Annotated in this window: 56 protein-coding genes (1 of these 56 running past the window's edge); 7 read left to right on the top strand and 49 right to left on the bottom strand. The window is 35.3% G+C overall.

Annotated features, from left to right (window positions below; translation table 11 throughout):
- The 3 genes in view from KKI21_02195 to KKI21_02185 are tightly spaced (at most 5 nt apart) and all read left to right on the top strand, a layout consistent with a single transcriptional unit that may run on beyond the window.
- A protein-coding gene (locus KKI21_02195) for a sugar transferase (protein MBU4285016.1) crosses the window boundary here: on the top strand, window positions 1-576 show its 3' portion. Its footprint begins 795 nt before the window's first position; only the last 576 of its 1,371 coding nucleotides appear in the window; the start codon falls outside the window, past its left edge; its stop codon occupies window positions 574-576.
- The gene (locus tag KKI21_02190; GenBank protein ID MBU4285015.1) at window positions 576-1,826 is read left to right on the top strand and encodes an oligosaccharide flippase family protein; all 1,251 of its coding nucleotides are present in this window, start codon (window positions 576-578) and stop codon (window positions 1,824-1,826) included. The genes KKI21_02195 and KKI21_02190 overlap by 1 nt, the downstream gene beginning before the upstream one ends.
- Before the next feature lie 5 nt (window positions 1,827-1,831).
- Window positions 1,832-2,701 (top strand): class I SAM-dependent methyltransferase, encoded by an 870-nt coding sequence (locus tag KKI21_02185; protein MBU4285014.1) that lies wholly within the window; start codon window positions 1,832-1,834, stop codon window positions 2,699-2,701.
- Here the strand turns inward: KKI21_02185 and KKI21_02180 are convergent.
- Window positions 2,624-4,063, bottom strand: a complete 1,440-nt coding sequence (locus tag KKI21_02180) for a glycosyltransferase family 39 protein (GenBank protein MBU4285013.1) — start codon at window positions 4,061-4,063, stop codon at window positions 2,624-2,626. The two genes, KKI21_02185 and KKI21_02180, sit on opposite strands and share 78 nt — an antisense overlap.
- A 65-nt stretch (window positions 4,064-4,128) precedes the next feature.
- Here KKI21_02180 and KKI21_02175 point away from each other — a divergent pair, with 65 nt between their 5' ends.
- From KKI21_02175 to KKI21_02165, 3 genes are read left to right on the top strand one after another with little or no spacing between them, the layout of a single operon-like run.
- On the top strand, window positions 4,129-4,830 hold the full coding sequence (locus tag KKI21_02175; GenBank protein ID MBU4285012.1) for a glycosyltransferase family 2 protein: 702 nt from the start codon (window positions 4,129-4,131) through the stop codon (window positions 4,828-4,830).
- Window positions 4,831-4,834: 4 nt separating this feature from the next.
- Window positions 4,835-5,170: a DUF2304 family protein gene (locus KKI21_02170; GenBank protein ID MBU4285011.1), complete on the top strand. Its 336-nt coding sequence runs from the start codon at window positions 4,835-4,837 to the stop codon at window positions 5,168-5,170.
- Entirely contained in the window at window positions 5,167-6,537 is a 1,371-nt protein-coding gene (locus KKI21_02165; GenBank protein MBU4285010.1) for a B12-binding domain-containing radical SAM protein, read from the top strand. The genes KKI21_02170 and KKI21_02165 overlap by 4 nt, the downstream gene beginning before the upstream one ends.
- Window positions 6,538-6,546: 9 nt before the next feature.
- Here the strand turns inward: KKI21_02165 and KKI21_02160 are convergent, their stop codons facing one another.
- The 20 genes from KKI21_02160 to KKI21_02065 form a co-directional block, all read right to left on the bottom strand.
- Window positions 6,547-7,926, bottom strand: coding sequence for a B12-binding domain-containing radical SAM protein (locus tag KKI21_02160; protein MBU4285009.1), 1,380 nt, complete (start codon window positions 7,924-7,926; stop codon window positions 6,547-6,549).
- Window positions 7,923-8,552, bottom strand: coding sequence for a class I SAM-dependent methyltransferase (locus tag KKI21_02155; GenBank protein MBU4285008.1), 630 nt, complete (start codon window positions 8,550-8,552; stop codon window positions 7,923-7,925). Before KKI21_02155 ends, KKI21_02160 begins: the two co-directional genes overlap by 4 nt.
- Window positions 8,552-10,639 (bottom strand): methyltransferase domain-containing protein, encoded by a 2,088-nt coding sequence (locus tag KKI21_02150; GenBank protein MBU4285007.1) that lies wholly within the window; start codon window positions 10,637-10,639, stop codon window positions 8,552-8,554. Before KKI21_02150 ends, KKI21_02155 begins: the two co-directional genes overlap by 1 nt.
- A 2-nt stretch (window positions 10,640-10,641) precedes the next feature.
- Window positions 10,642-11,520, bottom strand: coding sequence for a methyltransferase domain-containing protein (locus KKI21_02145; protein MBU4285006.1), 879 nt, complete (start codon window positions 11,518-11,520; stop codon window positions 10,642-10,644).
- 4 nt (window positions 11,521-11,524) lie between these two features.
- Window positions 11,525-12,544: a glycosyltransferase family 2 protein gene (locus KKI21_02140; protein ID MBU4285005.1), complete on the bottom strand. Its 1,020-nt coding sequence runs from the start codon at window positions 12,542-12,544 to the stop codon at window positions 11,525-11,527.
- Window positions 12,545-12,916 (bottom strand): hypothetical protein, encoded by a 372-nt coding sequence (locus KKI21_02135; GenBank protein MBU4285004.1) that lies wholly within the window; start codon window positions 12,914-12,916, stop codon window positions 12,545-12,547.
- Between the two features lie 81 nt (window positions 12,917-12,997).
- The gene (locus KKI21_02130) at window positions 12,998-14,479 is read right to left on the bottom strand and encodes a B12-binding domain-containing radical SAM protein (GenBank protein MBU4285003.1); all 1,482 of its coding nucleotides are present in this window, start codon (window positions 14,477-14,479) and stop codon (window positions 12,998-13,000) included.
- Window positions 14,476-15,111 (bottom strand): methyltransferase domain-containing protein, encoded by a 636-nt coding sequence (locus KKI21_02125; GenBank protein MBU4285002.1) that lies wholly within the window; start codon window positions 15,109-15,111, stop codon window positions 14,476-14,478. The genes KKI21_02130 and KKI21_02125 overlap by 4 nt, the downstream gene beginning before the upstream one ends.
- Entirely contained in the window at window positions 15,095-16,168 is a 1,074-nt protein-coding gene (locus tag KKI21_02120; protein MBU4285001.1) for a glycosyltransferase, read from the bottom strand. Before KKI21_02120 ends, KKI21_02125 begins: the two co-directional genes overlap by 17 nt.
- Complete coding sequence (locus KKI21_02115) at window positions 16,165-17,499, bottom strand: B12-binding domain-containing radical SAM protein (GenBank protein MBU4285000.1); 1,335 nt, start codon at window positions 17,497-17,499, stop codon at window positions 16,165-16,167. The genes KKI21_02120 and KKI21_02115 overlap by 4 nt, the downstream gene beginning before the upstream one ends.
- Window positions 17,480-18,604: a glycosyltransferase family 4 protein gene (locus tag KKI21_02110; protein MBU4284999.1), complete on the bottom strand. Its 1,125-nt coding sequence runs from the start codon at window positions 18,602-18,604 to the stop codon at window positions 17,480-17,482. The genes KKI21_02115 and KKI21_02110 overlap by 20 nt, the downstream gene beginning before the upstream one ends.
- A complete protein-coding gene (locus KKI21_02105) occupies window positions 18,601-19,245 on the bottom strand; it encodes a class I SAM-dependent methyltransferase (GenBank protein MBU4284998.1) in 645 nt (214 codons plus the stop codon). The genes KKI21_02110 and KKI21_02105 overlap by 4 nt, the downstream gene beginning before the upstream one ends.
- Window positions 19,246-19,251: 6 nt before the next feature.
- Entirely contained in the window at window positions 19,252-20,676 is a 1,425-nt protein-coding gene (locus KKI21_02100) for a B12-binding domain-containing radical SAM protein (protein ID MBU4284997.1), read from the bottom strand.
- The gene (locus KKI21_02095) at window positions 20,673-21,785 is read right to left on the bottom strand and encodes a glycosyltransferase family 4 protein (protein MBU4284996.1); all 1,113 of its coding nucleotides are present in this window, start codon (window positions 21,783-21,785) and stop codon (window positions 20,673-20,675) included. The genes KKI21_02100 and KKI21_02095 overlap by 4 nt, the downstream gene beginning before the upstream one ends.
- Entirely contained in the window at window positions 21,748-22,908 is a 1,161-nt protein-coding gene (locus KKI21_02090; GenBank protein ID MBU4284995.1) for a glycosyltransferase family 4 protein, read from the bottom strand. Before KKI21_02090 ends, KKI21_02095 begins: the two co-directional genes overlap by 38 nt.
- 1 nt (window position 22,909) lies before the next feature.
- Window positions 22,910-24,346, bottom strand: coding sequence for a B12-binding domain-containing radical SAM protein (locus KKI21_02085; GenBank protein ID MBU4284994.1), 1,437 nt, complete (start codon window positions 24,344-24,346; stop codon window positions 22,910-22,912).
- Window positions 24,343-25,401, bottom strand: a complete 1,059-nt coding sequence (locus KKI21_02080; GenBank protein MBU4284993.1) for a glycosyltransferase family 4 protein — start codon at window positions 25,399-25,401, stop codon at window positions 24,343-24,345. Before KKI21_02080 ends, KKI21_02085 begins: the two co-directional genes overlap by 4 nt.
- A gap of 19 nt (window positions 25,402-25,420) precedes the next feature.
- A complete protein-coding gene (locus KKI21_02075) occupies window positions 25,421-25,957 on the bottom strand; it encodes a hypothetical protein (protein ID MBU4284992.1) in 537 nt (178 codons plus the stop codon).
- Window positions 25,958-26,004: 47 nt separating this feature from the next.
- On the bottom strand, window positions 26,005-27,153 hold the full coding sequence (locus tag KKI21_02070; protein MBU4284991.1) for a glycosyltransferase family 4 protein: 1,149 nt from the start codon (window positions 27,151-27,153) through the stop codon (window positions 26,005-26,007).
- 60 nt (window positions 27,154-27,213) lie between these two features.
- Entirely contained in the window at window positions 27,214-27,612 is a 399-nt protein-coding gene (locus KKI21_02065) for a GxxExxY protein (protein MBU4284990.1), read from the bottom strand.
- 92 nt (window positions 27,613-27,704) lie between these two features.
- Here KKI21_02065 and KKI21_02060 point away from each other — a divergent pair, with 92 nt between their 5' ends.
- Window positions 27,705-28,787: a DegT/DnrJ/EryC1/StrS family aminotransferase gene (locus KKI21_02060; protein ID MBU4284989.1), complete on the top strand. Its 1,083-nt coding sequence runs from the start codon at window positions 27,705-27,707 to the stop codon at window positions 28,785-28,787.
- Here the strand turns inward: KKI21_02060 and KKI21_02055 are convergent.
- The 28 genes from KKI21_02055 to KKI21_01920 form a co-directional block, all read right to left on the bottom strand.
- Complete coding sequence (locus KKI21_02055; protein MBU4284988.1) at window positions 28,756-29,775, bottom strand: peptidoglycan bridge formation glycyltransferase FemA/FemB family protein; 1,020 nt, start codon at window positions 29,773-29,775, stop codon at window positions 28,756-28,758. The two genes, KKI21_02060 and KKI21_02055, sit on opposite strands and share 32 nt — an antisense overlap.
- A 139-nt stretch (window positions 29,776-29,914) precedes the next feature.
- On the bottom strand, window positions 29,915-31,207 hold the full coding sequence (locus KKI21_02050; protein MBU4284987.1) for a hypothetical protein: 1,293 nt from the start codon (window positions 31,205-31,207) through the stop codon (window positions 29,915-29,917).
- 43 nt (window positions 31,208-31,250) lie between these two features.
- Window positions 31,251-32,249: a hypothetical protein gene (locus KKI21_02045; GenBank protein MBU4284986.1), complete on the bottom strand. Its 999-nt coding sequence runs from the start codon at window positions 32,247-32,249 to the stop codon at window positions 31,251-31,253.
- A gap of 138 nt (window positions 32,250-32,387) precedes the next feature.
- Window positions 32,388-33,191: a polysaccharide deacetylase family protein gene (locus tag KKI21_02040; GenBank protein ID MBU4284985.1), complete on the bottom strand. Its 804-nt coding sequence runs from the start codon at window positions 33,189-33,191 to the stop codon at window positions 32,388-32,390.
- Window positions 33,192-33,255: 64 nt separating this feature from the next.
- Complete coding sequence (locus KKI21_02035; protein MBU4284984.1) at window positions 33,256-34,353, bottom strand: glycosyltransferase; 1,098 nt, start codon at window positions 34,351-34,353, stop codon at window positions 33,256-33,258.
- Window positions 34,322-35,689: a right-handed parallel beta-helix repeat-containing protein gene (locus tag KKI21_02030; GenBank protein ID MBU4284983.1), complete on the bottom strand. Its 1,368-nt coding sequence runs from the start codon at window positions 35,687-35,689 to the stop codon at window positions 34,322-34,324. The genes KKI21_02035 and KKI21_02030 overlap by 32 nt, the downstream gene beginning before the upstream one ends.
- A gap of 202 nt (window positions 35,690-35,891) precedes the next feature.
- Window positions 35,892-39,533: a hypothetical protein gene (locus KKI21_02025; protein ID MBU4284982.1), complete on the bottom strand. Its 3,642-nt coding sequence runs from the start codon at window positions 39,531-39,533 to the stop codon at window positions 35,892-35,894.
- A 35-nt stretch (window positions 39,534-39,568) separates the two neighbouring features.
- Window positions 39,569-40,342 carry a hypothetical protein gene (locus tag KKI21_02020; protein MBU4284981.1) on the bottom strand — a complete coding sequence of 258 codons (774 nt, stop codon included), beginning with the start codon at window positions 40,340-40,342 and terminating at the stop codon, window positions 39,569-39,571.
- Between the two features lie 84 nt (window positions 40,343-40,426).
- Complete coding sequence (locus KKI21_02015) at window positions 40,427-40,987, bottom strand: RNA polymerase sigma factor (GenBank protein MBU4284980.1); 561 nt, start codon at window positions 40,985-40,987, stop codon at window positions 40,427-40,429.
- A 331-nt stretch (window positions 40,988-41,318) separates the two neighbouring features.
- The gene (locus KKI21_02010; protein MBU4284979.1) at window positions 41,319-41,729 is read right to left on the bottom strand and encodes a hypothetical protein; all 411 of its coding nucleotides are present in this window, start codon (window positions 41,727-41,729) and stop codon (window positions 41,319-41,321) included.
- Window positions 41,730-41,806: 77 nt separating this feature from the next.
- Window positions 41,807-44,428, bottom strand: a complete 2,622-nt coding sequence (gene clpB / locus KKI21_02005; protein MBU4284978.1) for an ATP-dependent chaperone ClpB — start codon at window positions 44,426-44,428, stop codon at window positions 41,807-41,809.
- Between the two features lie 119 nt (window positions 44,429-44,547).
- Window positions 44,548-45,231: a hypothetical protein gene (locus KKI21_02000; protein MBU4284977.1), complete on the bottom strand. Its 684-nt coding sequence runs from the start codon at window positions 45,229-45,231 to the stop codon at window positions 44,548-44,550.
- A gap of 210 nt (window positions 45,232-45,441) precedes the next feature.
- A complete protein-coding gene (gene cas2, locus KKI21_01995) occupies window positions 45,442-46,002 on the bottom strand; it encodes a CRISPR-associated endonuclease Cas2 (GenBank protein ID MBU4284976.1) in 561 nt (186 codons plus the stop codon).
- A gap of 129 nt (window positions 46,003-46,131) precedes the next feature.
- Window positions 46,132-47,019, bottom strand: a complete 888-nt coding sequence (locus tag KKI21_01990) for a trypsin-like peptidase domain-containing protein (GenBank protein ID MBU4284975.1) — start codon at window positions 47,017-47,019, stop codon at window positions 46,132-46,134.
- Between the two features lie 5 nt (window positions 47,020-47,024).
- Window positions 47,025-47,372 carry a hypothetical protein gene (locus KKI21_01985; GenBank protein ID MBU4284974.1) on the bottom strand — a complete coding sequence of 116 codons (348 nt, stop codon included), beginning with the start codon at window positions 47,370-47,372 and terminating at the stop codon, window positions 47,025-47,027.
- Entirely contained in the window at window positions 47,369-47,866 is a 498-nt protein-coding gene (locus KKI21_01980) for a prepilin-type N-terminal cleavage/methylation domain-containing protein (GenBank protein ID MBU4284973.1), read from the bottom strand. The genes KKI21_01985 and KKI21_01980 overlap by 4 nt, the downstream gene beginning before the upstream one ends.
- A 1-nt stretch (window position 47,867) precedes the next feature.
- Window positions 47,868-48,377 (bottom strand): type II secretion system GspH family protein, encoded by a 510-nt coding sequence (locus KKI21_01975; GenBank protein MBU4284972.1) that lies wholly within the window; start codon window positions 48,375-48,377, stop codon window positions 47,868-47,870.
- Window positions 48,374-48,931: a type II secretion system GspH family protein gene (locus tag KKI21_01970; GenBank protein ID MBU4284971.1), complete on the bottom strand. Its 558-nt coding sequence runs from the start codon at window positions 48,929-48,931 to the stop codon at window positions 48,374-48,376. Before KKI21_01970 ends, KKI21_01975 begins: the two co-directional genes overlap by 4 nt.
- Window positions 48,932-48,934: 3 nt before the next feature.
- Window positions 48,935-49,699, bottom strand: a complete 765-nt coding sequence (locus KKI21_01965; GenBank protein ID MBU4284970.1) for a prepilin peptidase — start codon at window positions 49,697-49,699, stop codon at window positions 48,935-48,937.
- 79 nt (window positions 49,700-49,778) lie between these two features.
- Window positions 49,779-50,234: a prepilin-type N-terminal cleavage/methylation domain-containing protein gene (locus KKI21_01960; protein ID MBU4284969.1), complete on the bottom strand. Its 456-nt coding sequence runs from the start codon at window positions 50,232-50,234 to the stop codon at window positions 49,779-49,781.
- A 58-nt stretch (window positions 50,235-50,292) separates the two neighbouring features.
- On the bottom strand, window positions 50,293-51,501 hold the full coding sequence (locus tag KKI21_01955; GenBank protein MBU4284968.1) for a type II secretion system F family protein: 1,209 nt from the start codon (window positions 51,499-51,501) through the stop codon (window positions 50,293-50,295).
- Window positions 51,502-51,507: 6 nt separating this feature from the next.
- Window positions 51,508-52,578: a type IV pilus twitching motility protein PilT gene (locus tag KKI21_01950; protein ID MBU4284967.1), complete on the bottom strand. Its 1,071-nt coding sequence runs from the start codon at window positions 52,576-52,578 to the stop codon at window positions 51,508-51,510.
- Between the two features lie 5 nt (window positions 52,579-52,583).
- Window positions 52,584-54,326, bottom strand: coding sequence for a GspE/PulE family protein (locus KKI21_01945; protein MBU4284966.1), 1,743 nt, complete (start codon window positions 54,324-54,326; stop codon window positions 52,584-52,586).
- A gap of 9 nt (window positions 54,327-54,335) precedes the next feature.
- The gene (locus KKI21_01940) at window positions 54,336-54,650 is read right to left on the bottom strand and encodes a hypothetical protein (protein MBU4284965.1); all 315 of its coding nucleotides are present in this window, start codon (window positions 54,648-54,650) and stop codon (window positions 54,336-54,338) included.
- Between the two features lie 5 nt (window positions 54,651-54,655).
- Window positions 54,656-55,180, bottom strand: a complete 525-nt coding sequence (locus KKI21_01935) for a type 4a pilus biogenesis protein PilO (GenBank protein MBU4284964.1) — start codon at window positions 55,178-55,180, stop codon at window positions 54,656-54,658.
- The gene (locus KKI21_01930) at window positions 55,177-55,746 is read right to left on the bottom strand and encodes a hypothetical protein (GenBank protein MBU4284963.1); all 570 of its coding nucleotides are present in this window, start codon (window positions 55,744-55,746) and stop codon (window positions 55,177-55,179) included. Before KKI21_01930 ends, KKI21_01935 begins: the two co-directional genes overlap by 4 nt.
- 3 nt (window positions 55,747-55,749) lie before the next feature.
- Entirely contained in the window at window positions 55,750-56,784 is a 1,035-nt protein-coding gene (gene pilM / locus KKI21_01925) for a type IV pilus assembly protein PilM (GenBank protein ID MBU4284962.1), read from the bottom strand.
- Window positions 56,785-56,801: 17 nt separating this feature from the next.
- A partial coding sequence (locus KKI21_01920) for a PKD domain-containing protein (GenBank protein ID MBU4284961.1) occupies window positions 56,802-57,671 on the bottom strand: 870 nt, incomplete at its 5' end.

The following is a 57,671-nucleotide window of genomic DNA, read 5'->3' as shown; positions in this document are numbered from 1 at the left end:
GAAGTCGCTAAAAGATTATTTGATTTTATTTTCGGATTATTTCTTCTAGTAATTAGTTTGCCATTTTGGCCACTAATTGCAATTATCGTAAAACTGGAATCGCGAGGCAAAATATTCTATACACAAATAAGAGTCGGACAAGGTGGCAGGCCATTTAAAATTGTAAAATTCCGCTCAATGATAAAAGACGCGGAAAAAGACGGACCAAAAATGACTACACAAAAAGATTCCAGAATCACTAAATTCGGAAAATTTTTAAGAAAAACAAGATTAGATGAGATACCGCAAATTTGGAACATTATTATAGGAGAAATGAGTTTTGTGGGACCACGGGCAGAAAGACCGGAATTTCACCAAGAACTCAAAGCACACATCCCTTTCTACCAGGAAAGATACTTAATAAAGCCAGGACTCTCTGGCTGGGCGCAGATAAAATACGGCTATGGTTCATCTGTTGCAGATAATTTTGAGAAAGTTCAATACGATTTATATTATATAAAAAACCGTTCCTTCATCTTTGATTCAAGCATAGTTCTTAAAACAATTAACATCGTCCTTAAAGGAGGAGGTAGATAATGCAGAAAATAAAATCAAAAATTTACAATCTGCTACGCTGGAGTCAAAAATACACTCAAACTGATATGGTATATCTAGTAGAAGGTGGCTTTTGGTTAACTTTTGGGAAAATTGTTTCTACGATTGCCTCTTTTTTATTGACAATCGCATTTGCTAATTTATTATCAAAAGAAATTTACGGTATTTATAAATATATTTTGTCATTGGCAGGTCTATTGACTATCTTTACTCTTTCTGGTATAAACACCGCGGTTATTCAAGCGGTTGCCCGCGGTTATGAAGGTACTTTTGTTTCCGCCTTAAAAACCAAAATTAAATGGGGGTTATTCGGAGGATTAATCAGTATTGTTTTAGCCGGCTATTATTATTTTCATGGTGATATTGCTTTAACTTTATGTTTTTTGGTTGCGGCAGCCTTCCTTCCCTTTATGGATTCTCTGGCTATTTATAGTTCTTTGTTGACTGGCAGAAAACTTTTTAAATTTTCTACAAAATACGATATCATTACCCAAGTCATCGCCGCAGCAATAATGATGGTCACGCTTTTTCTAACCAACAATATTTTTCTTGTTATCTTTGCCTATTTTGTCCCTAATACGCTGCTTCGTCTTATTTTTTTAAAAATTACTCTCAAAAAATTCCAACCCAACGAAAAAAAAGATCCAAAAACAATTTCCTATGGCAAACATTTGAGTTTGATGGGGGTCTTTGACGCAATAGCAAGCCAAATAGATAAAATTTTAATTTTTCACTATTTGGGAGCCATTGAATTAGCAATTTACTCATTTGCTGTCGTGCCCATAGATCAAATAAAGGGATTATTCAAAAACATCCATCTTTTAGCCCTGCCCAAATTCTCGCAAAGAACAATAGAGGAAATTAAACAGGGTATTTTAAAAAAGATGTTGAAGTTTGGATTAGTAATATCTGTTATAACTATTATTTATATACTCGTCGCTCCTTTGGTCTTCAAAATATTTTTCCCGCAATATCTTGAGTCAATATCTTATTCTCAAATCTATGCTATTTCTTTAATCGCGACAATCGTAATGCTTCCTATTGCTGCATTGCAATCTATATCAGCAAAAAAAGAACTATATCAGCTCAATATTTATAGCTCTATTATTCAAATAATTGTTCTATTTTTATTCATCTATTTTTATGGCCTCTGGGGCGCAATTATTGCGAGAGTGATTGCAAGATTTATTGGTTTAGGCTTAGCTTCTTCACTGCTTAAAAAAACAAAATAATCTGTATGAATCAAATCAAATGCATTATTTGTAATAAAGATGAAACGAAACAATTGTTTGCCGGCAAAGATCTGCTTCATAAGGTAGACGATACTAAGTTTAATATTGTTAAATGCCTTAATTGTGGTCTGGTCTATTTAAATCCCCAGCCCACCCTCGAGGGATTAAAAAAATATTATCCTCCTGATTATAAAACGTATCAGTCCAAAAAAATAAACACATCTTCACATAAGAAAGGAGTAAACCATAAAGAAGACCAAAGTAGATTACATTTTTTAGATTTTGGCTGCGGGAGCGGAAATCAATTATCAGAAATTAAAAAAAGCCACCCCAATTGGGCACTATATGGCTTGGATATAAATGAATATGCTTGTAAACAGTCTATAGAGAAAGGACTAAATATTTTTTGCGGAGAACTTAAAGACGCAAATTATAAATTTAATTATTTTGATATTATAAACCTGAATAATAGCTTGGAACATCTCAATAATCCCCTTACAACTCTGCAACAATTAAAAAACCTTCTAAAGCCAAATGGAGAAATAATTATTTACGGTCCAAATTTCCGCAGTTTGTCGGCAAAAATATTTAAAAATAAATGGTTTGGTCTTGACTGCCCTCGCCATCTTTATCATTTTACTCCCAAAACAATAAATCAACTTCTGGAAAAAGCTGGTTTCAAAACACAAAAGATTGAATTCGACCCTAATCCGAAAATATTTCTAAAAACACTGAATTATGTTTTTAAGTGTAAAAATGATAAAACGAATTTTATTCTTTCTTATCTATTCTGTTGGCTATTTCGACCCCTGAGTCATCTCTTGGCTAAGTTCGGCTTGACTAGTATGATGACTATCACGGCGAAAAAACTTTGAATAAAAAGCAAAAATCCCCACCACAAAAAACATAATATAAAAAGGATAAATGGGATAGGCATAACGCGGGATGCCATGAATCAAGCTATAAAATAAATTAAAATAAATTATTAACAATAAAATAGGAGCTAAAACGGACAATTTGTTTTTAGATTTCACGATACCATAAACAACCAAAGCAAAAAACAATAACCAAACTAAACGAACAAATATAAGAAATGAGGTTTTAATATAATTTGGCACGTGATTCCAACGATATTGAACGAATAAAGTAGATGCTTCTCTAACAGAAAAATTCTTTGCCGGTAAAAGAGGGCTATTTAATCTTATAAAATCTAATAATGAAGCGGCAACCAACATTACAGGGTTACTAATAATTTCTTTTAGACCATTCTTTATTAGTTGGATTTCAACATCTCCGTATTCCTTTTTAGAATTTTCGATTTTTTCTGCCAAATCAATAGTTAAAGGATGTTTCCACAATTTTTTAATATCAACATCTGGATCAAATTTCTGAACAAAATAGTATCCTACTGTCTGGCCAACCAAATGGGACCAAAAATCATTTTTAATACCATTCATTATTTCGACACGCCGAGAAAAAATCAAACCTCCTTTTGGCGACACAAATTCAAGTTTCCCTTTCTTAAATAAATCCCGCATTATCCAAGGGCTAACCACAATTAACAGTCCTAAAATAAATAGAATAACCCGCTTCCAAAAAAACAATGTTTTAAACTGCTTTCTATAGAAACAAAAAAACCAGGTCAAGATGAATAGTGGTAATAATTGGGCAACACCGTTAAGCAAAATTGCAAGGCCTAATATAATACCAGAACCAAAAAACCATTTTTTTTTACCAGTTTCTTGACTTTTATAAATAAATAACGCTAAAAGCAAAGTTAGAAAAATAAAAATTACTTCACGATGTATCTGCCCTACTTCATTTGCCAAAGGATAACAAAAAGCAAAAATAATTGCCGAGGTTTTAGCAATTTTTTCATGTCTAAACAAAGAACGGACAAGAAAATAAAACAAAATTATCGAAATACAGAAAACTATTAAATTTAAAATTCTTAATGCATCCTGGTTTGGTCCTACTAATTTATAGACTCCGGCAATAATTAATGGATATAATGGCTCTATCAAACTTTCCCTCGTAGAACCATCGTCACTAAATATTCCTTTCTCAATTATATTTCTGCCAATCTTGTCATAAAGAGCCCCATCATCTGTATATGTTCCGTCGGCAAACAATTTATGCTGAATACCAAAATCACCCCAACTCCAAAGCAAGGCACTTAGCAAAGTTAACCCAAGAAGTATAATTAAAAAATATCTATTTTCTTTAATTGTTTGCATAAAACAAGGTAGACAAAAAACTCTTTATATTATATCCTTATAATAAGATTTAAATATAATCCTATATGATTACTATAAATCAAAAATCATCAAAAAGCAAGAAAATATTTGTAGTAATCCCGGCTTATAATGAAGAAAAAACCATTGGTCAAGTTATTCGAGAAGTCAAAAAATACGTTGATAATATTATTGTAGTAGACGATGGCTCAACAGATAAAACTTATGAAACCGCAAAAAAAGAAGAAGTTAGTATTTATCATCACATAATTAACAGGGGTTTGGGCGGGGCGCTAACAACAGGAATTAAAGGGGCGTTACTGGAACATGGTGATATTTTTTTAACATTTGATGCCGACGGTCAGCATAAGGCTCAGGATATTCCAAAAATGGTCAATCCTATAAAAAATGGAGTGGCTGATATTATAATCGGCTCTCGATTATTGGTCCCTTCCAAAATGCCCTTTTCAAGAAAATTAGCTAACCGAATAGCTAATATAATTACCCGTTTCTTGTTTGGAATCTGGACAACTGATAGCCAGTCGGGTTTAAGATGCTTTAATAAAAAAACAGCTCAACTTTTAAATCTTAAAACCAACTCTATGGAGGTTTCTTCAGAAATAATCAAAGAAATTAAGGTTCACAATCTTAAATTAATGGAGGTACCTATTCAGGCTATTTATACTGATTATTCACTTTCTAAGGGACAAAATTTTATTCTTGGCTTAAAAACTTTTGTTAAACTAATAATTCTTAAATTATTTAAATAAAAATATGTTTATCCAATTTTTAATAATTGTTTTTGCTTTATCTGTTATAATAAAAATAATTTTAAATTTTAAAAGGGGGGAAATCTCTTTGAAGGGATTGTTATTCTGGTTAATACTCTGGATAATAATTTTAATAGCTGTTCTGTTGCCTCAAACTACTGCTTTTTTTGCTAAAATATTGGGGGTTGGTAGAGGGGTAGATGTTGCTATTTACTTCTCAATAGTATTGCTCTTCTATCTTGTATTTAGAATATTTATTAAGCTTCAGAAAATCGAAACTAATATCACCGAAATTATCAGAGAAATAGCTCTCAAAAATAGTTCTAAAAGAAAAAAATGACTATTCTTCTCATTAATCCGCCAGGTAAAAAGTCTCTTGTCTGTCCACCGCTGGGACTGGCTTATTTGGCAGCTACCCTCCAAAAATTAAATTATCGAGTTATTATTCTTGATTATTTGTTAGAAAAATTTTCAGAAGAAAAACTATTAAAATTTATAAAAAAAGAAAATGCTTCTATTATTGGCTTAACTGCTGTGACGCCAAATATAAAAAAAGCTCTTTACCTGGCAGAAATAATTAAAAAAAAATTCCCTGAAAAAATTATTATTTTAGGCGGAGCCCATGCCACTCTTAAACCAAATGAAGTGCTAGAAAAAACCGAAAGCATTGATTATGTTTTTCGAGGAGAGGGAGAAATAAGATTTCCAAAACTGGTTGAATATATCTTAAAAAAACAAAATCCCGAGAATCTGCCTGGGTTAACCTTCCGAAGAAATAAACAAATTATCAATACCCCTGACGCTGATTTTATTGAAAACTTAGACGAATTACCCTTCCCGGCCCGAGAATTATTAAACATAAAAAGATATTCTAAATATTTAAATAGTCTTAAAAAACCAGCCACCACTATTTTTACTAGTCGAGGATGTCCTCACCATTGCATTTACTGCTCTAAGCCAATTACTGGTACCAAATTTAGACCCCGAAGTCCAGAAAATATTATTTCGGAAATAGAATTACTTAAAAATAAATATGGCATTAAAGAACTCCAATTTTACGACGACACATTTACCTTAGACAGGAAGCGAGTATTAAAAATCTGCCAACTACTCATTGAGAATAAAATAAAAATTCAATGGAAGTGCGAAACCCGAGTTAATTTAGTCGACAAAGAACTACTCAAAATAATGAAAAAAGCCGGCTGCTATTTAATTGCTTATGGTATTGAATCTGGAAGCCAGAGAGTCCTAAATTTTCTAAAAAAAGGCACTACTATTGAACAAATAAAAAATACTGTCGAAATAACAAAAGGGGTTAATATTCAAATGTTGGGATACTTTATACTCGGCATACCCACCGAAAGCGAGGAGGAAATTAAACGAACCATTAAATTTAGTAAAGAATTAAATTTAGACTATGTCCAGTTTGCTATTGCTACCGCCTACCCCGGAACAGAACTTTATGAAATAGCAAAACAATCAAGAAAGATTAATAACGATTGGTCAAAAAGTTTTTATGCTCTAAGCGCAAAACCACTTATCAGCTTATCCGATGTTTCAATTAACAAGCTTCGTCGCTATCTAAAAACTGCTTATAGATCATTTTATTTCAGACCGAAATACATCTGGAAGAGGATAAGTTCAATAAAATCTTTGAAGGATTTATTATACAATCTACGAGGGCTGAAAATCCTAACAAAAATCTAATTGGATAAACTATCCTAAAAATGATTTTAGCCGCTCAAAAACTTTCTTTATTACATATTTAGGTAAATCCATTAAAAACGGACTGTGCCAAATGTTTTTTGCATTTAAATACAAACGCAATCGCCTGAATCTTTTATAAATCCGGTAAAGCTGATCAGCATTATATAATTCTGAAAGAATAATCGCTTCTTTATGGCCGACTTCAAAATTGACGTTAAACTTCGACCAATCCATATCATCCGAAACCAAATTTCTGGTTTTAGCATATTCCCAGATCGGCGTACCGGGCAGTGGTGTCAAAACATAAACATCAACCAAATCCAAAGGATTATTTTTTATAAAACGATAAGTTTCCATCATTTCTTCTTCAGTTTCATCGGGCGAACCAATAACAAAAGAAGCATTAACCGTAATCCCGTATTTTTTTAGTATAGCCACGGCATTTTTATTGAATTCGACCGAGGCAGTCTCTCCTTTCAAATAACGCAACACCCTCTCGTTGCCCGACTCCAAACCAAGACCGACCGAGACAACACCTAATTTATTTAGGATTTTAGCTACTCCTTTATTAACCAGATTAGCCCGACACGAACCGGTAAATTTTATTTTCCCCAACAACCCCTCTTTCTCCAACAAAACGACAATTTCTTCCAACCGCTGCGGACTAATAATAAAAAGGTCGTCAAAAAAACTAATCATCCTAACGCCGTATCGTTCATAAAGCTCTTTAATTTCCTCAACCACATATTCTGCCGAAAACAACCGAACCTTATTCCAAAATCGAGATGACGCGCAAAAAGTGCATCTATACGGACATCCTCGCGAAGAAAAAATGTAAGAATGTTTTTTTATCTCAAGCAAATCGCGCGCCGACATCTTTATCTCGTCTAAATTACTTATAAGTGGCGCTGGTTCATTCACGACCAGTCGCCCGCCATCATCGCGATACACGATTCCTTTTATTTTTTTTAATTCTTTTTTGGAAAACTCGCCCGCTTTTTCGAACAGACAAAAAAGATCAACGATCGTCCGTTCTCCTTCCCCAATACAGCCCAAAACCGCTTCGTTGGGCAAGGACTGCGGCAACATTGAAATATGAATCCCGCCCATTATAACTGGGATATTTCTATTATGCGCGAAAACCGCGTATTCTTTTGCCAGATTAAAATTTTGCGTAACCGAACTTATGCCCACGATATTCGGCTCAAATTGAGAAATCTGTCTTTTTACTTCAGACTCATTTCCATTCTCTATTATCCGAAAATCAAAATAATCGTCTCCAAAATGAGAACGCAAAGCACTTGCCAAATAAGCCAATCCTAAACCCGGATACCTCGTTTCCACTTCGCTTATGGGATCTATCGCCCTTATAAATAAAACTTTTTTCATTTTTTCCTCGCTAAGACTAAGCAATGCAAACTTAAAATCCAAAACCCAAACGGAGTATTTTTGATTTTGATAATCTCGAAACCCGCCCTACTCAAAATCTTTTCGATACTCCATGGCGAAAAATGATTAATATGGCCGTAATCGGCAAATGCTTCTTTGAATTTTAAAAAAAGTATTCTGGCTATTTTAAAAAAAGTGTCATTGGGAAACACGATGATTAAATCTCCGCCGGGTCTCAAAATCCTCTTTATATTTTCGAGCGCCAAACCTACGTTGTCCAAATGTTCAATCACCTCTGAAAGGATACACAGGTCAATCGATTCTTCTTTTATTTTTAAACCATAAACGTCGCCCAGAACGACTGGTAGGTTGTATTTTTTGCAGATATCAACATTCTCAACAATTACATCAACGCCTAAAATATTTTTATCTTTGTATTTGTTTACTAATTTCTCAAGCGTGATACCTTCACCGCAACCGATATCCAAAATATCCTGATGTTTTTTTTTAATAAAATCGAGTATTTTTTTATCACGCCAATCCCAATACCAACGACCAATGCCACCTTTTCGGTATTGGTCTCTTTGATAAAGAAGCGATGAAGTTTTTTTATAATCGATAGGCATTATTTTTTTCGAAAAACAACACACATTACCCCTGTTCGACCAACCGTTTTTTCTAATATAATATCAATAAGCGTGAAAATAATTTTATTCAAAAAAGAAATAAAAAAATTCTGCCTGTTTTCTATTAGGGGGAATAGTCTATCAGCAAGCTTTTTTCGATTCAGCCCCCGATATAAAAGCGAGTGCATAGACCATATCCAAAAAATTGGGACCGGACTATGTTTAATTTTTTCCAACTTCAAGCCGGCTTTATCCGCTATTTTTTCCAAAGTCTTAGGCGTAAAAAAAGTCCAGTGCCTCGGAAAATGGAATCCACCCCAGTGGCCAGATTTGGCAAATAATTTGGAATCGACGGAATCAAAGTCCGGGGTCTCGCAGAAAAAAATTCCTGAAGGTTTGAGGGCAAAGGCTACTTTTTGAAACATTTGAAAGGGATCCGAAACATGCTCAATGACATTACTTGAATAAATTATGTCAAAATTTTCCTTCGCTAGTTCGACATCCTCAATTTTCGCCTTTATTACAGAATGACCCTTCGCCGCTGTAATATTAATTGCCCTTTCATCGAAATCAATTCCGGTCGTTAGTGCTCCCCGACAACTCTCCCTAAAAACATCTAATGCTCCCCCGCTACCGCAACCAACATCAAGAATTTTTATTTGACTTTGTTTCGGAATAAGTTTTAAAACTTGCCTGATTCTACTCGGAAATCCCAGACAATGATTTAAATAATTCTTGAGGCGCACTAAAAAATTTCTTTTTGTATTTATTTCCGAATACTGTTCATTGTGACAACAATAATTTTTTGGATAAATTATGTCTAATTCTTTTTTATCTGGCCTTGGATTAAGATAGACTAAATCGCAATTTTTACATTTCACTACAAAAAAAAGGTCTTGAGTTGTATCTTTAAATTCATGTTCGCGTCCACTAGAAATTACTTCTCTTTCCCAGGAACCGCATAAAGGACATGGACGGTCTATTTTTGCAATATTTTTATGAAAAGATTTGGCTCTAAAAAGATCCTTATTTTCAGAAAAAACTTTTTCTGCCGTTATCGGATAACTATCGATATTTGCAAGTTTTGCCAAATGATTCTTAATAAATGAAGTTTCCTCGCCGGCCAAACACCGAGGATTGTATCGTTTTAATTCCGGCAACTTTAGCATTTGTTCTCTAATATCAACGAGGGATTCGGTCATTATATTGCCAAAAGAGATATGTAAGAAAGGACAGGGCATCACGTCGCCATATTCAGATACATAGATAACCTGCTTAGCTCCCGGACAACCTATCTCTCCCATATTTTCATAGTTATCTCTCGTTAAAAAAGGGTATTTTTTATGCATTTCTTTCATGTAATCAAGATCTTCTTCGTCACAAAGAATGTCTAAATTACCTTCCAACTCGCCAAATGGAATTAGAGGCGTAAAAATCAATTGCGTTCGCGTTTTAATGGCATAATCAACTAAATCACGAAAGGGTTTTTTTCTTGTACCGCTCCGAGCAACACAAGTAATAATAACCGGGTTCATTCCTTCTTCTCTTATTATATCAAGAGCTTCGAAGCATTTTCTAAACGATCCGGGCTGTCTCCTGAATTCATCGTGCTCTTGTTCTGTCCCGCCGTCTATTGATATACTGATCTGATCAACGCCGGCTTTTTTAAAATCCTTCACTTTTTCTTTCGTAAGGGCAAAGGCGTTGGATGCCAAAGAAATAAAAGTTCTCTTCGGCCTACAAATTTTCAGTAAATTTATAAAATCTGGCGTTATTCCTATTTCTCCACCCACAAAATCAAATGCCATCACGCCAGCCTTAAGACATTCCTTGATTATTGCTGCTTTTTCATAAAACTCCGGCTCTTTAATCCCGGCGTTCCTGAATTTCAATGCGTAACAATGCGAACAATGAAAATTGCATTGGTAGGAAGATGCGAAAACCGCCCCTCTGAGTAAATCTTTCTTAAAAACAAATTTTAAAAAATAGCGATAAGCTGTCTTAATTAAAAATAAAGGTTTATCAACTAAGAGATGCGAATTTATTTGTTTTATCCTAGATTCAAACAATAAGTTAAATATTTTCATTGTTATTCATTTACCTTTTTTCCAATATAATATACCGAGTGCGCCAGTATGTAGCTTTTTTTGCCTTTAGCCAAAATGATGTCTAAAAATTTTATTGGGAATATTAAAATAGTAAAAATCGACTTCATGAGAAGATGAATGGGATGGCACAAAAATGAAAATATTCCAGCAAGATAATCGCTGAAAATGCCAATAAATGCAACGCTGGGACCTCGATAAACTCCGCTTTCTATCTCTTTAAAATCTTCAAAAAGAACTCTTAATCCTTCAATGCTATATCTTTGATAATCATTCGGGTAACTGTGAAATGGATGAACAAATGGCGCTACAATAAAAATCGCCCCGCCTTTTTTCAAAACCCTTTTAATTTCGGCGGTAAATTTATCGGGATACTTCACATGCTCAATAACTGCCTCGGCTATAACCGCATCAAAGGTATCAGCGGCAAAAGGAAGACAACAACCATCTGCCACAATATCAATATTAGGAAATGCCTCAACGTCAAGATTTACAACCCTCCTTCCGTAATTTTTCGAGCCGGATCCTAAATTCAGCACAATAAATCTGTCATCTTTTGTGCCCAAAAAAATACTATGAAATTTTTTCAAAGGATCATAGGGTACAAAATCAGCTCCAAAAATATATTTCAATATTTTAAAAATTCTCGAATTCCTAATACGACTTCGGAATTCAAAATTTCTACTAGACAAAGAATATTCTGACTTGTTGGATTCAATCAAAAAATATGGAACGTTATTTATTATTGGATATTCTTTATTACATTTTAAGCAGAATAAAAATTTTTCCTTCTTTATAAGCAACTCTTTGCAAAACGGGCAAACAATAACATCTGGTTTTAATTTTTCGAAAATAGAAACCATATCTTTATTTTTTGAAAGTTAATTCTTTAAAGCTTAGCCGATATTTGCGCAAAAGCGGATAAAATTCATACCGTGATAATTTTTTATTTCTTTGAATGATTCTCCTTTTCTTTATAAATAGCGGTAATTTTTTAAAAGCGTTAAAATAAGCCTTGAATATCGTTCCCACGGTAGTGAAAACTGAACCCTGTTTCACAAATTGAAACGATGCTCCCCTTTTGGCCAAAACCGCATAAAATTGCAAAATAAATCTGAACAAAGTAAAAAACGGGAAAAGAAATAGAAGTTCTAATGGAAAATTTTTCACGACTAGCCAAATATGATTCCTCTCAACAAGGTAGGCTTTAAAGGACGAATACTTGCCAGCGGTGCCCGAATAATAGTGGTATACAATTGCATTCGGCGATAGAACCGCTTTCCAGCCCGCCAACCTACCCCTTAAACCCAAATCAGAATCTTCACAATAAGCAAAAAATAATTCATCAAAAAGACCAATTTCTTCAATCATTTCCCGTTTGTATAAAGCGGCGCAGGCGCTCGGAAACATCACCTCTTCAATTCTATCATATTGCCCCTTATCAATCTCACCTCTGCCTCTTTGACGCGTCATCCCATCAAGGCAAACATTCACACCCACCGAATCAATCTCATTCTGGCCACTCATCAACAGTATTTTGGAAGCACACATACCAATCTTTCTATCTTTTTGAGCCACCTCGACCAAATTCTCTAACCAATTCTTATCTGTCATTGTATCATTATTAAGCGTCACTATAAATTCTCCTTTGGATACTTTAATCCCTTGATTATTTGCCTCTGCAAAGCCAGGGTTTTCTTTATTTTTTATAATTTTTATTTCAGAGAAATTACTTTTTACAAATTCCACAGATCCATCCGTAGATCCATTGTCTATCAGGATAATCTCAAAATTTTTATAAATCTGCTTCCTGAGAGAATTCAGGCAGGTGGCTAAAAAACGCATGCCGTTATAATTCAAAATAATTATTGAAATAAGAGGATTCATTTATTTAAAAATTATGTAGGCACCTGAAAGTATTAAAAGAACGCCCAAAACTTTAACAACCGTTATTGTTTCTCCTAGAAAAATCCAGGAGAATAAAAAAAGCAAAACAAAAAATATAGCTCCACTTATAGGAAAAGCTGTGGTGAGATCCATTTTTGAAATAACCATCAACCATAAAAAAGCGCCGCCAGCCGCAATAAGTACACCAATAATGATAAACTTGTTCTGAATTAATTTTAAAATAATTACACCCAAATCATGAAAACCAGCTATTTTTAATTCGCCGATTATTTTAAGACCTTTTTTTAAAAATGTCTGACTAAATATCGTAAATAATGCTACTAATATGGTCAATAATATATTTTTGTACATTATATTTATAATATAATCCTTTTTCGTATTTGATGCAATGGCCACGATAATTTTATTCCTGATTTTAAAATCTTTATTATGCTATTTCTCTTCTCGTGTCTTTCGGTTTTGATAAAAAGATAAAATACGCTCAATTGGAAAAAAATAAAATTTATATTTAAATCTTAAATCAATCCACCAATTTAATAATGCGTATATGCCCATTTTTTTTAACAATAAATGTTTCCAACTTTTTTTAAGTTTAAGATGGTTTTCGCTAATAATCCTTTTTAAAACAAATAAATCTTTTAATAATAGGACTTTCCCAATGTGAGACTTGCTTGTCCATGGAGTGGTTACGCTAGTTAGTCCAAACCCACCCCATTCTTCCAGGTTTTTTGGTTCTTTAAATCCTTGTTGAAGAGCTAACTCATACAAAGAAGTGCCAGGATAGGGGGTGTAAAAAAATAAGAAAGTTTTGGCAAGAGGATTGACTTTAAAAATCCTACAGATTAGTTCAAACGTGTTATTTAGTTCTTTTTTTGGTGGTATTGTGGGAAAACTGGTCATAAATGAATTTAGGATATCAATATCATATTTTCGGGCTTTTCTATTGCATTCTATCGCCATGTCTATTGAAAGTTGCTTATTAATTAAATTTAGCGTTTCTTTGTCTCCTGATTCAGCACCGATTAAAAGTTCTCTGATTCCTGCCTTTCGCAAAAGCTTCCATTCATCATCAGTATATCCGGCTAATTGGTCTGCCCTGCCATTAACCGTAGAAAAGCTTAAATGTATATTGCGTTCCAATAATCCAGAACAGATATCCAAAACCCTCTGCTTATTTACGAAAAAATTAGAATCTCTAATTTCTACACCATCAATATTGTAGGTTTTAACTAAATACTCTAATTCGTCAACTACTCTTTCGGCCGGATAAGCATCCCATTTCCTGCTAAAAGCAGGATTAGACAAATAACAAAAAGCACAATTAAAAACACATCCCGAGCTGGTGATATAAACCAAACTTCTGCTGGCATAATTATTTTTCCTAATATATTGTTCAATACTATCGCCCAAAACATGGTATGGGAATAAAGGATAATCATTTATACTTTTAAATGGCCTTGTCGGATTATCGATTATTTTCCCGTCTTTTTTAAAAGTTATCCCTCGAATATCGTCATAACTCTCATTGTTGTTTAATCTATGGACAAGCTCAGTAAAAGTATCTTCTCCCTGTCCCTTGACCACGATATCCACCAATGGATGTTCAACCGTTTGAATGGGCTTAATTGTAGGATGGATTCCTCCCCAAACAATAGGCACGTTTGGATTTTTTTCTCTTACCAATTTGGCGAATTGTAATCCGTCATAAATTTGATAACCCGTCATAGCTGTTATGCCGACACAAAGCGCTTTGTCTGCGTACATCAATGCCTGATTCTTATCAAAAGAATGAAAGATTTTAATATCATATCCCTCCTTTTCTAAAAACACAGAAATTGCTATTAGATTCAACGGGGTTTCTCTTTTCCTGTCTTCAGAAGGATTAGGCATAAAAAGTAAAATTGTTTTTTTCATATTTTCTGTTTTATTTTACATGCCACAACCCTAATACAATCTTCCTCTTTTATATGGTAATCCCTAGGTTCTTCTTGTTTAATCCCTATAAAACCGTACTTTTCTAATTCTGTTTTTATACGTTCATAATTCCAGCCCCAAAGATGAACATCGCCTAAAAATCTTTGGGCGCCAAAAATGTTAAATAATCTTTTTTCGTCCCCTTCTTTTAAATATGCTTCTATATTTTTATCAAAATCCGGAAACTCCATAACCAACTCTCCCCCTGGTTTTAAAATTTTATACCAATTTGAAAAAACATAAGGAATTTCTTTTATCGAAAAATGTTCTATTAAGTGATAACATTCTATTCGCTCAATTGATCCAGGGGGGAACGGCAAATTAATTACATTTAATACATAATCGGTTATCTTTGTTTTATTGTAATCAATATTTATAAATCCATCCTTTTTTTGACGACCGCAACCCAGGTGCAGTTTAATATTTTTCTCTTCTATAGAAAACAAACTGTATTTCAGTTTCAAATACCAATAAGTAGAAAATCTTCTAAGAGAATTTGAGTTTTTACCAAAATAAGTTTTCCTGGCCTTAGTATAAAAATTAGGAATTATTTTTTTAATTTTTTCTTTCATTTTTGTCTACCATTAAAAATAAAATCTCTTTTAATTGTTTTCCAATAACAACAGAACTTGCCCGTTCTTCAAAAACCTTTCTGGCGCCATAAGAAATTTTCTTTCTCATTGCCTCTTCGTGTTTTAATTCAATAATTTTGTCGGCTAAATCATTCGAATCGGCCATTCTACAAAAAAGAACGCTCTCTTTATTTATCAACAATTCGCGCACGGCACGAGAATCTCCCGTAATAAATGGCTTCCCCATGGCCATTGACTCATATACTTTATTGGGAATAACAAGCATCGCTTTTTGAGTTCCACCAAAAATTCCCAAACACACATCGGCCTCTTGAATATGTTTTGGCAATTCCTCATAGGCTATTTGATCAATTAATTTAATATTGGTTAAATTATCTAAATTTTTTATCTTATCTTCATATAGTTTTCCTTTGCCGATTATTTCAAAACAAATATCTTTTTCTTTTTCTAAAATTTTTGCCGCATTGATAATATGCTCGAAACCATGCATTGGAGTAACCTTGGCATAAAAAAGAATCGTAAAACATTCATGATAAATTTGAGGTCGAGGACAAAAAACATCCTCAATCGTCCCAACAAAAATTCTTTCGAATTTATTCCTTGGCAATTTAAAAGTTTTAACAAAATATTTAATATGTTCTTCTGTATCTAATAAAATCTTATCGGCTAATTTACAGGAAAACCAATCAGCAAAATAATAAAATTTGGCTTTTAAAGAATTTGTACCTAGTTTTTTCCTTTCAATTTCAGTAATGTATTTAGAAGCAAAAACATCAAAAATAACTGGTTTTTTGCTTAAAATCTTTGCCAAAAACATAATGTAATGACCTGGAAAGCCAACTACTATACAATCATATTTATCTTTAATTTGCCGATGTTTTTTTATTAACCTGAAAACAAGAATAGGAAATTTCTTCCAGCCTAAAAATCTGGAACAACATTCAATAATCTCTACTCCGTTTTCTTTTAATCCCTTAATCAAAACGGCGTTTCGGGAAAAACTTTGTTCATATGTGCCAAAAAAACAAACTGTCATAATTTAGATTTTAAAATATTAAAAGCTTTATGAATTTTCCTTAAAAAATGAATAAACCAAAGCCGTAAAGAAAAAAATATTGGTTGATAAATCGGCACTTCTTTATAATTAGGCAAATTTTCATATTTTTTATTCCAATTAAAATTTTCTGGCAAGCATTTATTTTTATAATCAGCAAATAATTGAGTGCCTGGATATAATACCGTATAAGGCCCAATAGCAAATTCTTCAGGAGTTAATTTTAATCTAAATATCAACCAAAAAGTTTTTATAACGTCAAAAATATTTTCGTCTGGATAATTAAAAATAAACGAACCGCGAGCAGAAATACCATGTTTTTTAACTATTTTAACCGCCTTTATAATTTGATTGGGTAAAATTAATTTATTCATTTTTTTCAACATTTTTTTACTGCCGGATTCAATACCAAAAGAAATCATAACACAACCAACCTCTTTAATTGCTGTAACAATTTCTTCATCTATAGAATCAACTCTGCCATAACAGGCCCATTTAAATTTTAAATTTTCCTTTTTAACTTTTTGACAAAACTCCAATATTCTATCTTTATTTACTAAAAAATGATCATCATAAATGAAAATATGATAACCGGGAAACTTAGGCAATAAAATTTTTAATTCCTCAATTATATTGTCAATAGAACGAAATCTTATTCGACCATAATTTGTTTCTTTGGCAGCACAAAAACCGCAATTAAAAGGACATCCGCGGCTACTAATTATCGGTACTGACATAGGTTTACCTTTAATGGGTACCGTAAGCTGATAATCATCCATATTGATTAAATTAAAATCTGGAAAAGGATATTCGTCCAGGTTTACTACTATACGACCAACGTGATTTTCTTTAATCGCGCCTTGTCTGGTTCTATAAATGATGCCTCCAATATTTTCAAAATCTTTCTTGCTATTCAAACAATCAATAATTACTCTCATTGCATTCTCTCCATCATTTGTAACTAAAATATCCAATTCGGGTAAATTTTTAATTGTTTCCTGAGGACAAATGGTTGGATGGGGTCCACCTAAAATAGTAATTATATTTGAATCAATTTTTTTAAGCAATTTAATAACGTCAAAAGATTCAAATCGCTCGTGAGAATTACAAGTGACACCGGCTATTTTGATATTTTCTTCTTTTATTAATTTTTCTAATTCTTCTTTCATATCTCCCTTAAAGACCATGAAATCCCTTAAAATCACCTGATGGCCACCTTGTTTCAAGAAGGAAGCAATATACATTAAACTAAGCGGTGGACCAGCCCCCTTGGCGCTGAAAAATGATTTTGGTTTAATTAATAATATTTTCATCTTTTTTTAAAAAATCTATTATTCTCTCGGCCCGTTTATCCCATGTGTATTTTTTAACATCCTCTGACGCCCGGCTTAAAATCTTTTCTGCTAAAAATGAATCATTCAAAATGGTTTTAATTCCCTCTGCCAGCATTTTGGGGTTATTTGGCGCTATTAAGATTGCGTTATTATTGTTGAGAATTTCTCTAATTGACGGTAAATCTGAAGCCACAATTGGTTTCCCGGCGGCCATATATTCAAACATTTTCATTGGTGAAATATAATAAGCATAATGCTCTATCCAAGGAAATGGCATAGTAAGAATATCCATAGCCTTCGCATAAAACGGAACCATTTCTGTCAATTGATATTTTATAAAAATGCACTTATGTCCAAAATTATATTTATCAGCCATTGTTTTATATTCTTCTATTTCGTCTTCTGTTCCTCCAACAAAACACATACTTATGTCTAAATCGTCTAAAAATCGAAGCGATTCTATCATTGTTTTTATGCCTTTTTCCTGGCCTTTTGTTTTAAACCTGCCAATAAAACCAATTAGATTTTTATCGAGGGGTAAATTTAATTTGTGGCGGATGGATTGTGTAGAAATATCAATTGCCTCAAATGCCTTTAAATCAACTGCATCGGGCACAACAATAATTTTATCCTTAGAAACATTAAATTTTTTTATAAGCAAGTCCTTAAAATAATTCGTAATAACAATAAAATAATCAACATGTTTTATAATAAATTTTTCTTTTGATGTCTTTTCAAATCTATGATACTCTAAAGCTATTTTATAATGGAAAAGATTTTTCAAAAGGCTCAATATTAAAAGCAAGTTTGAATCCCTACAATAAACAATATTATAATCTTTTTTGTTAATATTTTTAAAAAAGAATTTAAACGTCCAAAAAAAATAATAAAAAGTTCTCAGTCCTTTTTTATTAAAGCCCACTTCTTTATAATTAACGCCTTTTAACGACTCAAAAGCATTAGCAATAATCAACAAAAAATCTTTATTTAATAACTTATAAAACCCTCTTGAAGTATTTAAAATCTGCTGACTATTGGCCATTTGTGAAGGAAATTGATTAGATGTTAAATAGATTAGCTTCATTTATTTTTGCATTTAAAAATCAATTGATAAGAAATTAACGATGGAAAAATTTTTGCCAGCCAACTATACTTTTTCTGAATAACGGGATAAATTCTAACCTGTTTAAACTCTTTGTTTAAAATTTGTTTAAGTTCTTTATAAGAAAAATGATTAATATGTACAGGATCGTTTAATGGTGTTCCTTTTTTCCTGCCAAAAAGAATCCTAAAACGATTTTTCAAACTAAAAGCATTGGGAACCGAACCAATAAATAATCCATCTTCTTTAAGAATGTTTTTAATTCTTCCTAAAACCTTTTCGGGAAAATAGAGATGCTCCAATATCTCACTGGCCACTACAACATCAAACTCTTTGGATAAATCACAATCATCATTTAAATCAAGCCATTTTGTTCTTATATTAAGTTTCTCTTCGCATCTTTTTAAAGCTTCGCAATCCACGTCTACGCCCAAAACCTCGTTTCCTTTAATAAAATATTTTGTTAAAGCACCATCTCTACAACCCAAATCCAAAACCTTTTTCTCTCGACCAATCCATTCGGAAAATAACTTTCCTTTAATTATTCCAAAAGAAACGAAATCTTCTCGTTTTTCGGCTGTGTGATGATAGTGATAAATTTTATTAAGAGTTTCTTTGGACATTTTTATTTAAAATTTAAAAAAATAATCAATTCCCGTTTTAACCAATTCTTTCAATTCGCCGAATGATTTTATTTTTCTTAGCTTATTAAATCCTTTTTTAAAAACATTGCCCTTAATTCCCAAGCCTCTTACCATAATTGCTTTTATTTTCTCCAATTCAGCACCAGGCCATTCCATATAAAACAAAGATGGATCGGTTCCGGCAACTTTATATTTTGGCGACTGGTACGGGCTGTTCCAGGAAAAATCTTTCGGCATCAATCCTCGTTCTTTTGCCATCAATTCCAGCTCCGTGCCTGGATAAATAACCGTGAAGCCGTAAGCGGGATAAGAATTTTTAATCTTGCTCAATTCTTTCATCAGGCCTATTGTTTGTTTTAAATCATCTAATGTTTCTTCCGGCAAATTAACCATAAAATTGGTAACCACTACCATGCCGACTTCCGATGACCATCGCACGGCATTCAACACTTGTTCAACGGTGATGTTTTTCTTAATAATTTTTATGATTCTCGGACTCCCAGATTCAACACCAAAACTGATTCTGATGCATCCTGCTTTTCCCATTAATTGCAGTAATTCTTTGTCTACGGTATTAACCCTTGCCCGGGCATACCAAATTATATCCAGTTTCCTTTTGATAATTTCTTCACAAACAGCCGTAACGTGGCTTTTCACCATGGTTAAAGTGTCGTCCCAAAAATCAAAACCGTGATAGCCGTATGTCTTATGCAAATACTCAACCTCGTCAATGAAATTTTTCGGACTTCTTAATCTCAGTACTGATCTGGCGTTAGCGCAGTAGACGCATACATTTGGGCATCCCCTGGCGCTTAAAACGCCTACAGAACGAACGTTTGTGCCATCTATGGGCTTGTTATACTCTTTAAGGTCAAATAGGTGCCAAGCGGGCATTGGAAGCTCATCTAAGTTCATTATCAAATCAGTTAATGGTTTTTCTATAATCTGGCCATTTTTATCTCTATAAGCCAATCCTGAAACTTTTGAAATGTCCCCTTTATTTTCCAAAACATCTAATAATTGAACAATTGCTTTTTCACCCTCGCCTCTGATAATATAATCTATTTCTGGAACCAATTCCAAAGCATTTTTCGCTGTCAAAGAAAAATGCGGGCCACCCATTAAAACAATTACATTTTTATTTTCCTTTTTTAGTCCCTTCGCCAAAGCAATCGCCTTAAATCTGTTGTCGGTAATAGAATGTATACCAACAACATCCGGATTTTTAGCCAGTATTTTCCCAGCTGCTTCAGACGCGGTCAAACCATAAGTATGAGCATCAAAAATCTCAACCTGATGATGGCTGAATTTTTCCATATAGCCGGCAATATAACCAATGCCCAAAAACGGCAGACCCTTTCTTTCCAAGTCGCCTTCTGCTCTAGGACTAGTTGTAAGAATTAATTTCATTTAAATAATTTTACAAATATATCAATCACTTTATCTATTGAATATTCCTTGATTTTTTGCAATTCTTCTTTTCTGAAATCTTCGTATACCCTTTCGTCCGATATTAAGTTTTCTATTTTATGGGCAAACATTTCGGCGTCTCCTGACCTGACTAGAAATCTTTGAGCGATTTCCGAAGAAATTTCCCTGACTGCTCCGATATCGGAAGCAATATAAGGAACGCCCATTGCCATTGCTTCCAACAACACTCTCGGAAATCCTTCTTCCATAGACGGCATGATAAATATATCCGTCTTTTCGTAATACTTAATTATATTTTCATTAGGAATGGCTCCCAAAACTTCGATAATTTTTTTTAATTTGTTTTCCTCTATTTCTTTCAATAAATCATCTCCATACGGACCATTGCCTGCAACCAATATTTTGTATTTTGTATTTAGTATTTGGGATAAATGTTTTGCTATCGGCACAATCATATCCGCGCCCTTCCTTTTTGAAAGCCAATGAATAAATAATAAAGTCTTTTCCGCCCGAGGCGGACCAGCCTTGGGCTGGAAGTTTCCCGGTTTAAATCTTTCCAGGTTTATCCAATTAGGCATTACTTTAACTCTTTCCGGACTCAGATGATAATGTTCAATATATCCTTTCTTCATCCCCGCGCTGCCGGTTACCAGATAATGAGACCATTTCAAGCACAATTCATATCCTATTTTTGAAGAATCTTTTTTCTTAAACAACCAATTCATGGCACAATTCCAATAATACGACTTCCCGCCGAAAACCCTGGATATAATTGCGGCGTTGGTTCCGCCGATATAACAATAATGGGTATAAAAGTTTTTATATCCTTTAATTCTGGCGATTAAAACAGCAATAAAACTCTCAATAAAGCGAAAAGGGATAAACTTAAATTTTTGGATATAAATAAATTTTATATCCGGCATAACACTCCCGATATCTTCTTTGTTGCTACTACTTCTTTCTACGATTAAAAATATGTCCAGTTTTTTAGACGCCTTTTCCAAAAATTCATACAGATGGAAAAAATGGCTGTCTGTTTTGGAATTATAATCAGGCAGAACGTAGCAAAGCTTGATATATTTTTGCATAATTTTCAATTACTTTTTTTCTTTCAAATCGTTGGATTGTTTGGCAGCCGTTTTCAGCTATCTTCTGCCTTAGATTGTCGTCCTTTAATAATAAAATTATCTTCTCAGCAATATCCTCGGCATTCCATTTGATAAATATTCCATTTTCACCATGCTTAATTATATCCAGCATCACCCCGACTCTGCTTGTAATAACCGGCACTTTACAAGCCATTGCTTCTAAGGTTACTCTCGGTCCACCTTCGTTAAATGACGGCATAACTAAAATTTTTGATTGATTATAAATTCTCGCCAAATCATTTATGGTCGGCAACCAACCGACAAATTCCACATTATTTTCTAATTTATTCTTTATAATATATTTCTTGATCCTTTTCTCCAACGGCCCACTTCCAATAATTACAAGCTTGATGTTTGGAATCTGTGATTTGAGACTTCTCACTGCTTTCAGTAATAAAAATATACCTTTATTCTTCGCTAATCGACCGGAAAAAACCAAGTCATATTTTTTTTCTGCGGCATTGGGTTTAAATACTTCAAAATCGATATAAAATGCCGGTGCAATTTTTATCTTTTTCTCATCAACCCCTGCTTTTTTCAAAAATTCTGGTGTTTGTATCTGATTAATCACTCTAATTGCTTTAGCTCTCTTTGAAAAAAAATTTATAAAATATTTAGTTAAAATTTTATAAAACCACTCCTTAAAATTCCCTGCTTTGGGATAACCAGTGATATGCATTACTTCTAAAAAGTAAGGGGTTTTTATTTTATTGTAAAGCCACAATCCGCCAATATCATTATAAAAAGGAGGATAGCTATGAATTGTGAACAAATCAAATTTCTGCTCTTTATAAATCTCTGCTCCTTTTTTAAAAATAAACCACGGCTGAAGGATTAAAGGCAAATTAGAACTATGCACATATACGTTATTAAAAAATTTTTGAACACATGGTTTTGCTTGCCCGCCGAAGCACCCGCCTGCCGGCGAGGCAGGTTGGCGAAGGCGGGGACAGATAATATCAATCCTCTCCCAATATTTAGACAATTCTTCCAACACATAATAAAATGGCCCTTTTTTGCCCTGAGCCAAGGCTGTATCGCCTGAAATGATTAAAAGTTTCATATTACTTGAATTTTTTAACAAAAGAATGGATTTTTCTTAAAAATTTTCCGATTAACCCTTTTTCCTCGATTGCCAACCCGGCAAAATATTCAATAACTGGTATATCAATGGCGAATTTAAAAAACTTTTTCCTGATTCTATATTCAACCCATTTGTTTAGAAATCCGATTTTATAACTGAAAAATTTGAAATACTCCCTGACTCTCCACACTTTTTTGGCATCAACCCAAGGAGATAAAAAATCTTTTCTAAATCTATCGATGCTTCCCCAGTCTTCTGTTTTAATCGGCGGATTAAATCCTTGTTCTATTGCAAATTTATACATCAATGAGCCAGGATAGGGCAAATATGCCCCAAGCGTAAATCCTGCCCTAGCATGTATTTTGTGAACCCAAGACATCAAATCAAGAGTTTTATTAAATTCTTCTTTTGTTTCTGTGGGTAATCCGACTATTGTAGAATAAGTGACGTAAAGATCATGCTTCGCCAATATCTCTACACCTTCTTTTATTTTATCAACTGTATAACCTTTATTGATTAATTTCAGCATCCTGTTGCTGCCCGATTCTATGCCAATAAGCAGTTCGCTGACTTTTAATTCTTTTAATCTTTTCGCCAAATCATCAGTAATCATATCAATTCTGATTTCTGTATGCGCTGGTATGTCAATTTTTTCCAATATTTCCAATGCTCTTTGACTATCAATAAAAAAATTATCATCATAAAATTTTATCGCATCAACTCCGTATTCTTTTTTTAAAAAATTGACGTCTTCAACAACTGAATTTACTGACCAAACCCTCCATCTGTTTTTATTAAATGCCCTGTTATAACAAAAAGCGCAATTAAAAGTGCATCCACGGCTTGCTTTATAAGCTATTGTCCGCGTTGCGCCTTTCAACCGGAAAAGATATTTTTCAATATCAACCAAACTGAAATCCAACCTGTAATCATCCAGATTTTTTATGAATTCCCGTGGCTGGTTGATTACTATTTTCTTGTTTTTTTTGTGCCCCAGACCCGCTATATTATCAAAGCTTTCACCATTTTTCAATTTATTAGCAAATTCTATGATTGTTACTTCTCCTTCGCCAATAACAACATAATCAATATAATCTTCTTCTAGGCATTGTTCAGGCAGAAGAGACGGATGGATCCCGCCCCAGGTAATCGGAAGCTGTGAATTTTTTTCTTTTATTTTTTTACTTAATTCCGCGCTGTGTTTGGTTTGCATTCCTGTCATTACCGAAATACCGACAAATTCCGGATGCATCCCGACAATTTTATCAGCTGCCTTATCAATGATTTTCTCGTTAATATTAATTAGTTTCACTTCAAACCCTGCTTTTTTCAGAGCGCTGCCCACAGATAAAATTCCCAAAGGCAAGGTAACTTCGGAATGGTCTTTGGAATAATTAATTTGGATTAAAACTATCATGGTCTTAAAACGTTTAATGTTTCTTCCAGTATTATTTCTAATTTAAATTTCTCTAATGTCTTTTTTCCGTTCTCAATAAATTTTCTTCGCAAATTTTCATCTTTCCATAATCTTAAAATAGCATTTTTTATTTGCTCTTTATTATTATACTCAACCAATAATCCATTATAACTGTTTCTGACGATTTCGGGATTCCCACAAACATTGGTTGTAATCACAGGCAATTCGCAAGCCATTGCTTCCAAAAGGATATGCGAAAATCCTTCATACCCGGAATTCAGTACGAAAATCATACTTGTCTTAAAATACGCCATTAGTTCATTATGAGATAATTTAGTCGCTATAACCAATTTGAATTTCGGATTTTCTTTTAGCAAATCCGACATTATCTCATCTAGAGTATCAAATCCTTTCCATGGCTCTGGCCTACCAGCTGAAATAATTATATCGCCATCTAAATTCAAATTTTCAATTTCCGATTTCCAATTTTCAATTCCCGAAAAAGCATTATAAATAACCTTAATTTTATTCTCATTAATCCCCCAGCCTTTTACTATTTTCTTTAAAAACTCGCTCGGGACAATAATTTTGTCCGCGCTTTTACAAACTTTTTTCTGAATTCTTCTTATTCTTTCAATTCTGGAATTATATTTTTTATTTTGGAATTCTTCAATTAATTCTTTAACGCCAAATTGATTTACCCCTTGTTCCCAGGCATAATCACCAACAACTTTAATCACAAATTTCTTTCTCAAAATTTTACTCACCCACATTGTTGGCAAACCAGCTGCTAATGGACCTTGGGCATAAATTACATCGCAATTTCTGGCTAATTTCAAAAGGTTCCAAAAATACAATAAATATCTGAATAATTTATTTTTTCTTAAAATTCTGACAATTTTAAAATTTTCATTATCTTCTTGTTTTTTATCCGAATAACAAATCAAAGAGACATTAATTCCTTGTTTAGTAAATTCCCGCGCAGTAGTTTGCGAGTATGTTGCTGGTCCGCCAATATCCGGCGGGTATATTCCTGATGCAATTACGATTTTCATATAAATATATTATTCGAATCTACAAATTAATATTCGAATCTACTAATAAATGTTTTTTTCTAACCGAAGCTATAACCACTTCATAAACTCCAAATAGAATTGCGACATAGAACAAATCACCAATTAACGTACCTCTGAAAAATGGCAATGCCATTGTAAAACACTGACTTAAGCCATTTAAAGTGTGCGGATACCACGAATAGAACGCCCAAACAGCAAAATTGGTAATCAGAAAAAACAAAACAGAACCTAAAACAGTTCCGCCGATTATTGTGCCTATATTTTTATGTTTCTTAATAAATAATCCGATTAAACCAACCAAAATAAAACTTAAGTATACCCCTGCCATTAATTTGGCATCGTAAAAACCAATAAACAAATCACTGACAAATATCGCAACTATCGGAACGATCAAGGCATATTTTTTATTAAGATAAACTCCGCCGAATAATGCCATTGCCGCAATTGGCGCAAAATTCGGAAAATGCGGAGCAAATCTCAGCGCTGCTCCGATGACCACAAAAGCTATTGCTAAAAATGGAATAACTTTTTTCATATTTCTTGCCCGCCTGCTTGCGCTTCGCGCTTGCGGCGGGTTACTTCTTAATTATTATTTATTGTTTTAGTATATAACTCTTTTAATTTCCTCACTACCTGATCCCAGTTATATATTTCCCTAACCATTTTCAAACCATTTACTGTCAGTTTTTGATATAATTCTTTGTCTGCTAAAAGTTTTTTTATCTTTTCGGCAATATCCTTCGGATTTCCCGGCTCACAGAAAAGACCCGTTTCTCTATCTTTTAAAAAATCGGGTATCCCGCCCACAGGAGTTCCGATAACCGCAACACTGCATGCCATTGCCTCCAAAAAAACTATCCCGAATCCCTCTGCTAAAGACGGCCTGACAAAAATATCCGCGCAAGCAACATATTTGGGTAATTCACTATGGAGAATATCCCCCAAAAGGAAAACTCGGTCTTCCAAGTTAAAATCCTTTATCATTTTCTCTAATTTTTCTTTTTCTGAACCACTGCCGCAAATCATTAGTTTAAAATCAAAATCCTGAAGATATTTTACCGATTCAATTAAATCGTGCGTTCCATTCTTATGCTCCAGCCGCGAAACGCAAACAATTAAATTTTCCGCATCAAACCCAAGTTCTTTTCTGGTTTTTAATTTATCAACATCCGGCCTAAATCTTTCCCAATTAACTCCATTCGGGATCATCTCAACTTTCTGCACATAGTATTGCCTTATATGGTCTGCCAAATAATTGCTTACTGCGTGGCAATAATCAGCATTTTTAAAAACCGCCTTTTCCATCTTTTTATAAATCGCCTTAATGATATTGATATTCAAGCGTGGATGGTATACACTAAAATCAGCCGATTGAATAGTAAGTAAATATGGGACTTTTGTCAGTTTTTTTAATATCAAACTGATAATTCCGCTCAAAAACCCTTGAGCATGGATTAGCTCTATTTTCTCTTTTTTAATCAATTTAATTGACTTAAAAAAAATCCATATCATTGCCCCAACAATAAACCATGGCTTGCTATAAGACAGGTTTTTCAGCGACCAGGGCGAGGTTCTGAGTATTCTTAAATTGTTGTTTATTTCTTTGCTGGGCGCATTCGCAACCCTGCTGGTAATAACAAAAACATTATCGGTTTTGCCGATTCTCTCGGCAATATTCTGAGAGAAAATCTCAAAGCCGCCGATTATTGGAGGATAATGTAAAATTGGCATCAAAATACGCATGGTATTATCCGAATGATACGAATATGTATCCGAATCAACGAATGCTTATTAATTTAAATTATTTTTACTTAAAACTCTTTTGGGACTTAAATAATATTCTCTGAAATTTACAATTAATCCAAGTTCTTTATTGTAAGCGTTCAAATATCTCTTCATTTGATAATAATCGTCTTTAGTAATAATGCGTTTAGCCTTTAAGTCTAAAATAATCGTTTCTTGTATTATAAAATCTGGAATGTTTCTTCTTTCGTTTTCACCATTGAATGACGGCGGCAATGGTATCTCTCTTTTATATTCAACTTTTTCTATTTTAAATAAGTTCTCGAGCGCATCAGCATATTGCAATTCATTATAAAATCGCCCCAATTCATTATGAATTCTGAAACATAAACCACAAACTTTATATGATAATTCGGGATATAAAACATCTTTATAAACTTTTTCCATAAATATATTATTCGAATGATACGAATATGTATCCGAATCAACGAATTATTTGTAGATTCGCATATTAATTTGTAGATTCGGATAATAAAATTATGTATTTTGCGCATCCACAATTTAAAAAATTCCCCTTACGAGTATTCTTCAGAAAATTTTCTGAAGCTGATTTAAAAAATAAATTAGCTAAGATTTTTCCTGATTACCAAATTATTTTCACTAACTCTGGCAGGTCTGCTTTCCGGCTAGCAATACAACAGCTGAATCTAGAAAACTCTGAAATGATTATGCCTGCCTATATCTGTGATATTTTAAAACCGATTTTAGAAAAATATAATATTAAGCCGGTTTATCTGGATACGAATCTCAAAACTTTTCATGCTGATTCTATTGATATTGAGTCAAAGATTACTCCACTGACTAAATCTATTTTAATCTGCCACACTTACGGACTGCCAATTGAAATGGATAGAATCCTGGGAATCGCCAAAAAATATAATTTAAAAATCATTGAGGATTGCGCGCATATTGCGCCACCGATGTCCCCTGAAAAATTCGGGGATGCTTTATTTTTCAGCTTTGCTAAATTGTTTCCTGTTATAAACGGAGGAATGCTGATTTGTAAAAATCAAATCGAATTAGAATTGCCAAAATATAAATCAAGATTATTTAATATTGTAAAATTTTTGAGGTTGTTTCCAATGCTGGCTGGATTGTCGGAATTGTTTAGGAGAATTAATCCGCCTTCGCCCCTGCATCTACGGGGCTACGACGAGACAAGAAAGGCATCAAAAGGATGTTTAAAAATTGTAAATTACTATCTGGATAATCTTGAAACCAATCTCAATAAACGAATCAACTTGGCAAAATACTTTCAAAAGAAATTAACAGAAATAGGTTTTGAGGTGCCTGCCTCATCGGCAGACAAGCAGGAATCTGAAAATAATACTTTTACCTATTTATCTGCGCTTGTGCCTAAAAATACAAACCGCGACGAATTATTCAATAAATTAAGAAAGAAAGGGATTTTCTGTTCGCGTATCTGGCAAAAACCATTATTTAACGAATTCCCTAATACTGCCGAAACTGCAAAACGCATTATTAATTTCCCTCTTCAAAACTGGTTTACTGAAAAAGATATTAATAAAATTACAGACGGTATTTTATCAAGTATGGGCTAAGTTTTTTAATTATAAAATTCGGCAATAATCCCCAAATAAATCTGATTATTTTTGATGAACGGAAAGATTCTTCCGTTCTTTTTATTCCAATCTGATAAATTGGCCACTCTGTTCCTCCCCACCCGCGCTTGAAAATTTCCAAATCCGAACCTTGTGGCGAAGCGCCTAAATCAAGAGTAATATTTTTGCCAATTAGACCCTTTATCTTTTCCCATAAAATAAGGTGCGCTATGCCGAAATTATGGTATTTGTAATCCGAGGCGCTCAAGAAATAATGGATAAATCCACCCGCTTCGCCGCGAGGCGAGCTATATTTCAGAAACAAGGCACCCCCCACGATTTTACCCCTATAAGAGGCCAATAACAGCTCGCTAGACGGGTTTTGACATAGAAATTGAATCAGGGGCCATGGATAAGGAATGGTCTTCTTTTGTCTCAAATTAGCCGCATATAAATCGTAGAATTTCTTCAGTTCTTTTGGGTTTTTATAAGCCCTGATTTCCAAACCTTGCTCCTTGGCATTTCTGATTTCCTGCCTCAAAGTTTTACGTAAAGATTCCCAGATTTCCTGTTCTGATTTATTTTCCAGATATAACCAATAGCTTGATAAATTACTTGAAGAGCGCGGATTACCTAAAATTTCTGAAATCCGCGGATGAATTTTAATTTTAATATTATCACCAAATTCTTTAAAAATATCTCTTGTAAATTCTTCCCACATAATACTTCCCTTTAGTGGTAGTGGTCCGCCATATTCACAAAAAGGCAAAGAAATTAACTTTTCCATGCCTGTTGACAGGCAGGTTTTTATCCGCCCAAAAACCAATATTGCCTCATCATACTTATACAAATAATATTCAAATTTTAGCCACTTAAATTCTTTTTCCAAAAATTCATGCCATTCTATAGAATGAAAAAACGTCTTAAAAAGCGTTTTATCCAATAATGCCTTAAATTCGGGCTTATTTAGCTCTTGGAAATTACCCATATATTTGTATTAAGAATAGCATTTTCACAGCAAAAAAACAACCCCAAAACAATGAAAAATGTCCCGACCCATGTCGGGATATTTTTCTCTTTATTCCTTCTCAACTCCTACAAGGAAGAAGCGAAGGTCCAAATCAATGTTATTTTAAGGAAGTTATATCAGCGCCTTTAGAATACCAGTCCAATTCTGATTTATTAATAGTGAAGATATCCTCAGATTTTCCTCCTTGAGCCAAAAAATTCTCTCCAGTCATATTCAGCCAATGCAAAGTACCAGTATCCTCGCCCGTTACTTCCAGATGATATACTTTATCTTCATCTACAAAGCGATAATGAGTAGAAGTAATAAACGCATCTCTGGTTGCCGTAGATACGGTTTTTACTGCATTCCATCCTCCATTAAGATGGCCGTACATATTAAAGATAGTCGGATTAAGGAATAATCTTTTATAGCCATACTGGCTGATAATAAAGATGTCAAAATCCCCTTGAGCCCTGATTAAATCTCCTTCTTTTAATCCATAATCTTCTGGTTTAGCCATTGTTGTTGATGTTGTACCCGAATCTCCCAATATTGCGAAATAGGTAAAATGATTTGTTAAAACAGTAATCGTGTTATTCGTTTTATTCAGTGTTCCAGTTAAAGCTGCCCATTTACTTCCGTCCCAATAATAAACCTTTAATGTATCTTCATTTAACCCTGTTACCTGGCTATCGGTATAAGTAAAGGTCAGTGTAATGTCTTTGGAAAATGTAGTTATTGCAGTACTCCCAGCAGTAGCAGTAAAATTATAGATATATCCGCCCACCACATTTTGTCCTGATGGCACTGGTTTACTAGACGTAACCGTTGCCTTGGTTTCTATTGATATTGCTATATTTGTAGATGAAGTAACCGCGCTTGCCGGTAAATCAACTGTGGCCGTAGCAGTTTCAGTGGTAATAAAAGTTGTCTTTCCTCCGCCAGAAGCGGTGGCAGTTACTTGACCAGTAGTTGTAGTTGGCTGAGCAGAAGTCGTAGTAGCCCCGCCACCTCCACCGCCACTACTTCCCCAAGAAGGACAGGTTGCGGAAGTATTGGGAGTAATCACCAAATCCGTAGCTACGGCTTGTCCAGTAAGTACTAATCGAGAATAACTCTGGCTATGCTCGCAATCAGTTGTAAACAAGGAATTGTTCAATACGTACTTACTATATGATCTTATTTCTAAAGAAGAGTTAGTAGAAAGAGAAACGGTTAAAGTACTTGTGCCAACGACGATTGCATCGCAGACCCCTGTATTTAATATGGTTAAATATACACCATTACCTAATAAAATTGTAGTGTCAGCGCTAAAACTAACTTCATCAGCAGCTAAAGCCAATAATGGCCAGCTGATTATACTTACTGTAAAAATCAAGAGAAATACTATTGTTAAAGTTTTTTTGCGCATAAATTAAACAAATTAAATTAAATTAATAACTTATAGTTCCTAATTACTTAGGATCCCACTTATTATCTGTGCCACAGCTACTTATACCCCCTGTTGTATCCAGATAAAGACTTCCAGCTGTACCACAGGCCCCGCTCGGCGAGGCAATTCCAGTCTTGATACTTATTCCTTCCCCCACTAACATACCATTCGCATCAGACGCAGAAACCACACCGCTAAAATAAGTATCGCCTAAATATGTAGTTCCCGAAACAGATGCAGTGCCGTCAACAGAAAGAGTGTAAGCGGGCGAAGAATCAAGAATGCCCAGATACTTGGCGCTGGCAGTAGATAAATCTCCAAATAATAATCCTCCAATATTCATATAATTATCTGCTGTGGCAGAAAGAGTATCAATATCATATCCAATAACGATATTATTCCTTCCTGCCGTTAAATCGTCTCCTGCCTGATATCCAAAAAGAATATTATTATTTCCTGTAAGATTATATCCTGCATCATAACCCATTACGGTATTATTTGAAAACACACCACTACTACCATAACCCACCCTAAAACCTACAAGAGTATTATTATTGTATTCTCCAACTCCAGCATAACCCGCCATATATCCAACAGCAGTATTATAACCTCCTATAGTATTACCTCCAAGAGCACCCACTCCTATTGCTGAATTCGCAATACCGGTAGTATTTTTCCCAAGAGCAGAAAAACCTATTGCCGAATTAGAATCACCAGTGGTGTTAAGGTTAAGGGCATTATAACCAACGGCCGTATTACTATCTGCTGCTCCATCATCATTTGAATATCCTGCTCGATAACCGACAAATACATTGTAGCTGGCTGTGGTTGTTGTTTCTATCCCCGTACCTACAAACGTGTTGTAATAAGTATCATTTGTTGAAAAATTGGTTCCGCTTAAAGTCCCGCCTGCGGAAATATTGTCTCCGATTGTTGTTGTGGCATAAACAATTACCCCAAACACAAACACGCAGATTAAAACGCTTATTAATACGCTAAGAAATTGTTTATTGTTTTTCATAAATTTATGAATTTATTATTCGAATCTACAAATTGATATGCGAATCTACAAATAATTCGTTGATTCGGATACATATTCGTATCATTCGGATAATATATTATTATTTATTACCTTTTAATTATAGCATAAAAAAACCTGTCAAGCAATTTCAGATGAAATTTGCTCTCCGCTCTTAAAATTATACCCTATTTTCTTTAAAAATCCCAGCATTTCATCAAGTTGTTTTAAATATTTTTTACCGCTGTTCTTGCCGTTTTCAAACTCAATTCCATCCCAAGAGTGCATACTAAAACTAATAAATTCCGGCTTTTTTATTTTAAAAATAAATTTAAAAAACTTCACGCCCAGTTTCCTTAACCATGTTCCGACAAACGGAACATCGAACAAAGCCGGACTTTCGGGAATTTCGAGAATCTTTATGTCCCCCTTTTCCCTGTAATTCTTTCTGCTCGGCCAATACGGCGCAATTGGCGCTCTGCCTCTGTATCCGACATATGCTCCGATACGCCAGGGGTAACGCGGAAAAACACTGGCATCATAAATAAAATCATATCTTTCTAAAATCGGGAATTGCTGGTTATCAATCACATTTCTCGGCGCCCTGAATCCTTTTGGCGAAAACCCGAAAATACCTTTGTATAAATTAACGAAATTTTTAACCTGCCTCTCCCTTTCTACTAAATCAATTTTATCCAGCTGGACGTGCCAATAATTATGGCATCCGATTTCAAAATCCTTGGACCATTTTTTAACTAAATCAGGGCAATATTCCAAAACTTCGCCAGTCACAAACAAGGTAGCCGGAACATTATGTTTTCTGAAAATATCAAGAATACAGTCAAGTTTATCTACTGACTCAAACGGATTCTTGTCCTTCGAAGCCCCGACTTTAGTCCGGGCGTAGGAGGATTCAACATCAATTGAGAGAAAACAAGTCCTCATAAATATATTATCCGAATGATACGAATATTTATCCGAATCAACGAATTATTTGTAGATTCGCATATCAATTCGTAGATTCGAATAATTCTACATATCTATTAATCATTTTTTCCAGATTAAATTTTTCTATAACTGTTTTTCTGCCATTAATTGCTAATTTCCTCATTAAATCTTTATTATCCATTAACAACTTTACTGCATCAATAATTGCTTTCGGGCTTTTTGGCTCTATCAAGATGCCATTTTCATTGTTTTGGATAATTTCCGGTATTGCTCCAACTTTTGTAGCAATAATTGGCACTCCGGCAGACATTGCTTCTAAAATTACCCAAGGAAACCCTTCTTTTACAGACGACAGAACAAAGATGTCAAATGCCTTTAAATATTTATACGCGTCAGGAATATTGCTCAATATTACAAGCTTAATATCCTGTAATTTTCCTTCGACTTCTCTTAGGTATTTTAATCCCTTAGTCGGGTAATCATTGGCAATAGTTCCAACAACGAAATCCGAATTATTTAATCGCAGGAAATTTCCTGCTTCTCCTTTATTCAAAAATTTCAGTTTATCTGCATCAATTCCATTGTAAATGGTTAAGATTCCCCTTTGTGGCTTAATACCTATTTTTATTGCCTGCTGTTTGTCTGATTCAGCATTATTGATAATGTAATCTTTCCATCCAGCGCTTATTTTCTCTATCCAAATATACAATTTCTTTTTCCATTTTGGCCAAGGGTCATTAAAAGTCCATCCACCGATTCTGTAAATTACTTTTTTTATTTTGTTTTTTCCTGCCCAACTCCCTAAAAATCCTGCTTTGGAACTGCATAAAAATAAGATATCCGGCTTTTCTTTTTTTATCAATTTTAAAATCTCAATAACGCCCAAGAAATCAAAAAAAGGATTAATTGACCGTCTAAGATATCTTAAATGTCCTGTATCAATCCCTTTTTTCTCTAAAGCAAATAAAAGTCCGTTTTCATTATCACCTTCTAATCCTGCTGCGACTGCAATACTATATTTATCCTGATTTAAATTGGTTACCAAATTATAAATAAAGCGCTGGGCTCCGCCAAACTCGGATTGAGTCACCAAAAAAAGTATTTTTTTCTTAATATCCATTTTCTTGTTATTCCCAGCCGCCATTATCCGATCCGCCATAAGCGCCCATATCGCTTCTGTAATTAGTGCCAGTAAAAAGCTTTCCGTCATTATAACTGGTATTTGGGCTTCCAACATCAATACAAGGCGAAACATCCCCAGAACCCCAGATCAAGCGATAGTTTCTTTCCCTGGTACTGACAAAACGCGGATCCAAAGAAATACCCCCATCGCCAAATCCCACTCCACCAAAAGAATTAGCGCCATTGCCCCAAATATCGCTGTAACTATTGTTTATCTCGCCGCTTTTTAAATATATGCCCGTACTTATCCCGCTGCCCATGTTTGAACTGACGATATTATTTATGGTTTTAACCTTAGAATTGTCCATCCAGATGCCATGGTGATTATCATCAATAGTATTGTTGCGAATTTCAATGGTAATGCCATAGGAAAGATTATCTTTAATAAAAATTCCTCCGCCGTCTTTGTTATCCAATGCGCGATTATTGTAAATAATATTATTAAGAATCACTAATTCGCAATCGTTTTCAGTGTATACTCCCCATTTTGAATCTTTAAAAATAATATTTTTAATCACTCCTTTGGTTTTACTATTACCAACGCAATAAACTGCCTTTTGGTCTTGGCTTTTGATGATAAATCTTTGAATTGAAAAATCACTTGCGCCATTAATAACTATGGCCGAATCATTGCCTTGCCCGTCAATAGTCACATAATTGGCTGACTCGCCAATCAGTTTTACATTTTTGCTAATTACTATATTTTCCTTATAAGTTCCTTTGGAAACAGAAATCGTGTCTCCGTTAATTGAAGCGTCTAAAGCGGACTGGATAGTGGCATAATCAGCAGGAACTTTTATAGTGATATTTTCTGTTCTTGTTGGGGGTATCGGGATTATTGGCGTTTTTGGGGCTTCCGGGGACTGATATGCTAAATCCAACCCAGTAGCATAAAAGTTCCATTCATAAGAATTAATTTCATAAATAGCATTTGATTTATAACCAAAGCCATTAAAATCTTCCGCTGTTTTTATCCATCTTCTTTCTCCTGTATCGCCATTGGAGTATAATTTGTAAACCTTTTCATCGCCAACTGCCCTAACCAAATCAGAAATTGTATATTCATCTAATTCTGTTTGGCTGACTGTTTTGATATTCTCCCATTTCAGATGGCTGTATTGGTTGAAAATTTCGGGATTTAGAATCAGACGTTTGTATTTTAAGGAATCCACAAGTTTAACAATATAAACATCCGGATTGTCGGATGTTTTAATTAAGTCGCCATCAATAATAATTGCGGCTGAAACATTTGAAGGGATAAACCAAAAAGAAACCAAAAGGATTATTAATATTGCTAAAAATAACTTTTTCATAAATATAAATTTTTTAATTTTAAATTTTATTTTTTTTCACCCTACGGGTGACCAGCCGTAGGCTGGCATATATCCAGATTATAACATAATTTACAAACCAAACAAAGCAACCCCAAATGAAAAGCCCCGCAAATGCGGGGCTTTTCAAGTTTTCCTGAACGCTATCTTACAAGGATAAATAGCTCAGGTCAAAATCAGTAGATTATGGAGTTGCTGTTCCTCTCAAGATTGTGAAAGTAATTGGCAATGGGCCAATGTTCTTAATCAGAGATGGCATACCATATCTGCTCTCGGCGCTTGCATCTCCATCAACAGTACTTATACCTTCTTCGGCTGTACTATCGTGCCAAACAATATCTCTTTCTCCGAAGCCCATTGAACCAGTGGCCAAATTGCCTCCATCATCATTTCTCAACTGCAAATAGATGAATTCGTCTGTCTTTAAGAAGTCAGTACTTGCATCTGCTGCAGCCAAGTCAACGTGAAGTTCTCTAGTTGTGCCACTCGGAATAGTAACATCTTTCTCTTCAAATACGAAGGAAACGCTAGTTACACTTCCGGTTAAACTACCCAATGCTTCTCTACTGGCAACGATATTTTCATTCCAGTCATAAAGATAAAGATTAACAGTGGCATCGTCAGTTGTTGAAGCAACAACATCAAACCTCAAGCATGCGCTAGCAATGTCTATCTCGGTACCTGCTGTTCCGTCAAAGACAACATCATAACCAACAGCAGTGATGGTAAATCTGGCTAACTCGTTTGTAGCAGTGCTTGATACTTTAGCAAACACCGGCTTAGAGCGAGTTACGAAGTGCAGATTGTAATCTGTGCTAGTTGGATCAGTAAACGTGGACAACTGCTTGCCTGATTGAGCGCCATAGACCTTGAATGAGTTAGTGCTACCGGAAATAGGATACATTCTAAAAGGAACTTTTGACTTTCCTCCAGAACCACCATCATAGCTATCAATACTAGCTAAAACAGTGACAAAGGAATTATCATCTTTAGGAATATAAATCCTATCAGTACCAGTAAAGGAAAAAGCTAAACTGGCTGTACTCGCAAAGGTCTTGCCCGTGCTGATTGTCCAGTCACTTGAACCCCACTGAGCTTGGGTTTGGTACTTAAGCTTAAGTGCGCTGAAGTTATCTGTGTCGTCTAAGCTAACGTCTTGGCCATCGTCAAGCACAATTGAGAATGTCTCAATGTACCAGGCCTCATTAGTTCCAGTAAGCTTGAACTTGGAAACCTCGTTATCAGTAGTGCCCATAACCGCCAAACTTTTATCTGGCGTGTCAGAAGCAACGACAACTGCCAATGAGCCATATTCAGCAACACCGTAGTTAACAGTAGCAGCTAATGGGTTTGAAGCATCGCCTGTTCCGTCAACTGAATTGCCATCTACGTCAACAGCTGAAACATCAGCGCTGACATCAAGAATGTCAAATCCAATCCAGGTGTCTGCTGTAGACGCGCTGGCTGGAGCAGCTGAAGAAATATCGGTTTTTACCAATAATGTCTTGGAGTTCCCGGCTGTGATTGTCCAACTCAAACCAGTAAAATCAACATTTTCATAGTTTGTTCCACTGGTGAATCCTTTTGCGGATGAACCAGGAACCATTGCTCCAGTGTCTTTATCATAGATATAAACACTGCCAACAGTATCTTTAACATAATTAGTATCTTTTCCTGCAATCAATGCAACTGCAGTGTTTTCTGTTGTATAAGCAGTCAACTGAATCGTGCTGATTGTAATATCAGAAGCCGAACCAGCAGTGAATACGAATCCAGCTGCTTCTACTCCGCCCTGGCCCTTGATATATACTTTTTCATTTGCAGTAACATCACCTCCTGATGGACTTGCCGACAAGGTAATAGCTAAGCTTGCTGCGGCAATAGTCATTTCTTCTCCAGCAATATCTCCTGACGGAGCAATTGCCGAATCATCAACAGCATCGCTTGTTCCGGCATACTTCACATAACTTACATTACCTGTAGTGCCAATCATTGTAGCATAGCTGTAAAGAATAAATTTAATTCTGGAACTAGCCACTATGTGTTGACCACTATTAGTGTTAGAGGTCTTAATATCAGCAGTTACCTGGAAAGTTCTTGTTGTGCCAGCGGCTAAATCAATAGTGTCAGTATAGGCTTCGTAAAGACCGTTAACACTTCCAGGACAAGAAGCCCTGACACCGTCATTAAACGAAGTTCCGTCTTTTGGACCAATTACAATGGCTCCGCTGTCTTTTTCTTTTATCTTAATATCTTCAATGTCAGCGCCAGCACTAGTGGAAGCGTTATTGTATGTGCCATTGCCATCAGTGTCCTCACAGAATATCAATTCTGTTCTTTTAATGGTAATGTCAGCAGCTGCTGACATTGTGTATTCAAGGAATACAGTGTCAGAAGTTGTAGTTCCAATGCTTGTGGCATTTGGACCAACTTTGTTTAAGGTTAAGTCACCACCCTTACAAGTAACAGTAACAGCATCACCAGTAGCATCAAAGCTAGTAATAGTGGCTGTCATGCCATAACCATAAGTAGTTCCTTTTGCCAAAATATCGGTTGCCAATTCCTGATAGAGAATAATTGTTCTGTCTGGTTTTGTTGCGCCAATATCAGCATAAATGTGGAAAATTTCATTTTCACCTTTTAGAATATAATAAGGTGTGCTGAAAACAAAAGAAACATAACCACTAGAGCCAATACTTGTGGCTGTGGCTACAGTTGCTCCTGTATTGTCTTTAAGTTTAAGATTAGTAATTAGATTATTGTCTGCTGTCCCACCGTTGAATAATTGAATTCTGTAGACATTAGCTCCTTCAGTGGCAACAGTTACCTTAAATTGAGAAATCTCTTGTTCTAAGGCGCCAATGGTGACATTTTTTGTAGCAGAGCCAGTCCTGGCAACAGTTATTGTGCCAGCAGCAGTACCGCTGATTCCCATTGTGTTACTCTTAATTGGAAATGTTCCGCTAACAGTTGTGTCAGCAACAACATCAGAAGCAATTTCAACAGTGAAATAGTTAACATTACCAGCTGTTCCGCTGATGTCAGCTACTAATTCAAATGTAGCTGGAGCAACAATTCCTAAATTAATAAAGGTAACCTTACTGGTTGAAGTGGTAATTGACCTGCCCGATGTTAAACGAACTCCATCTTTGTAAATGTAGAGGTCGTCAAAATCTGCAACAGCGCCAGCTCCATCTCTTTTGAATACAATCTGGTTTAATGTTCCTGAACCTGTTAAATTGTATTTGACAAAGGTTACACCTTGAGCAGTGTTAGGAAGTGTGGAAGCAGCTGGTGTGTCTGAAGCTAATGAAAGCGTCAAAGCTCCGCCACCTGTTCCGCACAAACTTGTTGTAGTTGAGTAATTGTCTCTGTCTGTTGCGTTAATCGTATAAACTGAATCCCAGTCATAACTCTTTGAATTGAAGCAAGTTAAATCATCAACCCACTGCTTTGTACCACTGTCTCCATTCGGAGCGAGCACATAAACAGGGCTATCATCAATCGCTCTTACTAGAGCAGATGTAGTATAACCTTTAACGGTCTCAGCTGAGATTGTTTTGATATTACTCCACTTTAAGTGGCCGTAACTTTCAAAAACTTGCGGGTTTAAAACTAAACGTTTGAAGGTCTTGGTGCCAATTATTTTGACAATAAAAACATCATACGGATAGTATGTGTTTCCATCAGCGTCAACAAATGTGGCATCAGGGCTTACAACGTCGCCATCAACAACAGCAGCGTGAGCAGCTGGGACATATATAAATGAACCAGCCAGCCAAACAATTGTCGTGATAGCTAATGTAATCGATAATAATTTTTTCATTTTAAGTTTTTTTAATTTGTTATTTTTTTCGACCTTTATTTTATTTCGTTAACTTCTTCAAAGCTTGAAGAAGGTGAAATAATTGTTTCTTCTACGGGCGTTTCTTCTGTTTTATCTTCTTCTGTCTTGATTATCTGTTCCGCTTTTTCCTGTGTTTTGTCAACTTCAATTAATGCTTGGTCAATTTCTGCTTTTATTTTCTTGCTTTCTTCCGGCATCAGATAAGCCAATTGATTACTTGTTTTAATTAATGTCTCTTTATAAGAATTAGTTTGGTTGCTGATTAATCTCGCCACTTCAGCTGCTTTCTCGGAGTTCTTGTCTTTTAATTTATCCATATTTTCCTGAACAGTAACTAACTGCGCATTTAAATTTTGAACTGTTTTTTCAATATCATCTCTTTTTTCCGGCTTGCTTGCCACTTGCGCAAATTCGTCCATTCTCTGGGTGGCAAATTTTATTGAAAGTTCAACCTTGTTCTGGTCGCCGTAAGCAAAGGTCATTTGGGTTTTTTCAAATGTTGTTTTCAAGACATATAATGCGTCTCCAGGCAAACTATTCTGGGCAGCGCTGATTACGCCAATGGTTCCCAACGAACTTGCAAAAACAATCAGAACCATAGCTACCACGAATACTGGCCTGAATAGTTTTGAAATATTAAAAATAGGAAAAGTAAAAATGCTTTTCTTTTCCTCTGGTTTGTTTTGCGCTATTTTAGATAGCAAAAAACTTCTTTGACTTTCCAGCCAAGAAGTGGACGGCCTAACCTTTCTTAAATTTTTCAGTTGTTTGACAATAAATTCATCCATAGATCATCCCTCCAATCGCTCTGGTTTCGCTCTACTATATAAGACGAATAACTACCCCCTTTTGTTACACTTTCATTACACCCCTTACTCCTCTTCTGATAAATGCTCTTTTAGGGACTTCAAACCTCTATGAATCAACACCCTGATTGCGCCCTGCGATTTATCCATTGTTTTGGCGATTTGTGGTACTGAAAGCCCATCAATATAATACAAGATTAAGACATCCTGATACTCTTCTTTGATGCGTATTATTGCCCTGTGAATCTGGTCAGATGTTTCTTTGGAAGCAATCTCATCTTTAGCCGGCTCCTCATTTAAAAATAAATGGAAATCATCGCCAATAAGAACCTCCTGCGAGCTTTTTTTCTTGTAATAATCAATAATCAGATTTCTGGCAACTTTATATAAAAGCGCTTGGAATGTCTCCTCTATTCTTATCTCCGGGTTTTTAAGATATTCCCAGATTCTTAAGAAAGATTCTGATGATAAGTCCTCTGCCAAAACCTGCGAACCGACCTTTAGTCGGATGAAACGGAAAATCCTCGGGGCGTATAAATCATAAAGTTGGCCAAAGGCCTCTTTATCCCCCGAAGCAATCTGAGAAAGCAATTCTTTTTCTCTGTCAATTGTTGGAATGTTATCCATACTGTCTATTTAAATATATCAAATAAAAAAATTAGGGGCAACATCCTTTCGGTTGTTGCCCCATTTCTTTCTTTTTTTTAACGCCTTCGACAAAGTAGACGGATATTAAGAGTTCTCCTCTTTACCCTTCTGCCTCGACAAATAATTGGTGGCGATAGACTTATACTTACTTTTCCGCAAAAATCGTCCTCGTCAATACCTTTTTCTAGAGCGAATACCCTAACTCGCTCTTCCTCTGCATCGTTTCCTGGCACTAATTGAATTATTCCCCTCTCTCTCAAAACAGCTTTTATCATTCTCTCCTCCTTTTTTAAATTAAATGGTCAAATGTTCAGTGAAAAAAGGTAATCAGAACAATAGGAATAACTATAGCCACTGCTTCTACCCTTAAAGAAAACTTGTCCTTTTCGTCACCAATAATAACAATAAGAACAACAAAAGTAGCAACAACGGCAACAGCAGCAACAGCAAAAGTAGTGAAAGCATCAGCGGCAACAGCAAGAATGGCAACGGCAACAACAGTAGCGAAAAGAGTAGCAACAGCGGCAACAATAAAAACAGCAACAGTAATGGCAAGAGCAGCAAAAACAGCAAGAGCAGCAGCAGTAAAAGCAGCGACAACAGCAACTTCATATCTTTCCCAACCAATCTTCTCCCAACCGTCAAGAAAGGTAAAGATAAGCAGAAAAATTCCAAGAACCAGAATAACTGAAATCACTTCACTGACAATTAATTTTTTCATTCTTTTCTCCTTTATTTAATAAAATGAACAGAATTTTTAGTATAGCAGTATTTTAAAAATTTGTAAATAGTGGGCAACTAAGCGTTTATGGTTATTTTCTCCCCCTTCGTATCTACTTTAATCTTATCTCCGTTTTTGATTTTTCCTTCAACAATCATTTTGGCTAATGGATCTAAGACCAGTTGCTGAATTTTTCTTTTTAACGGCCTGACTCCGTAATCAGGGTCAAAACCCTTTTCAGCCAATAAATTCTTGGCAGTAATCGAAACATTAATTTTGATTTTCTTGTGCTTCAACCGTTCTTCAACTAAATTTAACTGCAAATCAACAATTTTCCTTACCTCTTCAATGCCCAAGCCATTGAAGATAATAATCTCGTCCAAACGATTCAAAAACTCCGGCCTGAACTGGTTTTTCAATGATTCCATAATTCTGGATTTTGTTTCATCGTGCTTTTTCTGTTTCGCTTCTCCAGAATGAGAAAAACCGAATTCTGCCATTTGCTGAAGCATTTCACTGCCTACATTGGAAGTTAAAATTATAATTGTATTCTTAAAATTAACCAACCGGCCCTTGGCATCAGTAAGCCGTCCCCTGTCTAAAATCTGTAATAAAATATTAAAAACTTCAGGATGGGCTTTTTCAATCTCATCAAAAAGAATCACGCTGTATGGCCTACGCCTGACAATTTCGGTCAGCTGCCCGCCTTCTTCATAGCCAACATAGCCTGGTGGGGAGCCAATAATCTTGGAAGCAGTATGGCGCTCCATATACTCGGACATATCTAAACGCACAATTGCATCTTCAGTATTAAACATAAATTCAGCCAATGCCAAAGCTAACTCGGTCTTACCCACTCCTGTGGGACCGAGAAACATAAATGAACCAATTGGCCTGTTCTCTTCAGAAATCCCTGCCCTGCTTCTCCTGGTGGCATTAGAAACAATAGAAATTGCTTCATCCTGTCCAAGTACTCGCCTTCCCAATTCATCCTCCATATGCGATAATTTGGAAGTTTCCTCTTCCAGCATTTTATAAACCGGAATTCCTGTCCAGCGAGAAACTACCTTTGCCACATCTTCAACATTTACTTCTTCTTTTAAAATCTGTCTATTTTTCTGGATTCCAGAAAGTTTTTTCTGTTCTTCTTTGATTTCTTTTTCTAATTGGGGAATTTTACCATATCTGATTTCAGCTACTTTTTGTAAGTCGCTTTTTCTTTCAGTAATATCCGCTTCCTGTTTTAAAGATTCCATTTGTTTTTGATTCTGCCTGATTTTGGAAATAATATCTTTTTCTGTTTTCCACTGAATTTCCATTTCCCTGCTTTGTTCTTTCAATTCGGCGATTTCTCGCTTAATTGCTTTTAATCCCTCTTTAGAATCAGCGTCTTTTTCCATTTTTAGCGCCCTGGCTTCAATTTCCAGTTTCATCTGCTTTCTTTTCATCTGGTCCAATTCAATAGGCATGCTGTCGATTTCCATTCTCAAAGCAGAAGCTGCTTCATCCATTAAATCCACTGCCTTATCCGGCAGAAACCGATCAGAAATATATCGTGAAGACAAGTTTACGGCAGCCATAATTGCCGGGTCAGTAATCCTCACTCCATGATAGACCTCGTATTTTTCCTTGATTCCGCGTAGCATAGCAACAGCATCTTCAACTGACGGTTCTTTGACATAAATCGGCTGGAATCTTCTTTCCAACGCAGGATCTTTTTCAATATACTTCTGATATTCTTTTAAAGTAGTGGCGCCGATAGCATGAAGCTCTCCTCTGGCCAAGGCTGGCTTGAGCATATTAGAAGCATCAATCGCTCCTTCGGCTGCCCCAGCGCCAACCAAAGTATGAAGCTCATCAATAAATAAAATAAATTTGCCTTTTGCGCGGTCAATCTCCCTTAAAGCAGCTTTTAATCTGCTTTCAAATTCTCCTCTGAATTTCGTGCCTGCAACCATGCTACCCAAATCTAGAGCAATAATTTCTTTTTCCTTTAATGTTTCTGGCACGTCAGAACTGACAATTCTCTGCGCAAGGCCTTCAACAATAGCTGTTTTACCTGTGCCTGCTTCGCCGATTAAAACCGGATTATTTTTTGTTCTTCTGCTTAAAACCTGCATTACTCTCCTAATTTCATTGTCCCGACCAATAACCGGGTCTAGTTTTTCCTGACGTGATAATTCAGTTAAATTGCGGGTATATTTTTCCAAAACCTGATATTTGGTTTCTGGCTCCATATCAGTCACTTGTTCTCCTCCACGAAGTTCAGCCAGAACTTTCAAAACTTTATCATAATTTAAGCCGTTGCTTTCCAGAACATCTTTAACTTTGGAGGGAATTAAAAGCATACCCAAAAGAAAATGTTCCGTGGAAACAAACTCATCTTTTAATTTTTCCGCTTCTTTAAATGATTGTTCTAAAATCTTTCCCAGTTCCTGGGTTAGATATGCCTGAAACATTCCAGGAGTTGCAATGGCAATATGGGGAAGTTTTGTTAATCCAATATCAATATCTTTTTCCAATTTCTCAATATTGTTCCCTAATTTTTGGAACACAGCTAAAACCAAAGATCCCTCCTGTATGAGTAGGGCTCTTAATAAATGAAGCGCATCAACCTGCTGCTGTCCTTTTTCCGAAGCAATGCCATGAGCATCCTGCAATGCCTCCTGCGCTTTAGTTGTGAATTTATCCAACCGCATATATTTAATTAGCAGTCTCTATACGAGAGTGCTAATTTAATTATAGCAAGTAGAATTTTCTTGTCAAGAATATTAAATAAAAAAAATGGGGCCCACCAAGGGCCCCTGTCGTTCAAAAACTAAATTAGGTAGAAACAACAAATCAAGCATTTGTTGGACCAATCATAATTGAGGTAATCAAGACCAATACCCCAGTTCCCGATCAAATCCAGATCAAGAAATGGCATTCTGTAATGACCGTCAGTATCTATCCAGAGAGCTTCCTTCTCATTAAAAGAGTAATATGAGAGTCCCCTGGACAACAGATTCCTCTTCTGCTCGAATATAAGAGAGATACCCTGGGCTCCGACCAGAGCCGCGTTTTGACTTTTGTAAAACGCCAGACGTTCCTTGACGGTCGTGGCTCCTATAAGCTTAAAGACCTTGACGTGAAACTTTTGGCCAGGCACGAGTTTTGTCGTAACCTTGGCGAAATTCTTGTCGGTAATGTCATCGTCGTAGAAACGGAACTTGTCGTGGTTCTTTTTCTCAAACGAGGCCAGTTGGGTATCGTGAACATAGTTGTCCGGCACCGTGATAATGCCGAGATCAATGAACAGGCCGAACTTCTCCGGAGACACAGATTTTGGCGGAATCAGAGTTTGAGCCAACACATTTTTCAAAGCTGCCTGATTTTTAACCCAGCCCCCTGCTGTAATCTGGTCGATGTTTTGGAGACCATCTCCTGGCCGCGGCAATTGCCGCAATACGCTGGACCGAAACTCCACATACCATCCTGGAATGGAAAAGGTTGTTCTACTCATTATAGTTGTTCCTCCTTTTTTTTATAAAGTGCATATTCCTTGCGGAATTGCGTACCCTTTTAGGGTATATTGGTATTATGCGCCCAAATAAAAATCTTGTCAAGAAAAATTGACCGAAAAACAACAATAAAAAACAATATTCATTATATACAAATTTTCGCGATCGTAAGAATCTGTATATATAATTCACACATTAAATTAATATCCAAACTACTTTAACCCAATTTTATTAACTAAAAGCAATTCTACCCAAATTCCTAAATTATATCTTTTAATCAAATCCTTAGTTTCTTTTAATGTGTCATATGGGCAAACCCAAATACTTTTTTGAAGCATTTTATACCCTAGATACTTTAATTCATTTCTAAACAAATCCCTACCTCTTCTCTTATCCTCAGGGATATCAAATAAAACCATCTGCCACTTATTATCTTTTCTGATTTTTTTATCCATTAATTTAAAATTAATCCTTAAAATCTTATCTAGTCCTTGTTGAGTAATCGCAATTGCTGAATTATCTTTAATTTTTAATTTTTTTAGATACCCTTGCTTTTTAAGTCGATAAACTAAAAGGGCAAATTTTTTCCTACTTTGTTTTCTTAGATATTTATTCTTATTTTCACTCGTCCATTCATCTCTAAATATATTAAAACTAGAAAAAGGCAACCCATGTTTTTTAGGAAGCGCTTTAAGTATTAATCTTCCTGTCTTATGGCTGAAATTATATAAATCCCAAAGTAATTTTTCAGTAAACGGTAATTTATATTTCATAAATACATCATAACATATTATTTTAAAAAAATATACACTTTTTCTCGATCGTGAAGAAATGTATACAAATACAGGATATATAAATGTAATAAACCGCAATAAACATAAACAATAAACATAAACACTGATTTATTCTGTTTTGTTTTCACTATTGATTTTTCCTGTGGCTTCTACGTCTGAGATATCTTTCTTGATTTTGTTTACTGGAATTGCAAAAGCGATATTTTCCGCATCAGTCGCCATAGCAGTATTCATTCCGATTACTTCGCCAAAAAGATTGAGCAATGGCCCGCCGGAATTTCCCAGATTAATTGCTGCATCTGTCTGAATAACTTCTTCCAATTTTTCTTCAAACCCGCCTCCGCCAGCAGTAATGGTTCTCATTAAACCAGAAATAATTCCTACACTGACTGTATTTCTGAATTCACCCAAAGCATTGCCAATGGCAATCACGCTTTGCCCTATCTCAATACTGTCAGAATCACCAAGATTAACTGTTGATAAGCCATTGGCCTCAATTTTTATAATTGCTATATCCTGATTTGGGTCGCGGGCCAAAACTTTGGCCGAATACTTGTTGCCGTCATTGACCAAAACTGTATACTGGGCTTTTTCGTCCAATACCACATGCTTATTAGTCACAATCATACCGTCAGAAGAAACAATAAATCCACTGCCCCCACCGACCTCTTTTAATTCTTTGCCTTTTTCAACTATCCTCGGAATCATAATGTTAAAAGGACTGTTTTCTCCAAAAGGATTGTAATATTCCTGTACTAAAATCGGCACATATTTACTGATAATCACACTCACTACCGCTGGTGAAACTTCTTTAACCACTTCAGGAATTGTTTTTAAAACTCTTTCGGGAATTTCCTGTTTGTTGCCAAAAACAAAATCTTTGCCTAAAAATCCGCCAATAAAACCGCCAATAAAACCAATAATCAGAGAAACTAAAATTGCAGCCACAATCGGTTTTTTAATGATTTTTAAAATACTCTTAATTGGTTTGATCATGTTTATCAATATGTTAATTCGATAGCTCTTATTATATCCTGATATATGCCAGAAGATTTGATTGTTCTCTTTGGGCTAACACCAGAAATAGTTATTTTATAACAAATTTTAGAATTAACATCTATGCAGGCGCTTGAACAATTAGGTTTGCTTAATCTGTCGGCAAACATTTGGCATTCAATTCCGGCATCAGCAGCATAATAAGCAATTAATGATTTAGGCGCATCGCGGGAAATCTTTATTTCTCCTAAACTTAATTCCGAAATGCCGAAAGCAATACTTAAAACCGCTGATATAATCAACAGCGCAAGAAGAAGTGATGCCCCTTTTTTATTATTTTTTAATTTTTTCATAAATCAAGATTTCTCTGGCAAAGAGTAGTTTGGATATTAATCTCGGCCCTTTCCTCGACTTTAGTGCCTGTTGTCTTAATCTTCAACGCAATTGTCAGTTTTGGCTGTAAGCCGTCTTCAGAACCAACTCCTTCTGTGTAAAAAGTTCCGGAAATATAAACTTCATCAGAACTTACCTGAATACTATTTCTGTAAATTTTATTACTACTGATACTATAAGTAACACTATCGCCGTCAGAGCGCGTAAGCGTCAAATTGGGTGAAGTTCCATTACTACTAGTAATTACACTCATCCTTACTTCTTTAGCCATAAATTCCATTAAAAATCTAGCATTTTCTTGGGCGTCTTGCATAGCAAATGCTTTTCTCTGCGCTTTTATAGCTGCAGAAAACAAACCCAAAACTACCATAATCACTATTATGAATATGGACATCGAAACAAGAAGCTCTATTAATGTAAAACCCTGCCTGCCGGCAGGCATGGCCTTTTTCATATCACTCTTCTTTTAACCAATTATAAAATCTGGTTTCGGCGCTGATTAAATTATCTCTTCCCGCCTCTCGCCAACTGATTTCAGCGACTACTTTAAATTGGTCAACGTCTATATCCTGAATTATTATTTTTCTGTAATAAATAGTATTATTCCCATTGGAATACTGATAACGTCCATCTGTGGTATTTATTTTTAAAGGCACCGAACTAAATGAAAGCAAACTCTCTTGATCAAATTGAACCCGATAATTTCCTGCTGACAATCCGTCTCTCCAGTCATTAGCTTTTCTTTTATAAATAAGCCAATTATTGTCTCTGATATTTCTAACAACTTCCAAGCCCTCTTGGGCAAGGCCTGTTGCGATAATTTTTGACTTATTTTCTCTGATGCTCGAAATACTGCTAGTGATTAATGCTAACGAGGAAATCAATGCAGTAATAATTATTGCCACAGCAACAATCACTTCCATTAATGTAAAACCTCGTTTATTGGCAAATATGATTTTTCTCATTGTATTGTTATTTGGCCACTTTTCTTTATTATTATGATCTTACAGTTAGAAGAAGGGCAAGTTGTTCCGCTTCGCTTAATAGTCAGAGATGCTTCAGTAGTCAGCGGTTTCGCATTAATCATAACGAATCCGTCCGGAACCGAGAAAACAACATCTAAGTCCACAGATAACGAAAGTTCTATGCCGGACTCAAGATAGATTGTTTCTATATGTTCATTGGTCTCCACTGCGCTGGCATATTTACCATTGTTATTTTTATCGGCAAAAATGACATAAGAGGTTAAAGTGGTTTTCCCAAAATGAACTCCATAATTCCGAGGGATGCAAGGAGAGTCCTGATCACACAAATTCTTGCCTGCCAAAGACATACTTTGAACTTTTCTGAAGTTTTGAACAACTGTCTGGGCTGAACGCTGAAGCTGATAACGCTTTTCATTCTTACGCCAATTAACCACAAGCACAGTGGAAAGCGTGGAAATAATAAACATTATTACCAATACCTCAATAAGCGTAAATCCTGCCTGCCGGTAGGCATAGCCTTTAAATCTTTTCATAAATTAAAATAGATTCAAATACCAATTTAATAAAATATCTCCCCAAAAAATAACGACAAAAGTAGCGAGAACCAAAAATGGACCAAAAGGAATCTCTGATTGAAGCGTCTTCTTTTTAAGCGCCAATAATGCCACAGAAACAATGGCCCCAATGAAAAATGCCAGAGATAAAGCAATAAACACCCATGGCATCCCGAAAATCAATCCCATTAAAACCCCGATTTTAACATCGCCTACCCCCATCCATTTACCCTTAGAAATCAGAACAATTGCCAGAAAAAATCCCCCAGCTATTAGTCCGGCTAACAAATAATTGAAAATTGGAAATTGGAAATTGGAAATTGGAAATTGGAGCTGGTATAAAAAGGCGACAATGATAGCTGGATAGATGATTATATCAGCAACCAGATAATGCTTAAAGTCGTAAACAAAAATAATTATTAAAAAACATGAAATAAGAAGCAAGAACAAAGTATTAAGTAACGAATATTGAGTAATAAGTATTGAGAAAAAAATTATTCCTGTAAAAAATTCCACTAATGGATATTGCCAGGAAATTTTTTTGTGGCAATTCTGGCATTTTCCCAACTGAATAATAAAACTTATGATTGGAATCAATTCGTACCAGACCAATTTTTTATTGCAGAAAGGACAATGGGAGCGATTTTTTAAAATTGATTCTCCTGTATTCAATCTGCAAATAATAACATTCAAAAAACTGCCAATAATTGCCCCAAAAACAAAAATCAAAATATAAAATAATACCATTTTACAAAATTAGCTTAGCAAACTTCTCTGGTCCGATGTAACATCGAACCAGAATGTGTTTGTTAAGCTAAAACATAAATTATGGCTGGATGCAATAATAATATGGCGGTATCGAATCATTGCAAGTACAGGATATGGCCGTACCGTCAACATCGGCTTTTAAGGCGACATTATTATTTTCCAGTGTTGCTTTTAATGCGTAATTTGTGCCAATGCTGCCGAACATATAAACATTGTTGCCGGAATTCAGCGGATCAATTGGAAGTGCAGTCATATAACCGCCCGTCCGAATGGCTGTTGCCAGGGTCCCGGTCCAATTGGCTGCTGTACAGCCGGTTACAGAAGGATAAGAAGCATTATCATCGTAATACATTTCCAAAGCCAATGCCACTTGTCTTATGTCGCCAAGCCTACGAGTATCTCTGGCCTTCTGCCTAGCAGAATTCAATGATACCAAAACAATGGTTGATAAAATACCGATAATAGCAATAACAACCAAAAGTTCGATTAGGGTAAAACCTTTAGATTTTCTCATAGAAGTAATTTGTTACTTTATCGTTTTTAATCGACCTTTTCTTCTTAATTATATTATATCACATTCCCGATGTCATGTTATAAATGGGCATCAAAATTGAGGTAATTAAAAATCCTACGCCGCCGCCTAAAATTAAAATCATTATCGGTTCAATAAGCTGAGTCATGTTGTTAACCATCCTATCAACATCCTGCTGGTAAAAATTGGCAACCTTATCCAAAATAATATCCAATTGAGCTGTCTTTTCTCCCACTGAAACCATTTGCGTAACCATCGGAGGAATTTCTTTTGGATAATTTGATAAAGCAATACTTATCGTTTCTCCGATTCTCACTTTTTCTCTGGCTTCTTTAATTATGTTTTCGTAAATTTTGTTTCCGATAACCGCTCCGGTAATCTCTAATGCTTTTAATATGGAAATTCCTCCCTTTAAAAGAGTTCTTAAATTTTCTGAAAATCTTGCCAAATATATTTTCTTAAAAAGTTCGCCAAAAATCGGGATTTTTAATTTTGCAGTATCAAGAATAAAACGACCATTTGGCGTCCTTACAAACCTCCCTATTGCTACAACCAAACCAATGATAATCAAAACAACAAGCCAAAGCCAAGAACGTAGTATGTTGCTCACGAAAATTAAAACCCTAGTCGGCATAGGCAGCTCTTGCCCCAATTCCTGAATCATTGATGTCAGCTGAGGGACAACGAAAATCATCATTAAAGTCCCAACCACCAAAAACATAGCAAATATCGCTATGGGATAAGTAAATGCTCCTTTTACTTTACTGGTTAAATTGTATTCCCTTTCAGCATGGTCAGCCAGATATTTTAAAACATCGGACAGATTTCCTGTTGCTTCGCCAGCTTTCACTACATTCACATAAAAAGAGAAAAAAACTTTCGGATGTTTTCCCAATGCCTGGGACAGCGATTCTCCCCCCTTAACATCACCTTCCACCTGCAATATCACCTCTTTAAAAAGCGGATTGATAATTTGTTTAGCCAGAATCCCCAGAGAATCTAGTGGTGAAACATTTGCTTCAAAAAGAATTGACAACTGGCGGTAGAAAAGTGTCAGTTCTTTTACTTTTACTTTTTGGAAAATTTTTAATGTACGGGCATAAAAAGGAATGGCAGAGGTTTTCTCCAAAAAAATTACAACCAAATCAAGCCGCTGAAGAATTTCAATGGCTGACTCCCTGCTTCCCGCTTCAATTATTCCAGTTTGGGTTTTCTCTTCCTTGGTTCTGGCTTGATAATTAAATTTCATAATAAATTATGCTCCTAGCAACATCTTTAAATCTGACCGGTTCAGAGAATATGTTTCTGCGTCTTCCATGGAAATCATTCCTTTGTGAACTAAATCTGCCAAAGATCTGTTTAAAGAAATCATTTTTTCCTCGACGCTGGTTTCTATTACTAAATCTATCTGGAAAACTTTATCTTCACGAATTAAATTGCGAATTGCAGGATTGGCTATCATTACCTCTACTGCCGGTATTCTTCCTCCGCCGGGCTTCGGTATCAAACGCTGGGAAGCAACGCCTATAAGCACAGAAGCCAGCTGGGTTCTTACTTGCTTCTCGGCCCTAGGCGGGAAACTGTCAATTATCCTGTCAATGGTTTGGGAAACGCTGTTAGTATGTAAAGTTGCCAAAACCAAATGCCCAGTTTCAGCCGCAGTTAATGCTGTTGAAATTGTTTCCAGGTCCCGCATTTCTCCTATCATTATCACATCAGGATCCTGCCTTAAGGCAGCGCGCAAAGCTCTTTTAAAGTTTAATGTATCATTGCCTACCTCTCTTTGGTCAATGATGCTTTTATCTTGCTCAAGCATATATTCAATCGGATCTTCAATGGTAATAATATGTTTTGTCTGGGTATGGTTTATTAAATCAATCAAAGCAGCCAGAGTTGTGGTTTTGCCATGCCCCGAAGGACCGGTCACCAAAAATAATCCCTGTGATAATTTAACAAATGTTTCTAAAATCGGAGGAAGATTTAATTGTTTTATTGTCCTTATTTCTGGCGGGAAAAATCGCAAGGCAGCTGAAAGATACCCTCTTTGAAAATATGCATTTATTCTGAAACGGGCCTTATCTTCATAATTATAGGAAAAATCAACTTCTTTTTTCTCTAGCAGGGTTTGCTTATGTTGTTCAGAAAGTAAAGTATAAATTAGCCCCTCTGTATTTTCACCAGTCAAAACAGGATATTTATCTAAAGCTACTAGCCGGCCGTCAATTCTCAAAGTCGGATACCTACCTACAGAAATATGAATATCCGAGGCACTATGTTTTCCTGCTGCCTGCAACAATTCGTCGAGTTGTGGTTTGTAATCTTTCATAAATTTTAATCCTCAACCTCTCTTCTCACTTCTTCTAAACCAACTAATCCTCTGAGTGCTTTTATGACTCCATCCTGAAGCATAGTAGTCATGCCTTGTCTTTTTGCCTCTTCTCTAATCTTGGTTTCAGACGGGTCTTTTAAAATAATTTCTTCCAGCTGGCTAGTCATTTCTATTATCTCAAAAACTCCAACTCGACCCTTCGTCCCCCTGGGACATTCTTTGGAAAGCTGAGGTTCGTAAAGAGTATAGGGTTTTTTAATGTTAAATCGTTTTAAAGTTTCTACATTGACGCCTGAGAGTTCTTCATCTATCAATCCCATAATATCTGCTGACGGCTTAACTTCTTTCCTGCTTTCTGGGCATAATCTTTGAACCAATCTTTGAGCTATGGCTACAATCAGGGTCGGCGGAATCAGGTAGCGGTCAACTCCCATATCAATCAAGCGCGGAATCACACCCATAGCATCATTGGTATGCAAAGTCGCCAGAACCAAATGTCCTGTCAGGGCTGCATGGACTGCCAGAGCTGCTGTTTCACCATCGCGAATTTCTCCGACCATGATTTTATCGGGGTCCTGGCGCAAAATAGAACGGAGGCCATTGGCAAAAGTATAACCGATTTCCGGCCTAACCTGGGACTGGCTTATACCGTCAATATAATATTCAATAGGATCTTCTAAACTAATAATATTCACTCCTTCCTGATTTAAAAGATGCAAAATACTGTAAAGAGTGGTTGTTTTTCCGGAGCCAGTCGGACCAGTTACGAGAATTAATCCATTCGGTTTCTTAATTGACCTATTAATAATTTCCAAATTTCTGTCCTCAAGGCCTAAATCCGCCAAGCTTTTCAATCCCACTGTAGGATCAAGGATTCTCATCACCACTTTTTCCCCAGCATAAGTAGGCAGAGTAGAAATACGGAAATCAATTTTCTTCCCCATAGTTTCGGTAAAAAATCTTCCATCCTGCGGTTTTCTGGTTTCGTCTATTTTTAGATTGGAAAGAATTTTTATCCTTGAAATAATAGCTAGATGAATGCGCAAAGGCAAAATCAGGTTAATCTTTAAGACTCCATCTACCCTAAAACGGACTCTGGTTGATTTTTCTTCTGGCTCAATATGGATATCTGACGCCCTTTGTTCAATTGCATGCTTAATAATCAGCGCCACGACTCTGGTAATTGGCGCATCTTCAGCGATTTTTTCTATTTCTTCTTTTCCGGTTTTTTCAGGAACATTTTTTTTCTCTTCTTCTATTTCCTTTTTAAGCTCATCTAATGCTTCCTTAACTTCGCCCTTCAAACTTGAATATTCTTTAAGGATATTCTTAAAATCGGTGAGAGTAATAATAAAAATTTTGGGCGTTAAATTATTGCGGTGGGCAACGAACTTTAATGCCTCTTTAGCGTCAATATTATCCGGATTAAGCATACCTGCTTCTAATATTTTTTTCTTTGTATCAACACTAATGGGAACAAAGCGGTAATGCTGGACAGTTTCTAATGGAACGATTTTAAAAATTTCTGGCTCAACTTTATAATCAGTCAAATCCTTAAAAGGAACTTTTAAAAATTGACTTTTAAGTTCGTAAAATTTTGTTTCGTTAATCAGTTCTCTTCCTAAAATAATTTCTTCCAGATTCTTATTCGTTTCCACAGCTTCTTTCTCCAAGCTATTTAAAACAGCTGGATCAATCAATTTTTTGTCAATCAAAAAATCTGAAAAAGTTTTTTGTTTGGACATATTTATAAATTATTGAGCGAATGGATTGGGCCTACCAGTAACTCCCTTTTTTACCGGCATCTCGCCATTAGTTTTTAAAACAGACAATATTTTATTAATCAAAAAATCAGTATTCAAATCAACATTCTTTAATTTCTCCTCTAAAACTGTGGCAGCTGGATTAAGCTGATCGGCTCCCGGCTGGAGAGTATTATCTATTGAAACCTCTGTCCCTTTGTTAATAAATCCAAAATACAAAACCAAAAAAGCCACCACCACTATTACCAAAACAATAATCATCAATGTTTTTTGCCTTTTCTTTTGTTCTAATGACTTAATTTCCATAATTTTTATTGATAATAAACCTTAAAAACTACATTAAAATTAAAAAGGGATGCTGTTTCTGATTGAACAATAAAATTTATTGATTCAACATCCATTAAGCGAATGTTTTCTTCAACTGCACTGAGAAATCTTTCAAATGCCGCGTAATCTCCAACCAGATTTATATTAACAGTCAAAGATTTATAATCCTGATTTGTTTCGGCGTTTTTGTCTTCGACCTTAAATCCGATTTCCCCTAAAATTAATCCTCCCTTTACAGCAATCACTTCCAGTTGAACAATCAGATTAGGAACTTCCTGCTCTCCTGGCATAATATATTCCAATTTATTCAGATTTTCCTTGTTGTTCTCATAGGTATCCCTTAATTTTTCCACAATGCTAATAAGGTATTGTTTTCCTTCTAATACTTTTCGCTGTTCTTTAATTTGATTTTTTAAATCGAAAATACCTTGAACTTTTGGAATGTCCAGTAAAACAACAATTCCTATAAAACCCAGTATTAAAACAATAATAATTATATTCTTAGTCATTTATTTTCTTTTGTCTCGCTTAATAAAATCTCTTTCGAGAAAGTAATTGATAAATTAAATTTGACTCCTCCGATTTCGCTTAAAGCGATATCAGAAACCGCAACTTTTTCAACCAAAGGATCTTCTTTAAAACTCACCATTTGCTGAGCCAGAGCAGTATAACTTCTGGCGCTTCCGGCCAGAAGAATATTTACTTTTTCGTTTTCAAAACTGAATTTCGATTCTGAAAAATAGACATTTATATCAATTAATTCCTCTATTTTTGAAAATAATTTAGACCAATAAAGATGCTCCTTGAATAAATTCTCCACAATATCCAGCTTTTTATCAGCCCCCACAATCAATTCTTCTTTTACAGAATCTCTTTTTGATTCTAAATTAGTTATCTCCTGTATTATGCCTTTTAATTCGTCTTTAACACTTTTTTGATAAAAGAAAAGTCCGCCATAAGTAAGCAGACTTAAAATTAATAAACCAAGGATTATTCCTCCTGTTTTTGAGAGTATTCCGGCTAAAGATATTCCTCTCTTCTTATATTCTTTTGGAATTAAATTAATATCAATCATAATTTATTCTTCCCTCATGGCTGAGCCGATTGCCACTGAGAATTCGGGACCTATCTCTTTAATGGCTTTCTCAAGTTTTGCAGGATAAATCACTCTTGACCATGGATCGGCAATAAAGGTTTTAATTTCTAATTTTTTCTCCACATATTCCCTAAGTCCTTCCATTTGCGCCGAGCCTCCGTTTAGGATTAATTTTTCTATTTTCTTTCCGGTTTTTGCCTGAAAGTTGCTAATTATCTGTTTGCTTCCATTAATTATTTCATCTACCAATGTAATCAGCGCTTCTCTAGTTTCATCTTTTTCTTCCGGATTGCCGTGGTCAATGCCGTGTGTAAGTTTAAATCCTTCGGCCCTTTTGAATGCTACTCCCAAGCTTGAAGCAAGGGTCCTAGTCATTTCCGCTCCAGCAATATCCAGTCCATGGCTCATTTGAACTATTCCGTTGTCAATAATAGTGGAAGAAGTAGCTCTGGCGCCGATATCTAAAACGCAAATCGGTTTGGTTTCTTTGTAAGCCAGAGAGCGGATAAAACTGAAACTTTCCAATTCCAGAGCATTTATTTTTAAATTCAAGGCATCGGCAATCCTGGTATATTTGTTCGCCACATCTTTCGGCACCGCAATCAAAAGAACTCTTTTACCTTTAAATGTCCCTGAATCTATAATTTTCCAATCAAGCACAACTTCGGTCAAAGGAATAGGAATGTATTTTCGCGCTTCAAATTCAATGCTTTTTTCAAGTTCTTCCGGCGCCATTTCCGGCATTTCAATTATACTGGTGAAGCTGGAAAAAATCGGAATCGCCATCACTACTTGTTTTGTGTTTACGTTTGATTTTTCCAAAGCAATTTTCAGCATTTCACGGGTAATCGTTTCCTGAGAATCGCCAGGTTTCTCCGTATAATCAATACTGGAAATTTCCCCGTAGGTTTCCAATTTAAATTTATCCTCACTCTTCCTTAATTGTACCACTTTTATAGAAGAGGTGCCAATATCAATACCCAAAATCGATTTTGGTTTGTTTCCAAATAATCCCATAATTTAATTATAGCATATTACCACGGCAAAATCTCTTTCCACTTTGGCAAAGGGTAATTAACTCTAACTGATTTGGTTATGGAGCAGGTATATCCGTCTGAATCAGTAACCCGTAGAATAACATCGTACTTCCCTATAGATGAAAATGATGTTGAAGGATTTTCCAACACTGATGTTGATGGATCTCCTGATGTAATTGTCCATAAATAAGTATCGCCTTTGATAATTGAACAATCGCTGCCATTAACCGGGTTTTCATCCCAGCATCTGGAAGTATCAGTAAAACTTACTGCTTCCCCGGTATTAGGATAGTTTGGAATCCAAGTAAAATCGCAGGACGGATAATGATGAACAGGAGTGGTTAATGAAAATGGTATACCATTAGTCCAATTAGATGGCAAACTATGTTCATCATATACTCTCACTCTCCAATAATATGTAGTATTAAATCCAAGCTGATTCAAGCTCGGCTGAGTGGCAACAATAATTGACTGGCTGTCTATTGATGGACTTGGGTCTGATAAGCCAGTGATATCCATATTTACCTGTGGAGAGGAGAAATCCGAATTATTGTCTATCTGTAATATGTATCTGGATTGCTTGTCTTTATCCGGATCCGAGTATGTCCAGTTGAATGTATAAAATGGCACTGGTTTATTGCAGACATCCGATGCTGTGTAAGAGAGATTAGTAGCTGTTGGTTTGTCATTAATGTCAACTAATATTACTCCTCCCTCTGCAAAAGCAGACCAATTGCCTGCAAGGTCTTTTACTCTGTATCTGAATTGATATTGATATTTATCTTTGCCTGTATAGGTAAAATTATTGATTGTTGTTGAATAATCCTGATAAACAGACCAGGCAGGAGAAGAAGCCAATTTAGACCT

This window comes from Patescibacteria group bacterium (genome assembly GCA_018897295.1).
Classification (GTDB): Bacteria; Patescibacteriota; Minisyncoccia; order RBG-13-40-8-A; family RBG-13-40-8-A; genus JAHILA01.
This window is presented reverse-complemented; position numbering and strand designations above follow the sequence as displayed.

Bases quoted from the DNA above. Each gene is read 5' to 3' on its own strand.
- KKI21_01970 (MBU4284971.1), bottom strand. From the start codon at position 48,931: ATGAAAAGATTTAAAGGCTATGCCTACCGGCAGGCAGGATTTACGCTT.
- KKI21_02030 (MBU4284983.1), bottom strand. From the start codon at position 35,689: ATGAAAAAGTTATTTTTAGCAATATTAATAATCCTTTTGGTTTCTTTT.
- KKI21_02160 (MBU4285009.1), bottom strand. From the start codon at position 7,926: ATGAAAAAAGTTTTATTTATAAGGGCGATAGATCCCATAAGCGAAGTG.
- KKI21_02190 (MBU4285015.1), top strand. From the start codon at position 576: ATGCAGAAAATAAAATCAAAAATTTACAATCTGCTACGCTGGAGTCAA.
- KKI21_02100 (MBU4284997.1), bottom strand. From the start codon at position 20,676: ATGAAATTAATTCTTACAACTAGTCCTAGAGCAGAAGGCGACTTGGAA.
- cas2 (MBU4284976.1), bottom strand. From the start codon at position 46,002: ATGAAATATAAATTACCGTTTACTGAAAAATTACTTTGGGATTTATAT.
- KKI21_02155 (MBU4285008.1), bottom strand. From the start codon at position 8,552: ATGCCTATCGATTATAAAAAAACTTCATCGCTTCTTTATCAAAGAGAC.
- KKI21_02065 (MBU4284990.1), bottom strand. From the start codon at position 27,612: ATGGAAAAAGTTTATAAAGATGTTTTATATCCCGAATTATCATATAAA.
- KKI21_02110 (MBU4284999.1), bottom strand. From the start codon at position 18,604: ATGAAGCTAATCTATTTAACATCTAATCAATTTCCTTCACAAATGGCC.
- KKI21_01990 (MBU4284975.1), bottom strand. From the start codon at position 47,019: ATGATCAAACCAATTAAGAGTATTTTAAAAATCATTAAAAAACCGATT.
- KKI21_01950 (MBU4284967.1), bottom strand. From the start codon at position 52,578: ATGAAAGATTACAAACCACAACTCGACGAATTGTTGCAGGCAGCAGGA.
- KKI21_01985 (MBU4284974.1), bottom strand. From the start codon at position 47,372: ATGAAAAAATTAAAAAATAATAAAAAAGGGGCATCACTTCTTCTTGCG.
- KKI21_01965 (MBU4284970.1), bottom strand. From the start codon at position 49,699: ATGGTATTATTTTATATTTTGATTTTTGTTTTTGGGGCAATTATTGGC.
- KKI21_02075 (MBU4284992.1), bottom strand. From the start codon at position 25,957: ATGAAAAAAGTTATTCCATTTTTAGCAATAGCTTTTGTGGTCATCGGA.
- KKI21_02145 (MBU4285006.1), bottom strand. From the start codon at position 11,520: ATGGTTTCTATTTTCGAAAAATTAAAACCAGATGTTATTGTTTGCCCG.
- KKI21_02085 (MBU4284994.1), bottom strand. From the start codon at position 24,346: ATGATAGTTTTAATCCAAATTAATTATTCCAAAGACCATTCCGAAGTT.
- KKI21_02000 (MBU4284977.1), bottom strand. From the start codon at position 45,231: ATGAGTAGAACAACCTTTTCCATTCCAGGATGGTATGTGGAGTTTCGG.
- KKI21_02015 (MBU4284980.1), bottom strand. From the start codon at position 40,987: ATGGATAACATTCCAACAATTGACAGAGAAAAAGAATTGCTTTCTCAG.
- KKI21_02090 (MBU4284995.1), bottom strand. From the start codon at position 22,908: ATGAAACTTTTAATCATTTCAGGCGATACAGCCTTGGCTCAGGGCAAA.
- KKI21_01940 (MBU4284965.1), bottom strand. From the start codon at position 54,650: ATGGAAATTAAGTCATTAGAACAAAAGAAAAGGCAAAAAACATTGATG.
- KKI21_02165 (MBU4285010.1), top strand. From the start codon at position 5,167: ATGACTATTCTTCTCATTAATCCGCCAGGTAAAAAGTCTCTTGTCTGT.
- KKI21_02010 (MBU4284979.1), bottom strand. From the start codon at position 41,729: ATGAAAAAATTAATTGTCAGTGAAGTGATTTCAGTTATTCTGGTTCTT.
- KKI21_02185 (MBU4285014.1), top strand. From the start codon at position 1,832: ATGAATCAAATCAAATGCATTATTTGTAATAAAGATGAAACGAAACAA.
- KKI21_02140 (MBU4285005.1), bottom strand. From the start codon at position 12,544: ATGAATCCTCTTATTTCAATAATTATTTTGAATTATAACGGCATGCGT.
- KKI21_02115 (MBU4285000.1), bottom strand. From the start codon at position 17,499: ATGAAAATATTATTAATTAAACCAAAATCATTTTTCAGCGCCAAGGGG.
- KKI21_02120 (MBU4285001.1), bottom strand. From the start codon at position 16,168: ATGACAGTTTGTTTTTTTGGCACATATGAACAAAGTTTTTCCCGAAAC.
- KKI21_01955 (MBU4284968.1), bottom strand. From the start codon at position 51,501: ATGAAATTTAATTATCAAGCCAGAACCAAGGAAGAGAAAACCCAAACT.
- KKI21_01945 (MBU4284966.1), bottom strand. From the start codon at position 54,326: ATGTCCAAACAAAAAACTTTTTCAGATTTTTTGATTGACAAAAAATTG.
- KKI21_01930 (MBU4284963.1), bottom strand. From the start codon at position 55,746: ATGATTGATATTAATTTAATTCCAAAAGAATATAAGAAGAGAGGAATA.
- KKI21_02055 (MBU4284988.1), bottom strand. From the start codon at position 29,775: ATGGGTAATTTCCAAGAGCTAAATAAGCCCGAATTTAAGGCATTATTG.
- KKI21_02180 (MBU4285013.1), bottom strand. From the start codon at position 4,063: ATGCAAACAATTAAAGAAAATAGATATTTTTTAATTATACTTCTTGGG.
- KKI21_02070 (MBU4284991.1), bottom strand. From the start codon at position 27,153: ATGCCAATTTTACATTATCCTCCAATAATCGGCGGCTTTGAGATTTTC.
- clpB (MBU4284978.1), bottom strand. From the start codon at position 44,428: ATGCGGTTGGATAAATTCACAACTAAAGCGCAGGAGGCATTGCAGGAT.
- KKI21_02080 (MBU4284993.1), bottom strand. From the start codon at position 25,401: ATGAAAATCGTAATTGCATCAGGAATATACCCGCCGGATATTGGCGGA.
- KKI21_02020 (MBU4284981.1), bottom strand. From the start codon at position 40,342: ATGGATGAATTTATTGTCAAACAACTGAAAAATTTAAGAAAGGTTAGG.
- KKI21_02170 (MBU4285011.1), top strand. From the start codon at position 4,835: ATGTTTATCCAATTTTTAATAATTGTTTTTGCTTTATCTGTTATAATA.
- KKI21_02050 (MBU4284987.1), bottom strand. From the start codon at position 31,207: ATGCGCAAAAAAACTTTAACAATAGTATTTCTCTTGATTTTTACAGTA.
- KKI21_01975 (MBU4284972.1), bottom strand. From the start codon at position 48,377: ATGAGAAAAATCATATTTGCCAATAAACGAGGTTTTACATTAATGGAA.
- KKI21_02150 (MBU4285007.1), bottom strand. From the start codon at position 10,639: ATGAAAATATTTAACTTATTGTTTGAATCTAGGATAAAACAAATAAAT.
- KKI21_02095 (MBU4284996.1), bottom strand. From the start codon at position 21,785: ATGCAAAAATATATCAAGCTTTGCTACGTTCTGCCTGATTATAATTCC.
- KKI21_01935 (MBU4284964.1), bottom strand. From the start codon at position 55,180: ATGACTAAGAATATAATTATTATTGTTTTAATACTGGGTTTTATAGGA.
- KKI21_01980 (MBU4284973.1), bottom strand. From the start codon at position 47,866: ATGAAAAAGGCCATGCCTGCCGGCAGGCAGGGTTTTACATTAATAGAG.
- KKI21_02125 (MBU4285002.1), bottom strand. From the start codon at position 15,111: ATGAAAGAAAAAATTAAAAAAATAATTCCTAATTTTTATACTAAGGCC.
- KKI21_02060 (MBU4284989.1), top strand. From the start codon at position 27,705: ATGTATTTTGCGCATCCACAATTTAAAAAATTCCCCTTACGAGTATTC.
- KKI21_01960 (MBU4284969.1), bottom strand. From the start codon at position 50,234: ATGAGAAAATCTAAAGGTTTTACCCTAATCGAACTTTTGGTTGTTATT.
- KKI21_02040 (MBU4284985.1), bottom strand. From the start codon at position 33,191: ATGAGGACTTGTTTTCTCTCAATTGATGTTGAATCCTCCTACGCCCGG.
- KKI21_02135 (MBU4285004.1), bottom strand. From the start codon at position 12,916: ATGTACAAAAATATATTATTGACCATATTAGTAGCATTATTTACGATA.
- KKI21_02025 (MBU4284982.1), bottom strand. From the start codon at position 39,533: ATGAAAAAATTATTATCGATTACATTAGCTATCACGACAATTGTTTGG.
- KKI21_02035 (MBU4284984.1), bottom strand. From the start codon at position 34,353: ATGGCGGATCGGATAATGGCGGCTGGGAATAACAAGAAAATGGATATT.
- KKI21_02045 (MBU4284986.1), bottom strand. From the start codon at position 32,249: ATGAAAAACAATAAACAATTTCTTAGCGTATTAATAAGCGTTTTAATC.
- KKI21_02105 (MBU4284998.1), bottom strand. From the start codon at position 19,245: ATGTCCAAAGAAACTCTTAATAAAATTTATCACTATCATCACACAGCC.
- KKI21_02175 (MBU4285012.1), top strand. From the start codon at position 4,129: ATGATTACTATAAATCAAAAATCATCAAAAAGCAAGAAAATATTTGTA.
- KKI21_02130 (MBU4285003.1), bottom strand. From the start codon at position 14,479: ATGAAAAAAACAATTTTACTTTTTATGCCTAATCCTTCTGAAGACAGG.
- pilM (MBU4284962.1), bottom strand. From the start codon at position 56,784: ATGGGATTATTTGGAAACAAACCAAAATCGATTTTGGGTATTGATATT.